We start from the raw sequence: 56,058 nt of genomic DNA on the forward strand, positions 1-56,058 counted from the left end.
CTCCGTTTCACAGGTTCGTGTGGGTGTTCAGGTAAGAAACGTCAGACGTTCTGGTCGACAAACATAGACCCCGAACCCCAGGACCGTTGGGCTGGCTACAGACTCGGCTCGCCACAACTACAGCCTCGGCGAGGCGGGTCTGTAGTGCGCGAGAGCCTGTCCCCGCCACAGCTCGTCGCGCGGGGAGCGGCGGCGGTCGAGACGGGCATCGAGCAGCACCCGGGCGTCGTCCCAGCGGTCGGCGCGGAGCAGCGCGGCGATGCGAGCCTCCTCGATGATCTCTCGCTGCGCATCGGATCCGCCGAGGCGGCGGATCGACGGAGCGAGGGAGGCGAGGCGGTCGGCGGCAGCCGAGTTCGCGTCGCGGGCCATCATCCCCAGCGCCTCGGCGAGCGGAGAGACGACGGTGGCCATGGTCGGGTGTGCGTGTCCGGCCGCCCAAGACCGCAGCTCGTCGAGCGCGCCGGCGTCGCCAGTGGCGAGGTAGGTCACCGCGGTGTGCATGGCCAGGAACGGTGTGGCGGGCCGGGTCATCGTCTCGCGCCCGGTGACGCGTACGACCTCGGCGATGTCGGGTACGTCGCGCGCGCCGGGCGTGAGCGCCCAGCGGAAGAGCAGCGAGCCGGAGTCGACCAGAGCCCGGCAGCCGAGGGCGTGTCCGGGCTGGAGCTGGCTCCGGTAGCGGCGGCGTACGGCATCGAGGTCGCCCAGGGAGAGCTCGTGCAGCGCGGCGTGCCACGCGAAGTGGGAGAGCGAGTCGATCTCGGCACCGTCGCCGAGCACCCACGAGGACATCCAGGCCAGGCCGGCCTCGTGGTCGCCGGTCTCGTAGTGTGCGTGCGCCCGGGCGTGGGCGGAGTGGCCGGCGCCGGGCTCCACCGCCAGCGAGGCGCAGGAGAGCGACATGGCCTCGTCGAAGCGTCGCTGCTCCTGGCGTACGAAAGCGAGCAGCCCGGCGAACCACCAGTCGTCACCGTACGCAGGCGCGGCGCGCTCCACGATCGCCCACGCCTCTTCGGGCACCTCGGTGGCTCCGGCGAAGGCGATCGTCGGCACGGCGACCGAGAGCAGCAGTGCGTCGCGCGGGAAGGCCGCCAGGTGGTCGATCAGCGGTCGGGAGTCGCCGCCGATGTGGGCGTCGACCGCATGGACATGGCTCCGCTCCCGCTCGGTCGCCCGCCGGGCGTGCAGCCCGGCCTGCCGCAACCGTGCGGTGACATCGACGGGGGCGCACATCTCATGGCCGAGCAACGCCAGTGCGGCGTGTCCGAGTGCGAAGGTCGGGTCGAGCACGATCGCGGTCGCGAACGAGGGCAGGGCGCCGTCCCGCAGGCGAAGCACGTCCAGCAGCCCCTGGCGGTAGCTCCGGGCGGCTTCGTCGCTGGTGGTCAGCGCGTATCCATAGCGATCACGACAAGGCACATAACAATACTAGACCGCTAGACTTAAAAAGTCAGCGTAGCGGCGCCGGATTTCCCCAGACTCAGGGACCCGCGAGCTCTCCGGAGCCTCGGGGGATCAGCCGGGTGCCGATCGTGACCGTCTGGGGCGGGCCGGCGGCCGGACCGGCTGTGTCGCCCGCGATGCGTTGGAAGAGCAGCCGCGCGGCGGCCGCCCCCATGGCGCCAGGATCCTGTGCGACGACGGTGAGCCCGGGCTGAAGAAGGTCGCCGAGCTCGACGTCGTCGAACCCGACGAGCGCGAGTCGCGTCGAGCGCCGGGCGAGCTCACGAAGGACGCTGACGGTGGTGCGGCTGTTGCCGCAGAAGAGCGCGGTCGCCGGTGACCGTCCGGCGAGCAGTCGGTCAATTGCTTCGGCGGTCGATGCGGGTGATGGGGGCGCCTGCGCGACGAGCGTGCCGGAGAAGGGGATCCCGGCCGACTCCAGTGCCTCTCGGTAGCCGCGCAGCCGCTCGCCGGCGGTGTAGATCTCCGGGGCGTCGCCGATGAAGCCGATGCGGCGATGACCGTGGGCGAGCAGATGCTCCACTCCTCGCCGGCTGCCGCCACGGTTGTCGGTGAGGATCATGTCGGCTTCGATGTCGCCGGGCGGGCGGTCGACGAACACGGCCGGGATGCCCGCCCTCATCTCCGGGAGCAGATAGGAGTGGCTGGACCCGGCGGGAACGATGATCAGACCATCCACGCGCCGCTCGCAGAACGCGAGCGCGAGCTCGCGCTCCCGGTCGGCGTCTTCGGCCGAGGACCCGGCGAAGACCATCGTCCCGTGCTCCCGGGCCACATCCTCGACCGCGCGAGACAGGATCGAGTAGAACGGGTCGGCGACGTCCTCGAGCAACAGCCCGACGGTGCCTGAGCGTCCCTGCCGAAGATCGCGGGCGCTGGCGTTGCGTCGGAACCCGAGCTGGGTGATCGACTCGAGCACCGCTGCCCGGAGGTCGTCGTTCACGTTCGACTCGCCGTTGACCACCCGCGAGACGGTCTTCAGGCTCACGCCGGCGGCCGCCGCGACGTCCTTCATGGTCGGGCGGCGTTGCTGACGGGTCCGGTCGGACAGGGGTGATGCCACGTGCACAGCGTAGACGCAGATTCGAGCGTGACAACGATGTCCCTGTTCTTCTGTGCGATCCCGCCAAAAGTTCCGTGGCACTGCAGAGCGCCTGAGTAAAGCCTTCGCAAACTCGTTGACAACGTTGTCATCCCACGGTTCCATCTGGGGTGGCCCCCATGTGAAGGAGATCACACCGATGCACCGTTGGGACGCACCTCCCAGAATCCGAGTCCGGTCTGCGGGCCGCCTGGCCGCGACGATCGCCGCGACGGCGGCGCTCATGGTCGGGATGAGCGGCACCGCGCCTGCGTTCGCGACGCCGGAAGCGCCCGAGCCGTCCGCCCCGAAGAGCGACACCGCCGACCCTCAGCGCGCCGCCGAAGGCGGTGACTGGGCGACATCCTTCGAGGATGAGGATCCCCAGCCCAGCTGGGCCGACCTCGTCGACACCGACGAGGACGGCAAGCCTCGCACCGCAGGCGTCGCCGGGCCGGACCCCTTCGGCATCCCCGGCGACATCTCCGAGCACATCACCGGCGCCACCGCCAGCGGAGAGAACAGCGGCTCCGGCGAGGGCGCGGCCGAGCTCGTCGACGGCGACATCAACACCAAGTGGCTCACCTTCGCGACCACCGGCTGGGTGCAGATCCAGCTCGACCAGCCGGTCAGCGTCGTCAGGTACGCCCTCACCTCGGCCAACGACGCGGCCGAGCGCGACCCCAAGGACTGGGTGATCCAGGGCTCCGCCGACGGCCAGAGCTGGACGACCGTCGACCGGCGCACCGGTCAGTCCTGGGAGGAGCGCTTCCAGACGAGAGAGTTCGAGATCGCCTCTCCGCAGGCGTACGCCCACTACCGCATCGACATCTCCGCGAACCAGAGCGGCGGCATCATCCAGCTCGCCGAATGGCAGCTCTCCGACGGCTCCGAGCCCCCGCCGCCGCTGAAGAACATGACCAGCCACCCCGATGACGGCCCCGCCTCGGCGTACGCGGCGAAGTCGGAGGTCGGCTTCACCGGCGTGCACGCCTTCGAGTACGCCGGCAAGATCACCGGCGACAAGGGCCACTCCTACAACCGCGTCTTCGACGTCGACATCCCCGTCGGCAAGGAGACCGAGCTGTCCTACCTGGTCTTCCCGGAGTTCATCGACGGCGACCTGAGCTACCCGAGCACCTACACGGCGGTCGATCTGGCCTTCACCGACGGCACTCTGCTCTCCGAGCTGGGCGCGCTCGATGCGCAGGGCTACGTACTGTCGCCGGAGGGCCAGGGCGAGTCGAAGTCGCTCTACACCAACCAGTGGAACAAGAAGACCTCCGTCATCGGCGAGGTCGCGGCAGGCAAGACGATCGACCGCATCCTGGTCGCCGTCGACGCTCCGAGCGGCCCGACGAAGTTCCGCGGCTGGTACGACGACATCGCGATCACCGCGTCCCCGAAGACGCCGCAAGTGACCAGCCGTGTCGACTATGCCGTCACGACCCGTGGCACGCAGTCCAGCGGCAGCTTCTCGCGAGGCAACAACATCCCGGCGACCGCAGTCCCGCACGGCTTCAACTTCTGGGCGCCGATGACCAACGCCGGCTCGCTGTCGTGGTTCTACCGCTACCACCAGGACAACGACGCCCAGAACCGGACCAGTCTGCAGGCGTTGACGCTGAGCCACGAGACCAGCCCGTGGATGGGGGACCGGCAGACCTTCCAGGTGATGCCGTCGGCCGCCGAGGGCGTCCCCGAGCCGGGGCGCAAGACACGCGCGCTCACCTTCGAACATGCCAACGAGATCGCCCGCCCCCACCACTACAAGGTGGACTTCGACAACGGTCAGAGCGCCGAGATCGCACCGGCCGACCACGCAGCTGTGTTCCGGTTCACCTACCCCGGTGACTCCGCGCGGGTCGTCTTCGACAATGTCAACAACAACGGCGGGCTGACCCTCGACCCGGCTTCCGGCACGCTGTCCGGCTTCACCGACACCCGCAGCGGCCTGTCCAACGGCGCCACCCGGATGTACGTCTACGCGACCTTCGACCAGCCGGTCACCGGCGGCGGCAAGTACGCCACCGGCGAGCGCCCGAACGTACAGGGCCATCTCGAGTTCGACGCCGGCGCGGACAGGACCGTGACGATGCGCATCGCCACGAGCCTGATCGGCATCGACCAGGCCAAGCGCAACCTCGAGCTCGAGGTCGCCGACGCCTCCTTCGACACGGTCAAGGCGAGGGCGAAGGCGCTGTGGCAGGACAAGCTCGACGTCCTCGACATCGAAGGTGCGACCAAGGACCAGAAGACAACCGTCTACTCCAACCTCGCGCGGCTCTTCCTCTACCCGAACTCGGGCCACGAGAACACCGGCACCGAGGACGAGCCGGTCTGGAAGCACGCCGTTCAGTCCACCTCCGGTGACTCCAACCCGCCGGGCACCACGCCCACCCACACCGGGGCCGAGGTCAAGGACGGCAAGGTCTATGTGAACAACGGCTTCTGGGACACCTACCGCACCACCTGGGCGGCCTACTCGCTCCTGGAACCCGGCCAGGCGGCCGAAATGGTCAACGGCTTCGTGCAGCAGTACAAGGACAACGGCTGGATCTCGCGCTGGTCCTCGCCGGGCTACGCCAACCTGATGACCGGGACCAGCTCGGACGTCTCCTTCGCCGACGCGTACGTCAAGGGAGTGGAGGGGATCGACGCCGAGGCCGCCTATGCGGCCGCCGTCAAGAACGCCACCGTCCGGCCGCCGGGCTCCGCGACCAACTCCAACGTCGGCCGAAAGGGCATGCAGACCTCGGTGTTCCTCGGCTACACGCCCGCGGCCGTGAGCGAGGGCGTCTCGTGGGGACTCGAGGGCTACATCAACGACTACGGCATCGGAAACATGGCCGCGAAGCTCGCCGAGCGCGACGGGATCTCTTCGGCCGAGCGGAAGCGGCTGCGGGAGGAGTCGGAGTACTTCCTCGGCCGGGCCCGCAACTACGTCAACACCTTCGACACCAAGGTGGGCTTCTTCCAGGGCCGCAACGCCGACGGCACCTTCAAGAAGTCGCCGGCGGACTACAACCCGCTGGTGTGGGGGAGCGACCACGACTACACCGAGACCAACGGCTGGAACTTCGCGTTCCACACCCCGCAGGACGGCCAGGGCCTGGCCAACCTCTACGGCGGCCGCGGCGGGCTCGCGAAGAAGCTGGACACGTTCTTCACGACCCCGGAGACGGGGGAGTTCCCGGGCTCCTACGGCGGGATCATCCACGAGATCCGGGAGGCCCGCGACGTACGCATGGGGCAGTGGGGCTTCTCCAACCAGGTCAGCCACCACATCCCGTGGATGTACAGCTACGCAGGCCAGCCCTGGAAGACGCAGGAGATCGTCCGCGAGACCCTGCGCCGGATGTACACCGGCTCCGAGATCGGACAGGGCTATGCCGGCGACGAGGACAACGGGGAGACCTCGGCCTGGCACCTCTTCGCCTCGCTCGGCCTCTACCCGCTCCAGATGGGCAGCGAGAACCTCGTGCTCGGCTCGCCGCTGTTCACCAAGGCCACCCTGCACCTCGAGGGCGGCAAGGACCTGGTGATCAAGGCGCCCGAGAACAGCACCGAGAACATCTACGTCCAGGGCGTCACCATCGACGGCAAGAAGTGGGACAAGACCTACGTCTCCCACCAGGAGCTCGCCGACGGCGGCACCATCGAGTTCGACATGGGCTCGAGCCCATCGAGCTGGGGCACCTCGCCGAACTCCGCGCCGCCGTCGCTGACCACCGGCTCGGAGCCGGCCACGCCGATCGCCGACAAGTCGGGCACGGGCAAGGGCGCGGTCTCTGCCAGCGGGAACGGCAGCGAGAAGCTGGTCGACAACGACTCCGGGACGCAGACGACCGTCGCCGGTGACGGCTGGGTGGAGTACCGGTTCTCAGGGACCAAGGTGCCGGTCTCCTTCTACACCCTCACCAACGGCGCCGACGGCCGCTCGCCCAGCGGCTGGGTCGTCAAGGGATCCAACGACGGCACCGACTGGAAGGTCCTCGACCGGCGCTCGGGTGAGAAGTTCGCCTGGCAGCAGGCCACCCGGCCGTTCAAGCTCGAGTCGGAGTCGAGGTTCAACCGGATCCGGATCGAGTTCGCCGGTGCTGCCGCCGACACGATCACGCTCTCGGAGGTGGAGCTGCTCGGCTAGCTGGTTGGGTGAGCTGATGCCCGGCCCGCGCCGGTCGGGCATCAGCCCATCCTCGACGGAAGCCCAACGCGCGGCCGGTTGCGCACGGCCACCACGTCCGGGACGTTATCGTGCTGACGTGCGGCAGCGTCATCTCGAGACGGCGAGCCGGTGCGTGACACCGGTCAGCCTCCCCGGGGCTACCCCGGGGGCCACCGGTACGTCCGGGCACGGCACCGCGCGCGACAGGCTGCGCTCCGCTGCAGGTCGCCGCGCGCACGACGAGACAGGTCGAGCAGCGCTGCCGCACTCCAGCGGTCCTCATGCCCCCTGGCTGCCGCGGTGAGAGCAGACTTGGCGCGTGCGCTGGCGGCTGGCTTCCTGGCGGGGGAGTGGACCCGCAACGGCCTGGTCGCGAGCGGAGCGCTCGTGCTCGGGCGACGCGCGACGTGGTTGCCCCCATTGGCGACGCAGGCGCTCGAGCTCTATCCGAGGCCGCCCCACGACCGGCCGCGCGAGCTTGCCATGGTGCTCCGCAGCCTGCCGGCAGCCGACAAGGCGTTCGGTGTCGGCCCCGTCACCCAGCCGGTGGCCGCGACGCGCATGGTGACCAACCGGTGGGCCCTGCCGGAGCTCGACGACCTGGCTGCGGTCGCCACTCTCCTCGACGTGACCGCTGCCGAGCTGGACTGGTTCGCCGACCCACGGCGCTGGGCCAGAGCGGCAGACGAGCCCCGGCTCCAGCATTATCGGGTCAGCCACCGGACCGCTCCGAGCGGCGCGATCCGTGTTCTGGAGGCACCCAAGCCCCGGCTGCGCGCCCTCCAACGGAAGCTCCTGGACCAGGTCGTCTCGCGGATCCCGCCGCACGATGCAGCTCGTGGCTTCCGGCCGGGCGGATCGGTGAGGTCGTACGCCGCGCCGCATGCCGACCGGCCGATCGTCCTGCACCTGGACCTGGAGGCGTTCTTCGCCAGTGTGAGCGTCTCCCGGGTCTACGGCATCTGGCGCACCGCGGGCTACCCCGAACCGGTCGCGCACTGCTTGGCCGGACTGACCACCTGCGTACTGCCGCGTGTGGCCTGGCGAGCGGTCTCGCGCCCCGCTGAGGAAGGGCTTCTCGATGCGCACTGGCGGCTCGGGCGCCGCCTGGCCGCACCCCATCTGCCCCAGGGTGCACCGACGTCGCCCGCACTCGCCAACCTCACCGCGTACGGCCTCGATGGCCGGCTCGCCGCTCTCGCCCGCTCATGGGGCGGTCGCTACACCCGGTACGCCGACGACCTGGCGTTCTCGGGGGAGGCCGGCTGGGGGAATGGCACCCCACGGTTGCTCGACGCGATCGAGGAGATCGTGTGTGATGAGGGTTTCCGGCTCAATCCGCGCAAGACCGGCGTGATGCCGCGCGGTGGCCGTCAGCGGTTGGCCGGCCTGGTCGTGAACGAGCAACCCCGCGTGCCACGTGAGGATGTCGACCTTCTCCGCGCCATTCTCCACAACTGCCGCCGCCGTGGCCCGAGCACACAGAACCGCGACCAAGTCCCGGCGTTCGAGGAGCATCTGCGCGGCCGTGTCTCTTGGGTCGCCCAGCACGATCCCGTACGCGGCGCTCGGCTGCTGGCCGAGCTCGACGCGATCGACTGGAGCCGCTGACAGCTCGATCCGTCGGGCACGGTTCGGGTGTCGGTGCTCGCCGATAGGCTGGCGGACGTGCCCGATCCGCAGAGCTATCGCCCCCGAGCTGGAGACATCCCCACCCAGCCAGGGGTCTACCGGTTCCGCGATCCCAAGGGGCGGGTGATCTACGTCGGCAAGGCGATCAACCTGCGTCAACGGCTCGCGAACTACTTCCAGCCGATCCCCAGTCTTCACCCGCGCACGGCGACGATGGTGACCACCGCGGCCAGCGTCGAGTGGACGACGGTCAACAACGACATCGAGGCCCTCCAGCTCGAATACACCTGGATCAAGGAGTTCGACCCGCGGTTCAACGTCAAGTATCGCGACGACAAGTCCTACCCGTGGCTCGCGGTCACCGTCGGCGAGGAGTTCCCGCGGGTCATGGTCGGTCGCGGGGCCAAGCGCAAGGGCACCCGATACTTCGGCCCCTACGGCCACGCCTGGGCGATTCGGGAGACCGTCGACATCCTGTTGCGGGTCTTCCCGATGCGCTCGTGCAGCAACGGCGTCTTCAAGCGCTCGCAGCAGATCGGCCGCCCCTGCCTGCTCGGCTACATCGACAAGTGCACCGCGCCGTGCGTCGGCAACATCTCGCCGGAGGAGCACCGCGAGATCGTCGACGACTTCTGCGACTTCATGGCCGGCCACACGACGACCTTCACCAAGCGGATCGAGAAGGAGATGTACGCCGCGTCCGAGGCCCTCGACTTCGAGAAGGCCGCGCGGCTGCGCGACGACCTCGCCGCGATGCAGCGTGCCCTGGAGAAGCAGGCGGTGGTGCTCGGCGACGGTGCCGATGCCGACGTGATCGCGTTGGCCGAGGACCCGCTCGAGGTCGGCGTGCAGATCTTCTACGTACGCGGTGGCCGCATCAAGGGTCAGCGCGGCTGGGTCGCGGACCGGATGGACGACGCCGACACGGCCGGTCTGGTCGAGCACTTCCTGCTCCAGCTCTACGCAGGCGAGGACGCTGAGGCGATCCCGCGCGAGATCCTCGTCCCGGCGCTGCCGCCCGACCACGACACGCTCGAGGAGCTGCTCTCGGACGTACGCAAGGCGAAGGTCAGGATCCGGGTCCCACAGCGTGGGGACAAGAAGACGCTCCAGGAGACCGTGGCCAAGAACGCCAAGCAGGCCCTCGCGCTCCACAAGACCAGGCGCGCGAGCGACCTGACCACCCGCAACCGGGCGCTGGAGGAGATCCAGGAGGCGCTCGAGCTCGACGAGGTGCCGCTGCGGATCGAGTGCTATGACATCTCCCACCTGCAGGGCACCGAGATCGTCGCCAGCATGGTGGTCTTCGAGGACGGGCTGGCCCGCAAGTCCGAGTATCGCCGGTTCATCATCAAGGGCCAGGACGGCTCCGACGACGTCAAGGCGATGCACGAGGTCATCACCCGGCGGTTCAAGCGGCTCCTGGACGAGCAGTCGACCTCGATCGTGTCGACCGAGACGACCGGAGCGAGGTCGAGCGGCGAGCTTGCTCGTCCGCTCGCGCCGAGCGAGGGAGTAAGCGCGCGCAGCGCGCAGGTTGAGGGGCCCAGCGGCCCGATGCTGGTCGACCCGGAGACCGGCCGGCCGAGGAAGTTCGCGTACGCCCCAGGCCTGGTGGTCGTCGACGGCGGCGCACCCCAGGTGGCCGCTGCCCAGCGCGCGCTCGCGGAGCTCGGTGTCAACGACATCCCGGTCGTGGGCCTGGCCAAGCGCCTGGAGGAGGTCTGGGTTCCCCAGGAGGAGGACCCGGTCATCCTCCCGCGCAGCTCCGAGGGGCTCTACCTGCTGCAGCGGATCCGCGACGAGGCGCACCGGTTCGCGATCAGCCACCACCGTGGCCGCCGCTCGAAGTCGATGGTGGAGAGCCTGCTCGACGACGTACCCGGTCTCGGCGAGGTGCGCCGCAAGACGCTGATGAAGCACTTCGGCTCGTTGAAGAAGCTCCGGACGGCGACCATCGAGGAGATCGCCCAGGTGCCCGGCATCGGCCCCGGCACCGCGACCGCGATCAAGACAGCTGTGGATCAGTCGTCGAAGAATGGCAGGGTTGGCGCCATCAACGTCACCACGGGCGAGATCATCGAGGAGTAGGTCATGCACAAGGGGGAGGTCGTCGTCATCACCGGCATGACCGGTGCCGGGCGGAGCACAGCGGCCAAGGAGCTGGAGGATCTCGGCTACTACGTCGTCGACAACCTGCCGCCGAGCCTGCTCTCGCAGGTGGTCGAGCGGGTCGACGCGGCCCGGGGCCCGGAGCAGCCGGTGGCGGTCGTGACCGACGTACGTTCGGGCTCTTTCTTCGCCGAGCTCGAGGAGATCCTGGCGAAGAAGGCAACCGGGCGGCGTACGACCCTGGTGTTCCTCGACGCCGCCGACGACACGCTCGTCCGCCGCCAGGAGGCCGCGCGGCGGCCGCACCCGATGCAGCGGGGCAACGAGCGGCTTCTGGACGCGCTCGAGCGCGAGCGGGTGGTGCTTGCCAGTCTGCGCGGCGCCGCCGATCTGGTCATCGACACGACCCAGCTGAACGTGCACCAGCTCACCGCCAGGATCGCCGAGGCGTTCGGCACTCCGGAGCGGACGACGCTGAAGGTCTCCGTGGTGAGCTTCGGGTTCAAGTACGGGATCCCGGTCGACGCCGACTTCATGGCAGACATGCGCTTCCTGCCCAACCCCCACTGGGTTCCCGAGCTGAAGGGCGGCAACGGCCGCGACAACCCCGACGTCGCCGACTACGTCTACACCCGTCCTGGCGCGGAGGAGTTCCTGAGCGGGTATGTTCCGGTGCTCGTCGGAGTGACCAAGGGCTATCTTCACGAAGGGAAGAGGTTCATGCGCGTGGCAATCGGGTGCACGGGTGGCAAACACCGCAGCGTGGCGATGGCGGAGGAGATCTCCAGGCGGCTGCGAGATGCCGGTCTGGACGCGAAGGCGATCCACCGAGACCTCGGGCGGGAGTGAGAGTGGCCGGGGCCGACCGACCCGGGGCAGATGCCCAGGCCGTCGTCGCCCTGGGGGGCGGGCACGGACTGCATGCGTCGCTGAGCGCGCTGCGGCTGCTGGTCGACGACCTGACCGTCGACCAGCTGACGGCGATCGTCACGGTCGCCGACAACGGTGGCTCGAGCGGGCGGCTCAGGAGGGAGTTCGGCGTGCTTCCGCCGGGCGACCTTCGGATGGCGCTGGCCGCGCTGTGCGGCGCGGACCGCTGGGACGACACCTGGGCGCAGGTGCTGCAGCACCGCTTCGCAGGCGATGGGGAGATGCGTGGCCACAACCTCGGCAACCTGCTGATCGTCGGGCTTTGGGAGCAGCTCGGCGACCACGTCGAGGCCCTCGACTGGGTCGGTCGACTGCTGGGCGCCAAGGGCCGGGTCCTGCCGATGGCGCTGGTGCCGATGGACATCGTGGCGGAGGTGAGCGGGCTCGACGCCGCCGATCCGGAGGCACGGGTCGCGATCAGGGGCCAGGTCGAGGTCGCCACCACCGATGGCCGGATCGAGTCGATCCAGCTCGTCCCCGACAATCCACCGGCCGCCCCTGACGCCGTCAAGGCGATCTGTGAGGCCGAGTGGGTGTTCCTGGGGCCCGGGTCCTGGTTCACCTCGGTCCTGCCGCACCTGATGGTCCGCGCGCTCCGCGAGGCGCTGGTCGCAACCTCCGCGAAGATCGTCGTGGTGCTCAACCTCGGGGAGCAGCCGGGAGAGACGACCGGCTTCGGCCCGGCCGAGCACCTCGAGGTCCTCCTCGACCACGCCCCGGATCTCCGCATCCACACGGTCCTCGTCGACTCCTCCCTCGACGGTCTCGGCGAGCTGTCGCGGGTGGCCGAGAAGTGCGGTGCGCAGGTCGAGGTCGCCGACGTCGCCGTCGACGACGGGACCCCTCGCCACGACCCGGAGCGGTTGGCCGCGGCGTACGCTCGGGTGATCGGGGCGGGTTGAGGCCAGCCGAGCCCCCTCTGCAGGGCCCACACGGAGTGCTCTGAGGTGGAACCGATTCGAGGGTCGTTGACAACAATGAAAGACTCTCCGACATGGCGATGACGGGACAGGTGAAGGCCGAGCTGGCCTCCACTCAGATCACCAAGACATGCTGCCGAAAGGCAGAGGTTGCCTCGACGTTGAGGTTCGCTGGGGGGATCCACATCGTGGCCGGCAGGATCGTGGTCGAGGCTGAGCTCGACACAGGTCTGGCCGCCCGGAGGCTGAAGCGAGACATCGCCGACGTCTTCGGTCACGAGGCAGAGGTGGCTCTCATCCAGGCGAGCGGACTCCGCAAGGGCAGCCGTTACATCGTGCGCGTGGTCAAGGACGGTGAGGCGCTGGCGCGCCAGACCGGCCTTCTCGACCAGCGCGGGCGACCGGTGCGCGGCCTTCCGCCCGCCGTCGTCTCGGGCGGGGCCTGCGACGCCGTCGCTGCCTGGCGCGGAGCCTTCCTCGCCCACGGATCGCTCACCGAGCCGGGCCGGTCCTCCTCGATGGAGGTGACCTGCCCGGGGTCGGAGTCGGCCCTGGCCCTCGTCGGCGTCGCCCGTCGTATCGGCATCTCGGCCAAGCCGAGGGAGGTACGCGGCGTGGACCGTGTCGTCATCCGTGACGGTGACGCGATCGGCCAGCTGCTGACCCGTCTGGGCGCTCACGAGTCGCTGATGGCCTGGGAGGAGCGCCGGATGCGTCGCGAGGTCCGCGCCACCGCCAACCGGCTGGCCAACTTCGACGACGCCAACCTGCGCCGTTCGGCTCGCGCGGCCGTCGCCGCCGGCGCCCGCGTCGAGCGGGCCCTGGAGATCCTCGGCGAAGACATCCCCGACCACCTGCGCCAGGCCGGCAAGCTCCGTCTGGAGCACAAGCAGGCCTCCCTCGAGGAGCTCGGGCAGCTCCACGACCCGGTGCTCACCAAGGACGCCATCGCCGGCCGCATCCGCCGTCTCCTGGCGATGGCCGACAAGCGCGCCGAGGAGCTCGGCATCCCCGACACCGAGGCTTCGCTGACCGCGGAGATGCTCGCCGAGGACGCTTGAGTCCGAACCGCCCCGAACAGCTCGAAGCTGTCCGATGGCGTTTCGCAGGCGAGATCCCGTTCCCAGGTTCTGTCGCAACCTCACGGGGTCTCGCCGTTGCGAACGCGACGCCGGGGCGCTGACTCGCGGAGGTCGAGGCGCGGCGGCAGGCGGACACGCAAGGCAGCAAGAGCAAAGGAAGGCACATGTCCACTCTCTCCGCGCTCCGACAACGACGCGTCGTGATCGGCGCAGCGCTGTTCCTGGCGAACGCCCTTGTCTATCTCATCGGAGAGGCGATCTCGGCCGCTGCGTGGAGCAACCCCGCGTACAGCTACTCGCACAACGTCATCAGCGATCTGGGTGTCCCCTCGTTCAACGGCGCTGCTGGATATCCGGATGGCTCACCGCTGTTCTGGCTGATGAACACCGTGTTCATCAGCCACGGCACCATCCTTGTCCTTGCCGCGGTCCTCGTTGCTCCCGCTGTCAGCCGAAGCCGGGCGCGAGCTTTCCTGACGTCCGCAGCTGTGCAGGGCGTCGGTCTCATCCTGGTCGGGATGTTTCCGGGAGCCCCGGACGCTTCGACCGCAACCCGTGCGGGGCACACCCTCGGCGCGGCGTTCGCCATTCTCGGTGGCAATGTCACGGTGATCATCGCGGGTGCCGCACTACGCCGCACGGGTCGCCCGCTGGGAACAGTCCTGGTCTCACTGGGGACGCTCGGTATCGCCAGCGCCATCGCCCTGTTCACGTACTGGTCTGCTGTCGGCGGGTCCGGAGCAGTCATCGAGCGGATAGCGGTCTACACCATCGTCGGCGCTCAGCTCCTTGTGGCCGTCGTCGTTCTGGTCGGACGCTTCCGCCCGGGATCGAACCACCACCGAGCTGGTGCACAGGCTTCTGTGCAGGAGCCAACGCGATGAACGCCCGGCTGATGGGGCCATGCCACCGCGGACGTCCGACGCACCGACCAGGCGGCCGGCCAAGGAAGCGATAGACGGCTACGGCCCGCTCCGGTTGCTCAGCACCAAGAGTGCTCAGAACGCGTCGCCACGTCCTGAAACTGCCCGAGCCCCTCGAGTGATCGAGGCGCTCGGGCCGTTTGCTACTCGTCCGTCTATTGGAACGATCCAACCCACCCTCCCGCAGTTCAGAGCGGCTGGGTAGTGTCGGCGTCAGCGGGTGATCCCGCACACAATCTTTTCGACGCGAACCAGGAGTCCACGTGACAGTTCGAGTAGGTATCAACGGGTTCGGCCGGATCGGCCGCAACTTCTTCCGCGCGGTGCGCGCTTCCGACCTCGACATCGAGATCGTCGGGGTCAACGACCTCAGCGACAACGCCACCCTCGCGACGCTGCTGAAGTACGACACGATCCTCGGCCCGCTCGACGCCGAGGTCTCCGCGACCGAGGACGCGATCGTCGTCGACGGCAAGGAGATCAAGGCGTACGCGGAGCGTGACCCGGCCAACCTCCGCTGGTCCGACCTCGGCGTCGACGTCGTGATCGAGTCCACCGGCTTCTTCACCGACGCGACCAAGGCACGCGCCCACGTCGACTCCGGCGGCGCGAAGAAGGTGATCATCTCCGCTCCGGCGAAGAACGACGACGCCACCATCGTGATGGGCGTCAATGAGAAGGACTACGACCCCAACAATCACACGGTCATCTCCAACGCCTCCTGCACGACCAACTGCCTGGCGCCGCTGGCCAAGGCGCTCAACGACGGCATCGGCATCAACAAGGGCCTGATGACGACCGTCCACGCCTACACCGCCGACCAGAACCTCCAGGACAACATCCACAAGGACATGCGTCGCGCCCGCGCCGCCGCGCTCAACGTGGTGCCCACCTCGACCGGCGCCGCCAAGGCGATCGGCCTGGTGCTGCCGGAGCTGAAGGGCAAGCTCGACGGCTACGCGCTGCGCGTGCCGGTGCCGACCGGCTCGATCGTCGACCTCTCCTTCGAGGCCTCGCGTGAGACCTCGGTCGAGGAGATCAATGAGATCATGGAGAAGGCCGCCGACGGGAAGTACCTCGTCTACTCGACCGATCCGATCGTCTCCTCCGACATCGTCACCAACCCGGCGTCCTCGATCTTCGACGCTCCGCTGACCAAGGTGATCGGCAACCAGGTCAAGGTCGCGGCCTGGTACGACAACGAGTGGGGCTACTCCAACAGGCTCGGGGACCTGGTTGCGTACGTTGGCGCGAGCCTGTGATCCAGCGACGCGCGTCACAGGTTAGTGTCTAGCCCGTTATGTCTCTGAATCTCACGCAGCTCATCGAGCAGGGTGTCGAGGGCAAGCGAGTTCTCGTGCGCTCCGACCTCAACGTCCCGTTGGAAGGCACCACGATCACCGACGATGGTCGGATCCGTGCCTCGGTGCCCACGATCAAGGCCCTGGCCGACGCCGGTGCCAAGGTCGTGGTGGTCGCCCACCTCGGTCGTCCTAAGGGGGAGCCGGACCCGGCGTACTCGCTGGCGCCGGTGGCGACCCGTCTCGGTGAGCTGCTCGGTGCCGAGGTCGCCTTCGCTACCGACACCGTCGGCGACTCCGCCGGCTCGGTCGTCGGCGACCTCGGTGACGGACAGGTAGCTCTCCTGGAGAACGTACGTTTCAACGCCGGTGAGACCAGCGAGGACGACCTCGAGCGAGCGACCTTCGCCAGCCAGCTCGCGGCCCTGGCCGACGCGTTCGTCTCCGACGGCTTCGGCGTGGTCCACCGCAAGCAGGCCTCGGTCTACGACGTCGCCAAGCTGCTCCCGAGCGCGCAGGGCGACCTGGTCTCGACCGAGATCGAGGTGCTCAAGCGGCTCACCGAGACCCCCGAGCGTCCCTACGTGGTCGTCCTCGGCGGCTCGAAGGTCTCCGACAAGCTCGGCGTGATCGACAACCTGCTCGGCAAGGCCGACAAGCTGCTGATCGGTGGCGGCATGGTCTTCACCTTCCTCAAGGCCCAGGGCCTCGAGGTCGGCGAGTCGCTGCTCGAGGAGGACCAGATCCTGACCGTGCTCGGCTATCTCGAGCGAGCCGAGGAGATCGGCGTCGAAATCCTGCTGCCGACCGACGTGGTGGTCGCCGACTCCTTCGGTGACGAGGCCTCCGCCCGTGTGGTCGCGGCCAACGCGATCCCGGCCGAGTCGCTCGGTCTAGACATCGGCCCGGAGTCGGCCCAGACCTACGCCGCAGCCCTCGAGGGCGCCCAGACCGTCTTCTGGAACGGCCCGATGGGGGTCTTCGAGCAGCCTGCGTTCGCCGAGGGCACCCGCACGGTCGCCCAGGCCCTGACCGCGATCGACGGCCTCTCGGTCGTCGGCGGGGGTGACTCCGCCGCGGCGATCCGTCAGCTCGGTTTCACCGATGACCAGTTCGGTCACATCTCCACCGGTGGCGGCGCCTCGCTCGAATACCTGGAGGGCAAGTCCCTCCCGGGTGTGGCCGTGCTCGAGGAGACGAGCATCGTGGGAGGCCTGGGCTGATGGCGGCCAAGAAGCAGACCGGTGGGCGCACGCCGCTCATCGCCGGCAACTGGAAGATGAACCTCAACCACCAGGAAGCGGTGGTCCTGGTCCAGAAGCTCGCTTGGACTCTCTCCGACAAGCGCCACGACTTCGCCGCCGTCGAGGTGGCGGTCTTCCCGCCGTTCACCGACATCCGTTCGGTGCAGACGCTGGTCGACGGCGACAAGATGCGGATCACCTACGGTGCTCAGAACGTCTCGACCGAGGAGTCCGGCGCCTACACCGGCGAGGTCTCGGCCTCCATGCTGGCCAAGCTCGGCTGCTCCTACGTGATCGTGGGCCACTCCGAGCGTCGTGAGCACTACGGCGAGACCGACCAGATCGTCGCGCAGAAGGCCAAGATCGCCCTCAAGCACGACATCACCCCGATCGTCTGCGTCGGTGAGGGCCTCGAGGTCCGCAAGGCCGGCAACCACGTCGACCACTGCACCGGTCAGGCCGAGGCCTCGTTGGCCGGGCTCACCGATGCCGAGGTCGGCAAGGTCGTGATCGCCTACGAGCCGGTCTGGGCGATCGGCACCGGGGAGACCGCCACGGCGCAGGACGCTCAGGAGGTCTGCGCCGGCATCCGGGAGCGGCTGGAGAAGGTCTATGGGGCCGAGGTGGCCGACGGCGTACGCATCCTCTACGGCGGCTCTGTGAAGCCCAACAACGTGGCTGCGCTGATGCAGGAGGCCGACGTCGACGGCGCGCTAGTGGGTGGTGCGAGCCTCTCGGTCGACGACTTCGCGGCGATCTCGCGCTACTACGACCTACCCGTGCTGTAGGGCAGTGCTCTACTCTTGGCGCTCTCCAGATAGGATTCAAACGTGGAACTTCTCTTCACCATCATCCTGGTCATCGCGAGCGCGCTGATGATCCTGCTCGTGCTGCTTCACAAGGGCCGCGGTGGCGGTCTCTCCGACATGTTCGGCGGTGGCGTATCGAGCTCCCTGGGTGGATCCTCGGTCGTCGAGCGCAACCTCGACCGGCTCACCATCGGCATCGGCGTGATCTGGTTCGCCTGTGTGATCGCGCTCGGCCTGCTGATGGCCTACTGATCCATTTCCCTTCGGAGCATGCGCGATAGCGTCTAAACTCATTCGACGCTGGACGGAGATTTTGCCGTCCAATTCCCCCAAAGTGGCCTCTCGGGGCTGCGAACTTAAGTTGAGAGAGGACACCGCAGCACCATGGCAGGTGGAGGGAACGCGATTCGGGGCTCCCGAGTCGGTGCTGGGCCGATGGGTGAGGCGGAGCGCGGCGAAGCTGCGCCGCGAAAGGCCGTCACCTACTTCTGCGCCAACGCACATCATTCGGTCATCACCTTCGCCGTCGAGGCGACGCCACCAGACTCGTGGGACTGCCCCAAGTGTGGGCTCCCGGCTGGTCTGGACGAGGAGAACGCGCCCCCGGCGCCGAAGATCGAGCCTTACAAGACCCACCTCGCCTACGTGAAGGAGCGCCGCTCCGACGCCGAGGCCGAGGACATCCTGGAGGAGGCAATCGCTCTGCTCCGATCCCGCCGGAAGTCCGGCGAGATCATCTTCTGATCTCATTCGCCGAGTCGGCTCGTTCTGACATGAATCGGTGCCGAGTCGGCTCGTTATAACGAGCCGACTCGGCACGGGATCTGGTCAGGACGAGCCGACTCGGCGATTTCAGGCGGCCGTCGCGTGGTCGAGGCGCTGGTAGGCGCGGTCCCGCAGCCGGCGCAGTCGTACGCCGGGGTCAGCGAGTCTGCGGAACGTGTCGTCCTTGGTGAAGACCTCGATGAGCCAGCCGTCGTCGATCATCGCGGTTCGGCGGGTCCGGTCGCGTTCCAGCTGATCGGGGTTGCTGTGCCACTCGGCCCCGTCGTATTCGACGCCTATCCTCAGGTGCTCGTTGCCAAGGTCGAGACGTCCGAGGAATCGGCTCCCGCGACGGACCTCGAGCTGCGGTACGAGATCGAGGCCCCTCACCTCCTTCGACCAGATCCGCAGCACCGACTCAGGAGGTGACTCAGCGCGGCCATCGGCGAGCGGTCCGACAGCCCTAAGCGTGGTGACGTACCGCTGTCCGCGAAACCTGTTGATTCCAGCAAGGAACTCGTCGCAGTCGTAGCGACCGAGCCGGTGCATCTGGTCGACCGCGGCGATGGCCCGCTCCGGCCAACGCACCCGGCCGACATCCCAGGCTGTGCGGAGCGCGCTCGTGACCAGCAGACCCTCGACCTCGACGATGTCATCGTCGTGGAAGGTGCGTTCACCGCTGGCAGCGAGGTCGTTACGCAGGCGTCCACGGCCAGCAGGGAGAAAGACGGAGAGGGGCTGCAGGTCGAGATGTTCGCCAGGAGCGAGCATCATGTCGGCGCCGAGGAGCCACCCGGCGTGCCGATCGACCACCACGGCGTCTTCGGGAACCACGAGCTTGAGCCCTGCGACCCTCAGTTCGAGCGAGTCGCCCACCTCCGTAGCGAGGTAGACCCCTTTGATCAAGCGGCGGATCAGGCCCAGGTGCACGAGTTCGCGCAGTTGTCGATAGGTCACGCCGGAATCGAGCGCCATCTTGGCGGTGAATGGCAGCGTCGCTGCTAGCGGAAAGTCGGGGCCGAGCGTACGGGTGAACTGCATCTGTTCGATATCCATGGGCCCAGCATGAGCGTGACCACCGACATTTAACCTTGAGTGCCGAGTCGGCTCGTTGTGACGAGCCGACTCGGCGCGGGATCTGGTCAGGATGAGCCGACTCGATGAGTTTTTCGGTCAGGACGCGCCGACTCGGCGGGGGTCAGCAGGTGGCGCCGAAGACGGCGTCGGCGTACTCAGGGTGGTCGACGAACGGGTTGCGGTTGCGCTGGTAGGTCGAGTAGATCTTGTCGTTTCGCGAGCGTTCGGCTGCCGTGACGGAGTCGGCGCCGTGCCAGTCGAGCAGGATGCAGACCTTGCCGAGGTATTCGGTCGAGCCGTTGATGGCGTTGTTGACCTCCAGGTCGGCGAACCCGTCGTCGCCGTTGTAGCGCACGGCCATGTAGAGGATGCCGCGGGCGAGGTCGCCCTTCACACTGTCACGGGGCTCGAACGAGTCGGAGTCGGTCCAGCAGTCGCCGCACTCCGAGACGGCCGACCCGCCGAGGTCGAAGTCCTTGCTGCCGCGGGTGGAATTGACGGTGACGTCCTCGGGCCGCAGGTGGTGCACGTCGGTTCCCGGGCCGTTGCTCGTGCCGAAGTCGCCGCGGCTCTGCGGCCAGGTGTGCTCGCGGTTCCAGTTGTCGGCGCCACCACCGTTGTTGGTCTTCGGCGTGGAGACGCCGGAGTAGAACTCGATCACGTTCGCGGAGTTGTTCGGGTCCTGGTCGAGCACCTTCAGCGCCTCCCATACCGCGCTGTAGGACGGCGTGGTGTGGCCGTCGATGATGTTGTGCAGCGCCGCCTTCAGTGACGAGCCGGACAGGCCGGCGGCCGGGTCGTAGTAACCCGCCGGGATGTTCGGGTCAGCGGTGGGGGTGGCCGTAGGAGTCGGAGTCGGGGTCGGCGTGGAGCCGGCGAACGCGAAGGCGGTGGCGTTCTTGTGGCCGGGGTGGGAGAAGTACGCCGTCAGGGTGCCGGTGACATCGATCTGGCGGCCCTTCAGGCTCGGGTTGGACCGCAGGCCCCACGAGCTGCGGAAGGCGCTGGGGATCTGCACGTAGAGCATTCTCGACGTGCTGGTCTCCGAGGCTGAGTCGGCGATCGCGAGCGCGTAGTCGTTGGGGTAGTTGCTGGTCACGACGGTGTCGGTCGCGGTGGGCTGGCCGACGACGTAGCCGCGGACGGTGGCCGTCGAGCCGTTCTGGGTGGCGATCGCCGTGGTGACGGTGATCGTGGCCGCCTGGGCCGGGGCGGTCGTGATGACGACCGCCATGAAGCTCGCCAGGGCGAGGGCAACGAGGCTGGACAGGGTCAGGCGCAGCCGCCGAGAGGCGCTGAAGGACATGCTCGGATGGTGGCAGTCGGCGAGAGCGCGTGGAACCCACTGCGGCAAAGATCTACCTGCCGTTAGCAACCCGGGTAACGGAGTTTCTGAGACATTTGCGCCGACTCGGCGCTCCTGGGTGGAACAGTCGCGCCGAGTCGGCGGGGATCAGAGCTTCGAGGCGGCGGCCCGGTCCAGGAACCAGGTGGTCTCGTGGGTGCCGATGACGCCGGCGGCCGGGATCTCGGAGATCGGGGCTCCGGCGTGGGCCTTCGCCACGGCGTCGGCCTTGCCTTCGCCGCTGACCAGGAACCAGACGGTCGTGGACCGGCGCAGGGCCTCGAAGGTGAAGGTGATGCGCTCGGGCGGGGGCTTGGGGGAGCCGGTGACGCCGACCGCGATCGCATCCTTCGCCTCGAGCTGCGGGAAGCCGGGGAAGAGGGAGGCGATGTGGCCGTCGGGGCCGACGCCGAGCATGAGGATGTCGAAGCCACCGCCGCCGTGACTGCGTACGTCCTCGGAGAACTGCGCCGCGGCCTCCTCGACGCTCAGGCCGGAGTCGGTGGCGGGCATCTCGTGGATGCGGTGGTCGGGCACGCCGACCGAGCTGAGGAACGCCGCACGGGACTGGCCGGCGTTGCGGTCGGGGGAGTCGGCGGCGACGTAGCGCTCGTCGCCGAAGAAGAAGTCGACCGCGCCCCAGTCGACACCCGACTCAGGCGCGAGCCGCGCGATCTCGCGGTGGATGGCCTCGGCGATGGTGCCACCGGTCAGACCGATGGTGGGTACGTCGCCGGCGGCCTGCAGGTCGGCGACACGGCTGAGGAACTCTCCGGCGACCGCGGAGGCGAGCGCTTCCGCGGTGTCGTGGACCTCGATGAGTGACTCGGGGTGACCGTCGCTGGTCGTCACTGACGCTTCTCTCTGTAGTAGGCGATGAGGGACTGGGTGGAGGTGTCCTGCTGGCGGGCGGTGCTCGCGTCGCCGGAGACGGCGGAGCTGATCTGCTGAGCGAGCTGTTTGCCGAGCTCGACGCCCCACTGGTCGAAGGAGTCGACGCCCCACACCACGCCCTGGGTGAAGGTGATGTGCTCGTAGAGCGCGATCAGCTGGCCCAGGACGCCGGGCGTCAGGGCCGGCGCCATGATGGAGGTGGTGGGCCGGTTTCCGGAGAAGACCCGCGCGTTGACGATGTGCTCAGGGGTGCCCTCGGCACGCACCTGCTCGTCGGTCTTGCCGAAGGCCAGCGCCTGGGTCTGGGCGAAGAAGTTGGCCAGGAACAGCTCGTGGACATCGACGTCCTGCCCGTCGCTGGTGTCCACGAGCGGATAGGCGGGGTTGGCGAAGGCGATGAAGTCGGCCGGGATCACCCGGGTGCCCTGGTGGATCAGCTGGTAGAACGCGTGCTGCCCGTTGGTGCCGGGTTCGCCCCAGAACACCTCGCCGGTGTCGGTGGTGACCGCGGTGCCGTCCCAGCGCACCGATTTGCCGTTGGACTCCATCGTCAGCTGCTGAAGGTACGCCGGGAACCGGTGCAGCAGCTGGGAGTAGGGCAGCACGGCGTGGGTCTGAGCGTCGAGGAAGTTGACGTACCAGACGTTGAGGAGACCCATCAGCGCCGGCACGTTCTGCGCCAGCGGGGTCTCGGCGAAGTGCTTGTCGATGGCGTGGAACCCGTCGAGGAACTCGCCGAACCGCTCCGGCCCGATGGCGATCGCCAGGCTGGTGCCGATCGCGGAGTCGACCGAGTAGCGGCCACCGACCCAGTCCCAGAACCCGAACGCGTTCTCCGGGTCGATGCCGAAGTCCGCGACCTTGTCCAGCGCCGTGGAGACCGCGACGAAGTGCTTTCGCACGGCATCGGCCGGGTCCACGTCACCGTGCTCGGCGAGCGCGTCGAGCAGCCAGGCCCGCGCGAGGCGGGCATTGGTCAGCGTCTCCAGCGTCGAGAAGGTCTTCGAGGAGACGACGAACAGGGTCGTCGCCGGGTCGAGGCCCTTCAGCTTCTGGCCGGCATCGGTGGGGTCGATGTTGGAGATGAACCGGCACTCGATCTCCGGGTGGTGGAACGGCTCCAGCGCTTCGTAGGCCATCACCGGGCCGAGGTCGGAGCCGCCGATGCCGATGTTGACGACCGTCCGGATCCGCTCGCCGGTGACGCCCGTCCACTCACCGGAGCGGACCCGGCCGGCGAACGCGTACATCTTCGCCAGGGTCTCGTGGACGCCGGGCACGACGTCGGTGCCGTCTAGGACGAGTGACGCGTCGGCGGGAAGGCGCAGCGCGGTGTGGAGCACCGCGCGGTCCTCGGTCACGTTGATGCGCTCACCGGAGAGCATCGCGTCGCGCCGCGCCTCGAGGCCGACCTGCTCGGCGAGCGCCAGCAGGCAGGCCAGGAGGTCGTCGGTGATGAGGTCCTTGGAGAGGTCGACATGGAGGTCGGCCGCTTGATAGGTGAAGCGTGAGGCCCGGCCGGGATCATCGGCGAACCACGAGCGCAGGTCCGGCTCGAAGCCGGCCCTCAGCTCGGTGAGTGCCTTCCATGCGTCCGTCGTCGTCGCGTCGACCGGGCCTCGAGTCACTTCTTGACCGCCTCGATCTGGGCGACCACGGTGTCGACGAGCTCGGTCCAGGAGGCCTTGAACTTGTCCACGCCTTCGGTCTCCAGCGTCAGGAAGACGTCGTCGACGTCGATCCCGACCGAGCGCAGCGACTCGAATACCGTCGCGGCCTCGGCGCCCTTGCCGCTGACGACGTCGCCCTTGACCTCACCGTGGTCGGCGAAGGCGTCCATCGTCTTCTCCGGCATGGTGTTGACCGTGTCGGCGACGACCAGGTCGGTGACGTAGAGGGTGTCGGGGTAGGCCTTGTTCTTGACCCCGGTCGAGGCCCACAGGGGCCGCTGGGCGTTGGCGCCCTGGCTGGCCAGCGCGGTCCAGCGCTCGCTCTTGTGGACCTCGTCGAACGCGGCGTAGGCGGCGATGGCGTTGGCGATCGCGGCCTTGCCGAGCAGCGCGGTGGCCTCGGGGCTGCCGATCACCTCGAGCCGCTTGTCGATCTCGGCGTCGACCCGGGAGACGAAGAACGAGGCGACGCTGCGGATGGCGGACAGGTCCTTGCCGGCCGCCTTGGCCTGCTCCAGGCCGGTCAGGTAGGCGTCCATCACCGCGCGGTAGCGCTCGACCGAGAAGATCAGGGTCACGTTGACCGAGATGCCCTCGGCGATCGCGGCGGTGATCGCCGGCAGACCCTCGAGGGTCGCCGGGATCTTGATCAGTACGTTGGGACGGTCGACCGCGGCCCACAGCGCCTTCGCCGAGGCGATGGTCGCGTCGGTGTCGTTGGCCAGGGTGGGCTCGACCTCGATCGAGACGCGGCCGTCGTCCTTGGTGGCCTCGGCGACGGGCGCGAGGATGTCGCAGGCGTTGCGTACGTCCTCGGTGGTGAGGGCGAAGATGATCTCGTCGACGGACTTGTCCTCGGCGACCAGCGAGCGCAGCTGCGCGTCGTAGCGTTCGCCGTCGGCGATCGCGGCGGCGAAGATGGTCGGGTTGGTGGTCACCCCGACGACGGACTTCTCCTTGACGAGATCGGAGAGGTTGCCGGTCTCGATCCGCTCCCGGGAGAGGTCGTCGAGCCAGATGGACACGCCGGCGTCGGCCAGCGCCTTGAGACGGTCAGACATGTTCATGCTCCCTTGTTGATGGCGGCAAGGCTCTCCTTGGCGGCCGTGACGACCGCCTCAGGGGTGAAGCCGTACTCCTTGAACAGCAGCGCTCCGGACGCCGAGGCGCCGAAGTGCTCGAGCGAGACGATCCGGCCGGCGTCGCCGACGTACTCCCGCCAGCCCTGCTTCACGCCGGCCTCGACGCTGACTCGTGCCTTGACGCTGGGCGGGATCACCGAGTCGCGGTAGTCCTGCTCCTGGGCATCGAACCACTCCAGGCAGGGCAGCGAGACGACGCGGGCGCCGATGCCCTCCTTCGCGAGCTCCTCGCGGGCGGCGACCGCGTACTGCACCTCGGAGCCGGTGCCGAGCAGCACCACGTCGACGTTGTCGGTGGGGGAGTCGAGGAGCACGTAGCCACCCTTGGCCACGCCCTCGGTGGTCGCGTAGCCCTCACTCCCGCGGGGGAAGGTCGGCAGCGCCTGACGGGTCAGCACGAGCGCCGAGGGGCGGTCGTGGTGCTTGAGCACCTCGAGCCACGCGGCGGCGGTCTCGTTGGCGTCAGCAGGACGGATGACGTCGAGGCCCGGCATGGCCCGGACCGCGGCGAGGTGCTCGACCGGCTGGTGGGTCGGGCCGTCCTCGCCCAGGCCGATTGAGTCGTGGGTCCAGACGTGGATCACCGGCAGCTTGGACAGCGCCCCGACACGCACGGCACCGCGCATGTAGTCGGAGAACTGGAAGAACGTGCCGCCGAAGACCTTGGTCGGGGAGTGGGCCACGATGCCGTTGAGGATCGCGCCCATGCCGTGCTCGCGGATGCCGAAGTGGAGCACGCGGCCGGCGTACGGGTCGGCCTTCCACTCACCGGTGGAGCGGTCCTCCGGGACGAAGCTGGGTGCGTCCGAGATGGTGGTGTTGTTGGAGCCGGCGAGGTCGGCCGAGCCGCCCCACAGCTCGGGCAGCACCGGCGCGAGGGCGTTGATCACCTTGCCGGAGGCGGCGCGGGTCGCGATGCCCTTGGCGTCGGCCTCGAAGACCGGGAGAGCGTCCTCGATGCCGACGGGGAGCTCCCCGGCCTGCATCCGCTCGAGCAGCTTCGCGCCCTCCGGGTTGGCCTCGGCCCAGGCAGCCTCCTCGGCGCGCCAGGCCTCCTCGGCCTCTTCTCCGCGCTCGATGAGCTTGCGGGTGTGGGCGAGCACCTCGGGGTCGATGTCGAAGGTCTTGGCCGGGTCGAAGCCCATGACCTTCTTGGTCGCGGCGACCTCCTCCTCGCCGAGAGCCGAGCCGTGGGAGGCTCCGGTGTTCTGGGCGTTGGGGGCGGGCCAGGCGATGACGGTGCGCAGCACGATCAGGGACGGCTTGTCGGTGACCTCGGCGGCCGCGTTGATCGCGGAGAACAGCTCCGGCACGTCCTCCTTGTACTCGGTTCCGTCGTTGGTCCAGTCGACGACCTGCACGTGCCAGCCGTACGTCTCGTAGCGAGCGGCGACGTCCTCGGTGAAGGCGACGTTGGTGTCGCCCTCGATCGAGATCCGGTTGGCGTCGTAGATCATCGTGAGGTTGCCGAGCTTCTGGGTGCCGGCGATCGAGCTCGCCTCGCTGCTGACGCCCTCCTGCAGGTCGCCGTCGCTCGCCAGGACGTAGGTCTTGTGGTCGAACGGGCTGGGCTGGTCGGCCGGGGTGTCCGGGTCGAGCAGGCCGCGCAGCCGGCGCTGGGCCATCGCGATGCCGACGGCGTTGGCGACGCCCTGGCCCAGCGGGCCGGTGGTCACCTCGACGCCGCGGGTGTGGCCGCGCTCGGGGTGGCCCGGGGTGAGCGACTCGAACGTGCGCAGGCTCTCCAGGTCGCCGAGCTCGAGGCCGAAGCCACCGAGGTAGAGCTGGATGTAGAGGGTGATGCTGGAGTGGCCGACGGAGAGGACAAAGCGGTCACGGCCGAGCCAGTCGGTGTCGGCGGGGTTGTGCTTCATCACCTTCTGGAAGAGCAGGTATGCCGCCGGGGCCAGGCTCATCGCGGTGCCAGGGTGGCCGTTGCCGACCTTCTGCACGGAGTCCATGGCCAGAACGCGGACGGTGTCCACGGCCTTGCTGTCCAGATCGGTCCACTCGAGTACAGGTTTGGTGCTCACGAGGTGCCTTTTCAAGGTAGTAGAGCCAAATTCGTAGAGTCCACGTGGGACTGCTTGGGCTGGCCGTGGGGGCTGCCGAATCCGAGCCTACTCACGACCCGGGTTAGACTGCGAGCCGCATGCTGTGAACTGCCGCTGTCAGCCGCATGCGACGCCTCAACCCGATCGAGAAGGATCTTCTCAGTGACGCACGTCGACCAGCCGGTCCCCGACCTCGACCAGCGTAGCGACCGCGCGTCAATGCGCGATGTCATCTCGGCGTACGTCTCCTTGACGAAGCCGCGCGTGATCGAGCTCCTGCTGCTGACCACGGTGCCGGTGATGTTCTTCGCCGCCCAGGGTGTCCCGGGCGTCGGTCTGGTCGCTGCCACGGTCGTCGGTGGGATCTTCTCGGCCGGTTCGGCCTCGGTCTTCAACTGCGTCTACGACCGCGACATCGACGAGCAGATGAGGCGTACGCGGCGCCGGGCTCTGCCGCGGCACGTGGTCACTCCGCGCGCGGCCCTGATCTTCGGGTCGGTGCTCGCCGTCCTGTCGGTCGTCGTGCTCGGGTTCTTCGTCAACTGGCTCTCCGCGGGCCTGTCGCTGGCCGCGAACGCGTTCTACGTCTTCGTCTACACGATGCTCCTCAAGCGGCGCACCACCCAGAACATCGTCTGGGGCGGCATCGCGGGCTGCTTCCCGACCCTGATCGGCTGGACCGCGGTCACGAACCAGGTCTCCTGGGAGCCGCTGATCCTGTTCATGGTCGTCTTCTTCTGGACCCCGCCGCACACCTGGGCGCTGGCGCTGCGCTACCGCGAGGACTACGCGCAGGTCGACGTGCCGATGCTGCCCGTGGTCAAGTCCGCCCGCCACGTGGGTGGCCAGATCGTGGCGTACTCCTGGGTCATGGTCGCGACCTCGCTGCTGATGTGGCCGCTGGCCTCCACGGGCTGGCTCTACCCGGTCGCGGCCCTCGCGCTCGGCGCGGTCTTCCTCGTCCAGGCCCACCAGCTGCACGCGCGTGCCAAGGGCACCGAGGACCTCACCAAGATCCGCCCGATGCAGCTCTTCCACTCGAGCAACCTCTATCTGAGTCTGCTCTTCGTCGCCCTCGCGGTCGACCCGCTCGTCCGCTGACCCCGAAGACGCCGGGGGTGGTGTGGTCCCGCGCCGTCCGACTGACGGTGGAGGCGCTGGCGTGGTTTGCCGTCGCCATCGGCCTGATCTGGTTGCTGCTCGCGCTATCGGCAGGCGGCGACGTGGCCTCAGGAGACCTGCGCCGGCCGTTTCCCGCAGAGCTGCGCGACCTGGCGCCGATCTTGGCGGCGACGTGTCTGTCGGGCGGGGTCCTCACGTTGGTGTTGCTACGCAACCCACCAGCGGCGCGGATCTCTGCGGGGCTCACCGGTGTGATGGTGGTCGCGGCCGGGTTCGGCTTCCGGCTCGTGCCCGAGACGGATCAGCAGGCCGCCCCTTACTATCAGTGGGTTCCGATCGCGGCGGGCGCTCTGCTCATCCTGCTGGCACTGATCGGTTGGCGACCGGACCGTGAGCGGCCGGATTCGGAACGCGGCGTGGAGGCGGCGCTGCTGGTGATGCTCTTGTGGGTGATCGCGTGCGCCGTCGGCATCTGGGCGTGGGTGCTCTCGGGCGACTGGCTCGGGGCGTACGAAGATCAGGAGTCGACCTGGGACGATGGTGGGCCCGAGGCGGTGCTCGTCTTCGTCGCGCTGGTTGCGGTCAGCCGGCAAGTGCTGCGCCGGTGACTCGAGGGTCAGGTGTGGGCGCGGGTGGAGACCACGACGCGGGCGATGCCGGCGGAGATGAGGGCCGCGCCGAGCATGTGGAAGCCGACCAGGAGGACGGGGAGGTCGGTGAGGTACTGCACCCAGCCGATCAGGCCCTGGGTCAGCTCGATGACCAGCAGTGCGATCGTGACCCGACGGAGGTACGCGTGCTTGCGGCCGAGCCAGAGGGTGACCAGGGTCGCGGCGACGAGCCCGTAGACGGCGTAGGCGTGGATGTGGGACATCAGCGCCGGGTCGAGGCCGGTGCGGCGGGAGTCGAGGTCGCCGGAGTGGGGGCCGGAGCCGGTCACGACGGTGCCGAGCCAAAGGGTGAGCCAACCGAGGGCGAAGGTGACCAACGCGGCCACGCGCACGCTGCGCGGCGCCGCCTCCCGCAGAGGCGAGCGGATCTCGTCGAGGAGCCAGACGCACAGTCCGACCATCGCCATCGACAGCAGCAGGTGGAGGGCGACGACGTACGGGTTGAGGTCGGTGAGCACCGTGATCCCGCCGATGACCCCCTGGAGCGGTACGCCGCAGGCGATGATGATCGCCAGGTTGCGGATAAGGCCTCGGCGGTTCCAGACGGCGACGACGACCGTGATGGCGATCGCGGCCAGGACGTAGGTCAGCATCCGGTTGCCGAACTCGATCACGCCGTTGATCCCGAGCGCCTCGTGAGCCACGTAGGACTCCTCGGTGCACTTGGGCCAAGTGGGGCAGCCGAGGCCGGAACCGGTCAACCGGACCACCGCTCCGGTCACCACGATCCCGATGTTGGCGACCAGGTTGGCGATCGCCAGCCCGAACGCGTGGGCGCGGAGCCAGGCGAGGACCCTGTCTTTGGCTGAGGGAGTCTTGGCCGAGGGCGACGGGCCGGTGGAGCGCTCGGTGGAGGTCATTCCCACTTGAAGGTCCTAGCTGTGAGGGTGGAGCCGAGAAGGGCCCAGATCAGAAGTACGCCGAGGTCTCGCCAAGCCGGGACGCCGTCGAGGAAGGCGGTGCGTACCGCCTCACCCAGCGCGCCCGAGGGCAGCCAGCGGGCGACGTCACCGAAGGCGCCGTAGGCGGTCAGCGGCAGCACCACGGCGCCGCCGGCGAGGAGAAGCAGGTAGACGAGGTTGGCCGCCGCCAGCGTCGCCTCGGCACGCAGCACGCCGGCGACGAAGAGCCCGAGCGAGGCGAAGGCCAGCGTGCCCATGGCGATGGCGAGGAAGAAGGCGAGAACCGTGCCGAACCCGGCGGCCGGGGTCCAGCCGAGGAGCTGGCCGACGGCGCCGATGACGAAGAGCTGCACGAGCTGTACGCAGCCGAGCGCGAGCACCTTGCCGGCGAGCAGGCCGATCCGGGGGAGCGGTGAGGCGCCGAGCCGCTTGATCACGCCGTAGCGCCGTTCGAAGCCGGTCGCGATCGCGAGACTGGTGAAGGAGGTCGACATGATCGCCAGGGCGAGGACCCCCGGGGTGAGGAGGTCGACCAGCGGTTGGTCGGTGCCGAGGTCGAGGTCGATCGCGTTGCCGGCGGTGACGCCGCCGATCAGGACCATCACCGGGATCACGACGGCGAGCAGGAGCTGCTCGCCGTTGCGGAGCATCAGCTTGGCCTCCATCAGCGCCTGGGCGATCACCTGACGGGTGATCGGAGCGCTGCCGGGCTTCGGGGTGAAGGTCCCCGTGGTCACCTCAGACATGCTCGACCCCGTCCGTGAGAGTGAGCCCTCCGGTGAGGTCGAGGAAGACGTCCTCGAGGCTCCTGCGGCCCAGGGTCAGCGACTCGGGGAGGACGTCGTTCTCCTCGCACCAGCGGCTCACCTTGGCGAGGGTGGTCGGGTCGGCCCGGCCGGTGACCCGCATCGAGCGCTCGTCGAGCAGGGTGACCTCGGTTTCCTCGCCGAGCGCCTTGCGCAGGGACTCGCGGGCGCCGGGCGGGAACGGCTTGGTCACCACCAGCCTCACGGTGGCGGTCGCGCTCATCCCATTTCCTGGGCCGCGGGTGAGCTCGAGCGGAGTGCCCGAGGCGATCATCCGGCCGCGGTCGATGATGTGCACCTGGTCGGCCAGCTCCTCGGCCTCCTCGAGGTAGTGGGTGGTGAGCACGACGGTGACGCCGTCGGCGCGCAGCTCGCGGAGCAGCTCCCAGGTCGTACGCCGCCCCTGCGGGTCCATCCCCGCCGTCGGCTCGTCCACGAAGACCAGCTCCGGGCGGCCCACCAGCGCCATCGCGAGCCCGAGCCGCTGCTGCTGGCCGCCGGAGAGCCGTCGGTAGGGGGTGCGGCCGCACTCGCCCAGCCCGAGGCGCTCGGCGAGAAGGTCGATGTCGAGCGGGTGCGCGTGCAGCCGCGCGATGTGGCGCAGCATCTCCATGGCGCGTACGCCGCTCCAGGCGCCCTGCCCCTGCAGCATCACCCCGATCCGGGGGAGCAGCCGCTTGCGGTCGGCGATCGGGTCGAGCCCGAGCACCCGCACCGTCCCCTGCTGGGGGCGGCGATAGCCCTCGCACGTCTCCAGCGTCGTCGTCTTCCCGGCGCCGTTGGGCCCGAGGACAGCGGTGATCGAGCCGGACGCGACGCTCAGCGAGAGCCCGTCGACGGCTGTCTTGTCGCCGTAGGTCATGCGCAGGTCGCGTACCTCGACAGCAGGCCTGGCGACGGAAGATTCCACGGCGGCAGTCTAAGAAGGCCCACGCCACCAGCCCAATCGCGTACGGCCGATCCTGTGGATTCTTAGGCATCTGTCAGGACGTTGGCCGCCCAACTCCCACCGAAGGACGGCCAACGCGGGAATGAGACGCGATGCCCCCAGGCCTATGACGCGGTGTCTCAGACACAATTTCTGCTCAGAAGATCAACAGACAAGGCGGTCAGGAATCGAGAAGCCCCAAGGCCCCGGGATTCCTAAGGTCGAGACATGTTCACTCTTCAGACCATCACCCTCGACGCAACCGACCCCACGGACGCCCGAGCGTTCTACGACAAGGCCTTCGGCCTCACCGACCAGATCTCCCTGCACCAGGGCCCCGGCACCGGCACCGGCCGGCCGTTCACGATCTCGCTGGTCGTCGGCCAGCCCTCGACGGTCGACAGCCTCGTCGACTCCGCGCTCGCTGCCGGTGCCACCTCCCTCAAGCCGGTCGAGAAGTCCTTCTGGGGTTACGGCGGCATCGTCCAGGCCCCCGACGGCTCGATCTGGAAGATTGCGACCTCGGCCAAGAAGGACCGCGGCCCCGCCACCCGGGAGATCGACGACATCGTCCTGCTGCTCGGCGTCGCCGACGTCAAGGCGAGCAAGCGGTTCTACGCCGAGCGCGGGCTCGGTGTGAAGCGGAGCTTCGGCGGCAAGTACGCCGAGTTCGAGGCCGCGTCGGGCGCGGTCCAGCTCGCGATCTATCCCCGGCACGCGCTCGAGAAGGAGACCGGTGTCGCGCTCGACCCCTCTGCGGCGTACGGAATCGTCCTGGGAGGTGGCGGCGAGGCCTTCACCGACCCGGACGGGTTCACCTGGCAGGCTGGGGGCCATGGCACGCACGATCGCGACGAACACGACCGTTGATCTCGAGGGGCTCCTGGAGTTCGTACGACCTCGCCACCAGATGATCCTGGTGACCAGCCGAGCCGACGGGTCACCGCAGCTCTCGCCGGTCACCGGCGGCGTCGATGACGACGGGCGGATCGTGATCGCGACCTACCCCGAGCGAGCCAAGACCCGCAACGCCCGCAACCGCCCGCAGGTGAGCGTGATGGTCCTCTCCGAGGAGTGGAACGGCGCCTGGGTCCAGGTCGACGGTGAGGCCGAGGTCCTCGACGCGGCGAGCGGAGGGGCCGCGCTGGACGCCTTCGTGACCTACTTCCGCAACATCTCCGGCGAGCACTCCGACTGGGACGAGTACCGCCAGGCGATGGTCGACCAGGGCAAGTCCCTCCTCCGGATCACCCCGAAGCGCTGGGGCCCCGTCGCCACCGGCGGCTTCCCCGCCCGCCTCGCGTAACCCAGAGGCGCTGGACGTACGCCGCTGACTTCCGTTTCCGCCACAGAGACGCCACGAGGAGATGAACATGCGCAGGCCGGGTCGAGAACCGCTCCGCCGCCAGGAACCCCGGTCAGGCGAGCCAAGCCTGCCTGCGCTTCCGCAGCCGATGTCGACGCCGACCGGAGGTTGTGAAGCTGACAGTGACCTATAGGCCACTGTCAGCTTCACAACCCGCGGGCGGGGCCGGGTGAGGCCTCATCGGACCATGCGGAGCTCGACCAGGTCGCAGCGGTCGTCGAGGACCTCGACGCCGTCGGGGGCGAATCCGTTGCGGGTGTAGAACCGCATCGCCCGGTCGTTGCCCTTCGCGACGTAGAGCTGGGCCGGAGTGCCCGGCGGGATGGCGGCATCGAGGAGCGCCTGGCCGATACCGGTGCCGTGCTGGTCGGCGAGCACGTAGAGCGCCCCGAGCTGCAGGTGACGGGCGTCGTCGATGTCGTGCTGACGCCACGACGGCCGCGCGGTCACGAAGCCGACGATCCGGTCGTCGACGACCGCCACCAGGGTCGAGTTCGGCTCGGCCAGGAGACCCTGCCAGCGGGTCACCCGCGCGTCGAGCGTGTCCGTCTCCCAGTGCGAGGCGGGAAGCAGGCCGGAGTACGTCTCCACCCACGAGGTGTGGTGGACGTACGCCACCACCTCGGCGTCATCGGCCCGGATCGGTCGCACCTCGAAGTCCATGAGCGGCAACGTACGCGGCGTGCGCTTGTTGCCGCATCCGGGTTTCTGGCTGCGTCAGCGGCGCTGCCAGATCCCGAGTCGGTGACTCCATCGCCGCGGGCTCAGATGGCGCGGCTCGGAGAGGTGGATCAGGTCGAAGTCCGTACCGAGGGCGCGGGTCATGTCCTCGGGAACGTACGTCCACGGCGGGCCCTCCTCCGCGCTCGGCCGGTCGATCGGGAAGACCCCCGACGCGACCCGCCCGCCGGGGCGTACGACGGCGCGGGCCAGGTCGCCGACGCGGCCGCGCCAGTCGGGCGGCAGCGCGCAGAAGAAGGTGTGGTCCCACATCAGGTCGACCGGCCCGCCGGTCGCGGCCAGGACGACATCGGCATCGAGAGCGTCGCCGACCACGTAGGTGAGGTCCGGGTAGTGTTCCGCGGCGTAGGTTGCCGCCGCAGGCGAGAGGTCGACAACCGTCGTACGCCATCCGGCAGCTGCCAACCCTGCCGCATCGTGCCCCCGACCGGCGCCGGGCGCGAAGGCGGTGCCGGGCTCGCCGAGCAGCGCCGCGTCCTCCTCGATGTAGGCCAGGGGAGTGCCGAGGTCCCAGCCTGTCGTGCCGCGGACGTACGCGGTTTCCCAGTCCGTGGGGTCATTGAGGGTCATGGGTCACAGTCTCTCGGACCGGCGCGGCGGGCGGGAGAGGAGGGCGCATGGACGAGTCCGCGATCCGCGGTCGGTTCCATGGGCCGTCGCCGACCGGTACGCTTTCGAACATGAGATCGACTGGCGGCGCGTCCCGGTGCGACGTACCGCTACCGTTCGACGTCACACCTGATCCGTTGTCCGCGCCCGCCAAGCGACCACCCGCGGCCGCGCCGGAAGATGGAGCGCTGGTCCACCGCCTTGTCGGCGCCCACCTCACCTCTCGCGGCCTCCCGCCCGGCTCCGACCTGTTGATCAACCCCCGCCGTCCCAAGCGTGGCGAGGTTGCGGTCGTGCGCTCCGGTGGCCGTATCCGGGTCGGCATCTTCGACCTCGAGCGGGGCCGGGCGGTGCTCCGTTCCGACCGCGGCACCCGCTGGCTGCCATCCGACGCCGTCTACATCGGCGTCGCCGCCCTCGCCTCGCCGACCCTCGACGGGATGCCGATGGGCTGATCGCGCCACTACCAGGAGCGGATCGACGAGTTCCGTGACTGGGTTGTCGAGCAGTCGAACGTGGACCTGTCCGACGACCTGCGGGGTTGACGGGGGTGGTGAGGACCGCAGGCGCCAGTCGCGTCGCCACTTCCTCGGCACGTTTGTCAGGGCATCATGGGTGGCGTTGATCGTGGGTACGCACGCCAGGGAGGTGCCATGTCATCGGTCGAGATGGAGTCGTCCGCGGTCGGCATGCACCGGGAGCGGATGTCATACGAGGAGTGGCGGGTGCTCCCTGAGGACACGCACGCGGAGTGGGTCAACGGCTGGGCGGTGTGGCGATGAGCCCTCCGACGTTCGGGCACGGCAAAGGGCCTTCCTGATGGCCTGAGCTACGCCTAGGTCAGGAACAGGAGTGCGTACGCCGCGATGGTCGGTCCGTCGATGACGACTCCCTCGCGAATCATCTGCTCGACCTCGGCGCGCGAGAAGTGTTGCGTGACCATGTCCTGCTCCGGCGTCTCACGGTCGGGTTCACCGGGGGTCAGGCCGGTGGCGAGGAAGACGTGGCACGCCTGCGAGGTGGTGCCGTTGTTGGGGTGGATCTTCCCGAGCCGACGCCATGTCGCGGCCGTCAGCCCGGTTTCTTCGGCGAGCTCGCGCGCGGCCATCTCCTCGACGCTGCCGCTCTCGCCCGGTGGGTAGGAGCCAGAGGGGAATTCCCACGAGCGCTCGCCCGTGGCGTATCGGAACTGCTCGACGAGGTGGACCCCGTCCTCCTCCGCCGGGATGATCAGCGCGAAGTCGGCGCACTCGACCACGCCGTACAGCCCCGGCGACCCATCCGCGAACTCCACCTGGTCCTCGCGGACGCTCAGCCAGGGATTGCAGTACGCGACCCGCGTGCTCAGCGTGCGGATCGGGGTGGCTGATCGGCCGTCGCCGCGTATCTCATCGAGGATCGCATCCGCCTGCTCGCGGAGCTGGCTGCGCCGCAGATCGGCGGTCTCGCGGTCGAGCAGCTCCTCGACGCTCAGCCACTTCAACGCCCGCTCGGTGGCTCTGGTGTCACTGAACCGCCGCCAGACCAGCCCGATCTCGTTGTCGAGAACGATGTTGCGGAACCTGCGGAACGCACCGGGCCCGTCGAGCGCATCCGCGATCCGTCTGATGAGTCCTGGGTCACGAACTGCGTCGGCGAAGGCGACCATGTCCGCGTACGCCTCCCGCGACCCTTGCCCGTTGATCGGGACCCAGTCCTCGACCGCCTCCTCGTCGATGTCCCCCGAGTCGAGTCCGGGCACCACGCCGTCGATTGCCGGCCACACCTCGCCCGTCGACGGGTCGAGGAATCCCGCTCGCCAGTCGCGTGAGTCGAGCAGTCGCCCCAGCTCGGGCAGATCGATGCGATCAGGATCCAGCACACTCCGACGCTACCGTTCTTCATCCAGTCTTCGCTGACGACGTGAGATCACACTGATCTGCGGGAAGGGCAGGCCGACGGCCCGAAGTGACAACTTCCTCGAACGAGGTCGGGTGGGTGTGTGTCAACGTCATCGAGCTGGGGTGAAGCGCCGCAGGTCCGGCTCTCCCGCGAGGACTGCTGCCGCCGCGGCACACCGTAGCCGCCGATTTCGCTTAACCTCAGGGCATGAGTTCTCGGGGTCTTGGGTTCGCGCGGCGACGCGCGGCGGTGGTAGCGGTGTTGGTGCTGGCCGGAGCAGGGTTCTCCGGGTGCGGGATCAACCGGGGTCCCTACGCCGACGTGCCACGGCTCGAGGGGGCCTGGACCGCTTCGCTGGGTCAGACGGGTCGGGTCACCGCGCACACGGCGACCGAAGACCTGTGGATCGCCTTCGACCCGGAGACGAGTGGGCTGCTCGCGCTGAAGTTGGCGGATGGATCGGTCGCGTGGACGCTCCCGTCCCAGGAGCCCTGCGGGTTCTCCGAGGTGAACGCCGACGGACTTCTCGCGGTTCGCGCGGGCGCCCGACTGAACTGCGATCAAGTGCGCCTGATCGATACGACGACTGGGAAGGAGGTCTGGTCCGCGGACGCCGGGATCGATCAGTTCAACCCGGTGCAGGCCGGTGGGATCGGCCTGAGCGCGAAGACCGTGAGCGCGACCGGGGCGTGCGGAGTCGATCGCTGGGAGGCGCGTTCGGGCAAGAAGTTGGCATCCGTCAAGGGAACCCAGAGGTTTCAAGACCTTCCGGGCCACTGCCGCGGTGCGCTCACCTCCACCGATCTTGCGATCGTCGTTGGGCCGAAGGCGTTGGTGGGATACGACATCGACACAGGCGAGAAGCGATGGTCGCGGGAGGGAAAGGAACCTGACCTCGGTTCGCTCCACTCGACCGACCCGCTCTTGGCCGACGTCCAGATCGGCGGCGTCGCAGGCCTGCGTACGCTCGATCCCGCCTCTGGCGAGATCGGGCCGATCCTCGGAAGACCCGATGGGGCTTATCTGGTCCCGGGCCCCGTCGCGGTGAGCGGTGACCGGGTCGTCGGCAGCTACAGCCGCGAACCGCAGCCGCGCCCTGACGGAACCTACAAGTCGGCAGTTCGGGCTTGGGATCCCGGCACCGGGAAGGAGCTGGCGAGTTGGCCCGGCCAGGAGGGCGACGACTATCTCGGGTCTGATGCGGATGGCGTCTACATGGGGCGAGCCGTGCCGGACGGACGGACCGAATGGGGGAGCGGCTACTGGGTCACGCGCGCGGACTGGGCAGGGAAGCCGGCACGTACGGTCGGCTGGATCGATGACAGCCTCGGCAGCCCGGTCATGGTCGGGGGTCTGCTGATCGATGCCGGCTATGGCGAGCTCAGCGACGGCTCCCGCGGACAACGGGTCGTCGCCTACCGAGTGCCCGAGAAGACCACCGCGGACCCTGTCCCGCGTCCGAAGGACGGCGAGAAACCGAAGTGGTCGAAGGGAGACGTCCGACTGGACCCGACGGTCGACCCGTGCGCGGAGCTGAGCGAGGAGACACTGCGCGGCCTCGGGTTCGAAGCGTTGCTCGGTCGTGAGGTGCCGCTGGACTGCGTATGGACCGAGGGCTCGACAACCGTGTCGACGGTTGTCGAGGTGGTGTTGCCGGGCCCGGACGGCAGCGCGATCAGCAATGCCGAGGAGATCGTGGACACGGCGCGTGAGCGGATGGAGTCGCCGGTGGCGGTAGCCGGTCTCGGCGATGAAGCCTGGGCCGAGATCATCACCAGCGTCGCCGGCGGTCAGAACCAGACGTACGAGTTCGGAGACCTACGCGTGACAAGCACGCAGATCCGGGTCTCGGTGCGCCGGAAGAACGTCGTCGCCCATGTGACGCTCCAGGATCGGACCGATCCGAGCGGGTCCGAGCTGCCTCCTGCTCCGGCTGCTCGGGAGGCAAGCGTGGTCGGCATCCTGGAGGACGTGCTCGGTGCTGCTGGAAGCGACATGAGTCCTCCTGCTGTGGCGGACGAGGGACCGGTCACGCAGCTGCCCGACGTGTGCGATGCGGTTGCGTCCGACGTACGCAAGGTGCTGCCTGGAGCGAAGCCGACCGATCTCGAGGCACCGGGGGACTCCCGGCTTCGCGGTTGCTTGTGGACGACGCGGCGAGAGGGCTATATCGACTCGCACGTGCAGGTCGTCGCCTATGCCGTCGGAGCCAGCCCGATCACAGGGGCAACTGGATCCGTGGCGGCGGAGAAGGTCTTCGTCGACAGCCGAGGAGACCTGGCGACCTCACGTGGGGACAAGAAGTGGGACGAGTCGGCGATGGCCGAGGACTACACGGGCCACTACAGCGACGCCAGCCACTTCGTTGCGCGTAGCGACAACGTCATTCTGGTCGTCGACATCAACTTCCGCGACCGGGACGAGCCGGTGGCGCCGAGCATCGCCCCGCGCATCGCCGATAGTGTGATGAAGGTGATCCGCCGCTGATCAGGCGCGTACGGCGGTGACGTGGGACACGTTGCGGGGGCCGGCGAAGCAAGTAAGGGTTGCCTTCGTTGAATCGCGTGGGGGAATAACGTCACAATGGTGTTGTGAAATTCGACGAGAGCACTCTGCCCAGGAATGGGCACAGCGCAGAGACCAGTGAGGAGAGCACCCGCCAGCGGGTCGCTCGCTCGCTGCTCGTCGACGGCCCGCAGACCGCTGCGACGCTGGCCAAGCGGCTCGATCTCACCCCGGCCGCGGTCCGGCGCCACCTGGACGCCCTCGCCGAGGAGGAGGCGGTGGAGCAGCGCGAGCCGCGCACCGCGTCCACCCGAGGGCGGGGCCGCCCGGCCAAGCTCTTCGCGCTCACCGACCAGGGTAGAGACGGCTTCGAGAAGAAGTACGACGACCTGGCGGTCGAGGCGCTGCGGTTCCTCTCCGAGGTGGCAGGCGAAGAGGCCGTGCGGGAATTCGCGGAGCGCCGCGCGGCGTTCATCAAGCAGGGACTGGATCGGATCGCCGCCAGCGAGACGGATCTCAGCCCCGCCCAGGTGCTCGCGAACGTGTTCACCGCCAACGGCTACGCCGCCTCCGTCAGGGAGCTGCCGCTGATCAACGGCCACGACGCCGGTGAGCAGCTGTGCCAGCAGCACTGTCCGGTGGCTCACGTCGCCCAGGAGTTTCCCGAGCTCTGCGAGGCGGAGACAGAGGCCATCGCGAAGCTGCTCGGCACCCACGTACAACGCTTGGCCACCATCGCCCACGGCGACGGTGTCTGCACGACGCACATCCCTCCTGGATCCTCCGGTCCCGGCGAAGTTTCGAAGAAGAAGGAGCAGGTCACGACATGACCTCCATCGAGGAGCTCAACCCTGAGCTGAAGGGCATCGGCAAGTACGAGTTCGGCTGGGCCGACTCGGACGTCGCCGGTGCTACGGCACAGCGCGGTCTCAACGACGCCATCGTCCGCGACATCTCCAGCAAGAAGTCCGAGCCGCAGTGGATGCTCGACATGCGCCTGAAGGGCCTCAAGCTCTTCGGCCGCAAGCCGATGCCCACGTGGGGCTCCGACCTCTCGGAGATCGACTTCGACAACATCAAGTACTTCGTGCGTTCGTCGGAGAAGCAGGCGACCTCGTGGGAGGACCTCCCCGAGGACATCAAGAACACCTACGACCGGCTCGGCATCCCCGAGGCGGAGAAGCAGCGCCTGGTCGCCGGTGTCGCCGCGCAGTACGAGTCCGAGGTCGTCTACCACTCGATCCGCGAGGACCTCGAGGAGAAGGGCGTCCTCTTCCTCGACACCGACACCGCGCTCAAGGAGCACCCGGAGCTCTTCCAGGAGTACTTCGGCACGGTGATCCCGGTCGGCGACAACAAGTTCTCCGCGCTGAACACCGCGGTGTGGTCGGGCGGCTCGTTCATCTACGTGCCCAAGGGCGTCCACGTCGACATCCCGCTGCAGGCCTACTTCCGGATCAACACCGAGAACATGGGCCAGTTCGAGCGCACCCTGATCATCGCCGACGAGGACTCCTACGTTCACTACGTCGAGGGCTGCACCGCGCCGATCTACCAGTCCGACTCGCTGCACTCCGCGGTCGTCGAGATCATCGTGAAGAAGAACGCCCGCGTTCGCTACACGACCATCCAGAACTGGTCGAACAACGTCTACAACCTCGTCACCAAGCGCGCCGTCTGTGACGAGGGCGCGACCATGGAGTGGGTCGACGGCAACATCGGCTCCAAGGTGACCATGAAGTACCCGGCCGTCTACCTGATGGGCGAGCACTCCAAGGGCGAGACGCTCTCCATCGCCTTCGCCGGCGAGGGTCAGCACCAGGACGCGGGCGCCAAGATGGTCCACGCCGCCCCGAACACCTCCTCCTCGATCCTGTCGAAGAGCGTTGCGCGCGGCGGTGGCCGCACGTCCTACCGCGGCCTGGTCCAGATCAACGAGGGCGCTCACGGCTCGAAGTCCAACGTCCTGTGCGACGCGCTCCTGGTCGACCAGATCTCGCGTTCGGACACCTACCCCTACGTCGACATCCGCGAGGACGACGTCTCGATGGGTCACGAGGCCTCGGTCTCGAAGGTCTCCGCCGACCAGCTGTTCTACCTGATGTCCCGCGGCATGGCCGAGGACGAGGCGATGGCGATGATCGTGCGCGGCTTCGTCGAGCCGATCGCCAAGGAGCTCCCGATGGAGTACGCCCTCGAGCTGAACCGCCTGATCGAACTGCAGATGGAAGGAGCGGTCGGCTGATGACCGCAGCTGTACAGGAGGCCCTGGAGCTCGGCACGGTCGAGTCCCATCTCCACCCCGAAGGCTCTTTCGACGTCGACGCCCACGAGGTGCCGAAGGGTCGCGAGGAGATCTGGCGGTTCACCCCGCTCAAGCGCCTCAAGGGCATCCACGACTCGGCGCCCTTCGCCGACGGTGCGACCAAGGTCGAGGTCGAGGCTGCTGCCGGCGTGAGCGTCGAGACCGTGGCGGCCGACGACGCCGTACGCGGCACCTCGGGTCTGGTCCCGACCGACCGCGTCTCGGCGCGGGCCTGGGCGGCGTCGACCGGGGCCACCGTCGTGCGCATCCCGACCGACACCGTCATCGAGGGTGCGACCGTGATCCGTCACCACGGCACCGGCTCGGAGACCGCCGGCGCCGGTCACGCGGTGATCGTCGCGGAGAAGTTCGCCAAGGCGACCGTGGTGCTGGTCTTCGAGGGCTCTGCCGTCGTCGCCGACAACATCGAGATCGTCGTCGAGGACGGTGCCGACCTGACCGTCGTCTCCGTCCAGGACTGGGCCGACGACGCCGTCCACCTCTCCACCCAGCACGCCAAGGTGGGCCGCGACGCCAACCTCAAGCACGTCTCGGTGAGCTTCGGTGGCGACGTCGTGCGCCACGACTTCACCGCCGAGTACGCCGGCCCCGGTGGCTCGGTGGAGGCGCTCGGCCTCTACTTCGCCGACGCCGGCCAGCACATCGAGCACCGTCTCTTCGTCGACCACACCGCCCCGAAGACCAAGTCCAACGTGGTCTACAAGGGCGCGCTGCAGGGCGAGAAGGCCCACGCGGTCTGGATCGGCAACGTGCTGATCCGCAAGGAGGCCGAAGGCATCGAGACGTACGAGGAGAACCGCAACCTCATCCTCACCGACGGTGCCTGGGCCGACTCCGTGCCCAACCTGGAGATCGAGACCGGCGAGATCGACGGCGCGGGTCACGCGTCGGCGATCGGCCGCTTCGACGACGAGCAGCTCTTCTACCTGCAGAGCCGCGGCATCTCCGAGACCGAGGCGAAGCGCCTGGTCGTGCACGGCTTCTTCAACGACCTCATCCGCCAGATCGGCGTCCCCGAGCTCGAGGAGAAGCTGACCAGCACGGTCGAGGCCGAGCTCGCGAAAAACATCAACACTCTGATCACGAAGGACAACGCATGAGCACGCTTGAGATCAAGGACCTCACGGTCTCGGTGGAGACCGAGGACGGCCCGAAGGAGATCCTCAAGGGCGTCACGCTGACCATCAACTCCGGCGAGACCCACGCGATCATGGGGCCCAACGGCTCGGGCAAGTCCACCCTTGCCTACTCGATCGCCGGTCACCCGAAATACACGATCACCGGCGGCACCGTCACCCTCGACGGTGAGGACGTCCTGGAGATGTCTGTCGACGAGCGCGCCAAGGCGGGGCTCTTCCTCGCGATGCAGTACCCCGTCGAGGTCCCCGGCGTGAGCGTGGCCAACTTCCTGCGCACCGCGAAGACGGCGCTGGACGGCGAGGCCCCCAAGCTGCGTACCTGGGTCAAGGACGTCAACGGTGCGATGGACAAGATGCACCTGGACCCGACCTTCTCGCAGCGCTCGGTCAACGAGGGCTTCTCCGGTGGCGAGAAGAAGCGCCACGAGATCGCCCAGCTCGACATCCTCGACCCGGCGTTCGCGCTGCTCGACGAGATCGACTCCGGTCTCGACATCGACGCGCTCAAGGTGGTCTCCGACGGCATCAACGACTTCCGCGCCCGCGACGGCAAGTCGGTCCTGCTGATCACCCACTACACCCGCATCCTGCGCTACATCAAGCCTGACCACGTGCACGTCTTCGTGGCCGGCCGGATCGCGGAGTCGGGTGGCCCGGACCTCGCCGAGGAGCTCGAGGCCAGCGGCTACGAGCGGTTCACGAGCGCGGCGGTCTGACATGAAGGGTCTGCTGCCCGACCTGGATCTGGTCCGCAAGGACTTCCCGATCCTGGAGCGCACCTTCGACGGCGGCGAGACCCCGCTGGTCTACCTCGACAGCGCCAACACCTCGCAGAAGCCGCAGATCGTGATCGACACCATGGTCGACCACCTGGAGCGGCACAACGCCAACATCGCCCGGGCGATGCACCACCTGGGCGCCGAGGCGACCGAGGCGTTCGAGGGGGCGCGTGACACCGTCGCGCGCTTCCTCGGCGCGCCCGAGCGCGACGAGGTGATCTTCACCAAGAACGCCTCCGAGGGTCTCAACCTCGTCGCCAACACGGTGCCGCTGGGCCCCGGCGACGTGGTCGTGACCACCGAGATGGAGCACCACTCGAACATCGTTCCGTGGCAGCTGGCCACGCAGCGGTCCGGTGCGTCGTTGAAGTGGTTCGGGCTGACCGACTCCGGCGAGCTCGACCTGTCGAACATCGACGAGCTGATCACCCCGGCGACCAAGATCGTGGCGCTGACCTGGGTCTCCAACATGCTCGGCACCATCAACCCGGTCGCCGAGATCACCCGGAAGGCCCACGAGGTCGGCGCGCTGGTCGTCATCGACGCGGCCCAGGCCGCGCCGGTGCTCCCGATCGACCTGGCGTCGATGGCGGAGGAGGAGCGTCCTGACTTCCTCGTCTTCACCGGCCACAAGGTCGTCGGCCCGACCGGCATCGGTGTCCTGTGGGGCCGGCGTGCCGCGCTCGAGGCGCTGCCGCCGTTCCTCGGCGGTGGCGAGATGATCGCGACCGTGACGATGGAGAAGGCGACCTACGCTCCGATCCCGCACAAGTTCGAGGCCGGCACCCCGCCGATCGCCGAGGCTGTCGGTCTCGGTGCGGCGCTCGAATACCTGATGCACGTCGGGATGGAGAACATCCACGCCCACGAGCAGGCGATCACGGCCTACGCGCTGGAGCGCCTGGCGACCGTGCCGGGCGTGACCGTGCTCGGCCCGCCCGACGCGGCCAAGCGCGGTGGCGCGATCTCCTTCGAGCTCGACGGAGTGCACCCGCACGACGTGGCTCAGGTTCTCGACTCCAAGGGCGTCGCCATCCGCGCCGGGCACCACTGCGCCAAGCCGGCCCACCAGCGGTTCGGCGTACAGGCCTCCAACCGGATGTCGTCCTATCTCTACACCACACCTGCGGAGATCGACGCGCTGGTCGAGGGGTTGGAATACGTACGTAGCTTCTTCAAGTTGGATGAGTGATGACTGCCGCGAACCTCGAGAGCATGTACCAGGAGATCATCCTGGACCACTACAAGAACCCGCACGGGAAGGGTCTTCGCGACCCCTTCGAGGCGGAGGTTCACCACGTCAACCCGACCTGCGGCGACGAGATCACCCTGCGGGTGCACGTCGACGGCGGCAAGATCGAGGACATCTCGTACGACGCCCTCGGCTGCTCCATCTCGCAGGCCTCGGCCTCCGTGCTCAACGACCTGGTCGTCGGCAAGACGGTCGATGAGGCGATGGTCATCCACGAGGAGTTCCTGCGGCTGATGCAGGGCAAGGGCCAGGTGGAGCCCGACGAGGACATTCTGGAGGACGGCATCGCCTTCGCCGGCGTCGCCAAGTTCCCCGCCCGGATCAAGTGCGCGCTGCTGTCGTGGATGGCCTGGAAAGACGCCACCGCACAGGTAAACCAGCGGGCGCTCACTGAGGAGAACCGATGACTGAGACCGACCACAGCACACACGACCACGCCGGTCACGACCACGCCGGTCACGACCACGCGGGCCATGACCACGCCGACCATGACCACTCGGGCCACGGGCACGGGCACGAGGCTCCGGAGTGGCAGGGCATGCGTTCGTCCACGGTCGAGGGTGCGAGCCTGAAGATCGAGGACGTCGAAGAGGCGATGAAGGACGTCGTCGACCCCGAGCTCGGCATCAACGTCGTCGACCTCGGCCTAGTCTACGGGATCCACGTGGAGGAGCACTCCAACGTGGTCCTCGACATGACCCTGACCTCGGCCGCCTGCCCGCTGACCGACGTCATCCAGGACCAGACCTCGCAGGCTTTGGAGGGCATGGCCAACGACGTGCACATCAACTGGGTCTGGATGCCGCCCTGGGGTCCCGACAAGATCACCCCCGACGGCCGCGAGATGCTGCGCGCCCTCGGGTTCAACGTCTGAGGCTCCACCCGACGTGGGAGTCCTGAGGTCACTGGGTGACCCTTCGACAGGCTCAGGACACCGCCTCAGGACTCCCACGTCACCTTTCAAGCAACCTTTCCGACCCTCGCGATCGCTTCCTGGCTGCGCTTGTAGGGCTTTCTCCCCGGGATCCGGGGCTTCTCACGCGGCTTGCCGCTCTCCAGAAGCACACCGCCCCAGACTCCCCACTCCCGCCGGGAGATCCCGAGGTCGAGGCAGGCCTGTCGCATCGGGCAGCCGGCGCAGACCTGCTGAGCCTCGGCGAGCTGGGCGAGGTCGTCGGGATGAAAGAGCTCCGGGTCCTCGCCCACGCAGGCCCACTCGTCGGTCCGGGGAGTCGGGTGCTTCAGCGTCAGCTCGTAGGTCTTGGAGCTGAACCCCTCTCCGAATAGCGTGATGATCTCCATCTCGTTCACCTCCTGGTGATGCTGCTGAACACGGAAAGGGCCGCTCCTCGTGGATCGGAGCGGCCCTGGTGGATGCGGTGAGCACCTACGTCTGATGCGGCTCCATGCGCGCAAACTCCACGTCCCGGACCGGCTGGCTCGGGACGTCGTAGGTGTTGATGCACTTGCGCATGTCTCAACGCTACTGACCCGGGCCCCTGCGCGGCCACCGGTTTGTTTGGCAGGGTGAAGCCATGGACGTAGCCGCCCGCACCGCAGCCAACCGCCGTCTGCTCGCCGACTTCTTCGACAGCCTCGACGAGTCCCAGCTGGAGACCCAGAGCCTGTGCTCGGCCTGGACCGTGCGGGAGGTGCTGGGCCACAGCGCGATGCCGTTCTCGGTCGGGATCGGGCGCCTGCTGTGGCGTACGTTGCTGGCCGGTGGCTCGATCGACCGGGCCGCCGCCGCGATCGCCGAGGAGCAGGCGCGACGGCCGGTCGCCGAGCTGACCGGGCTGCTGAGGACGTACGCCGAGAAGCGGGTGCCCGCGCCCGGCGTCGGCCCGATGGGGCAGTTCACCGATCACTGCGTCCACCTGCGTGACTGCGCCCGGCCGCTCGGTCTCGACGCGGACGTCCCGCTCGAGGACTGGCGGGCGGTGCTCGACTGGCTGCCGACGAAACAGGCCTCGCTCGGGGTCGTCCCGGCCGGACGGCTCGACGGGCTCGCGCCGCGCACTACCGACCAGGACTGGTCCTGGGGCGTCGGCGCGGAGGTGGCCGGCCCCAGCGAGGCCCTGGCGATGGCCCTCGCCGGTCGGCCGGCCGCGTTGACGGACCTCGACGGACCAGGGGTGGCGAGGTTGCGGGAGCGGATCGCCTGACGGGGGCCGACCGACGGGTAGGCTCCGCGGACGTGGAGGCTCCCGGTCGGATCTGGTTCGGATACATCGCCGCGGTGGCGCTGGTGGCGGTCGGATTCTTTTCCTCGGACGTGCGCGCAGTCGCACTGGCTGGCGTGATGCTGGTCGCGACGGTGGCGGGAGAGTGGTACCGCGGTCGCCAGGCCGCCCTCGCCGCTGCGGCGCAGGACGCCGACCTCCCCGAGCTGGTCTCCCGGTGGGCCCGGGGCTGGGCCTACTCGCGGGGTTTCCCGCGTCCCGAGGCGGTCCCTGGCGGCGTACGCATCGACGTCGGGGAGCCGGGACGTCGGGTCGAGTGGGTGGCGACCGACGCCCCGGAGACGCTCGCCGGTCTGGTCGACACCGCCCGGGCCACGCCGGAGGCCTGGTTGTCGGTGGTGACCGACTCTCCCGGCAGCGTACGGCCGTGGTTCGCCGAGGGCGGGCTGCAGGCCGACGGGGAGGAGGCGCTGATGTCGATCGACCTCGCCGCCCACGGTTCACGGGAGCTCCCGGAGGGCTACCGCGCCGAGGTGGCGCGCGAAGGCGGCGTCATCTTCGTGACGGTGCGCTCTGGGGAGGCGGTTGCGGCCACCGGACGGGTCGCGGTCATCGGCGCCGACGCCGTCGCCGACCGGATCCAGACCGATCCTGAACATCGTCGTCGTGGGCTCGGGGGCGCGGTGATGGCCCGGCTGGTCTCGGCGGCCCGGGAGGCGGGCGCGGTCCGCGGTCTCCTGGTCGCCAGCGAGATGGGCGAGCCCCTCTACGCCCGCCTCGGCTGGCACGCCGAGGCCCGTGTGGTGATGGCTCGATCGGCCCCGCCGCCGACGCCCGTCGAGTCCCGCCACGGCTAGGCGGAACTGTGATTGAGTATCGCCCATGAGTGACGATGCGGTGATGGTCCCCAACGACCCTGAGCAAGAGGCAGAGATCGCGGCGTTCTGGGATGACGTCAAGCACCATGCCCACCTCAGTGCCGCGCCCGGCTACTTCGGCGCGTCCCCGCTGGAGGCGCTGCAGCCGCCGGCGTGGGCCTTCGGGGGCACGCCGGAGGAAGCCGACGGGCTGCTCGAGCTCGTCCTCGCGGGAGTGAAGACCGCGACGGCCACTGCCGAGTGGGACTTCGAGAGCGGCGAGGAGCCGTTTCCGTCCGTGGGCGGCATGAGCATCATCCTCGACGGTTCCGGCCATCCGCGGGCGCTGATCGCCACCACGCAGGTCGACGTCGCCCCGTTCCGGGACGTGCCCGAGGAGTTCGCCCGGCTGGAGGGCGAGGGTGACCTGTCGCTCGATTACTGGCGCGAGGTGCACGAGCGCTTCTTCACCGAGTTCTCCGGTCCCGACCACGAGTTCAGTGAGGACATGCCGGTCGTGATGGAGCAGTTCGAGCTCGTCTGGCCGAAGCCTGAGTGACCGCTGCGTGGGCGAGCAGCGGGCCCGCCTCGAGGCGGGTGAGGTCCGGCACGTCGGATGATGGACCCATGACACCGACCGAGCTGACCGACCGGGTCCGGGAGATCTGCCTCCGATTTCCGGAGAGCGCCGAGCGGATCACGCACGGTTCGCCCGGGTTCTTCGTGAGGAAGCAGTTCGTGATGCTGTGGCCGCACGGCCATCACGGGCGCGACGAGCCGCACCTGTGGGCGGCCGCGGCGGCGGGGGCGCAGGACGAGGTCGTCGGCGCGGACCCCGAGCGCTTCTTCGTACCTCCCTACGTCGGAGGCCGTGGCTGGGTCGGCATGCGGCTCGACGGCGACGTCGACTGGGGCGAGGTCGCCGAGATCTGCGAGGACGCCTACCGGCACATCGCGCCGGCACGACTGCTGCGCGACCTGGACCGGTAGCGTACGGACATGCCCAACGTCGCCGTACCGGTCGTTCGGATCCAGCGCTGGGTCGACAACTTCGCCGCGCGCCACGGCGAGACCCGGCTGGCGGTCGACTCCGGTGCGCTGACCGGTGCCGCGGCCGACGGCTCCTCGTTCATCGCGGCGCTGCCGTTCGAGAAGACGTACGCCGGTCCGGTCGAGGTCGAGGCGTTCATCGCCGCCGCGGCGCCGCCGGCCCAGTGGGGCATCCTGCTGGTGCGCAAGGGCGGTTTCGCGATCGCCCGGATGAGTGGCGGTGGCATCGCCGAGCACAAGATCGGGCGGCGGCATGTCCAAGGGAAGACCAAGGCCGGTGGCTGGAGCCAGCAGCGCTTCGCCCGCCGCCGGGCCAACCAGGCCAGCGCTGCGTACGAGGCGGCGGCCGACCACGCCGCCCGGATCCTCGACGGGTTGCGAGGCCCCCTCGTCACCGGCGGCGACCACGGGGGTGTCGACGACGTACTCGGGGACCGGCGGCTTCAAGCGCTCACGGTGACCGGACCGTGGCTGGCCGTGCAGGATCCCAACCGCGCAGTGCTCGATCAGGCCATCGAGGACGCCCAGAAGGTGCGGATCGAGGTCCTCAACGCCGACGGCTGACGCCTGCGACGTCAGGGGAGCTGCCAGACTCCTGGCGAACCCTTGACCATCGAGCCGTCGGTCAGAAGCGTCTGGCGGGCGCGCCGCGCCGCGTAGCGCCAGCGAAGCTCGCCTTCCGGCGTGGTCTCGAAGTCGCCCGGGAGGAGGCTGTCGGCCAGCTGGCTCTCCAGCTCGTCGAGAACGTCGTCGGCGGACATCGAGCCACCGGCGGTCTCGAGGATCTCGAGGATGAGCGGCGCGAAGGCGGCAGGCGGGGTCCACTTGCGGGGAGCGGACTTGGTGACGACCTTCGGCGCGGCGGCCGTGGTGCTCGTCGTGGTCTTGCGCGTCCTGGTCGTCGGCTTCTTCACGGGAGCCGGAGCGGGCGGGGCCGGGGGCCGCCCATGGATGCACTGCGACCTCGGCAGGTCGCACAGCTCGCAATAGTCAGTCTCGGACATCGGTACAACCATATCGGCCCCAGCGCCGGACTCAGCATCCTGTCGTGGCGCCCCGGCGCTGAATGCGCTTTCGACCTGCGAGGATGCGCTACTTTGGCAAGCATGTGGCAGCCCGACCCCGGGTGGCTCGTCCTTCCCGGAGGCACCGGACCCTCCACGTTGGGGGTCTGGCGCACCGCCGTGGGCGAGGAGCCGGTCGTGATCAAGCGGCTCGGGCGGCCGGGGACGTACGATCCGGGCGAGCTGAGCCGTCGGCGGCACTTCGCCTACTGGCGCCGGGCTGCCGACGTCGCCACCTCGGGTCTCGTCGACGACACCCCCGGCATGACCGGGGCGCGCACGAGCGTCGCCGAGGACGACGAGGGGATCACGCTGACCACTGACTGGGTCGAGGACGCCGCCAACTCCGGGCTGTTCGCGGCGCTCTCGATGGGGCGCTTCGCCGGGGCGGACCTCGGCGAGGCTCGCTGGCTCGCGCGCGACCAGTTCCGCGACCGGATGGCGCGGGTGGAGTACAACGGCGGCTGGCCGACCATGATGCGTACGACCGCCTCGGACATCGCCCACGCCCTCTGGGAGCGGCGCGGGCACTTCATCGACCTCCTCGACCGCCTTCCCCAGGTCGCCCAGCACGGGGACCCCGCGCCGCAGAACCTTCTCGGCCGCACCGAGGACGGCGAACGGCTGATCGCGATCGACTGGTCGAGCCTCGGCCGTGGCCCCGTCGGCGGTGACCTCGGGCTCTATCTGCTGCATGCCAGGGAGGCGTTCGAGCCGCTGCTGGAGGCGTACGTGCTGGGCATGCCTGTCGGCCTCGCGACTCGCGAGGAGGCGACCCTGGGAGCGCAGATCTGTGCGGTCTACACCGCCATGAGTCGGGCCGAGTGGGCGCTGAGCCGGATCACGCCCGGGGAGGGCCCGCTGCTCGCCAAGTTCCGCCACCCCGCTGTCGCGCCGCACCTGCGTACGCTGCAGAAGCAGGCTCCACTGGTTGAGGCGCTGCTCGAGATGTGAGACTACGGGTTGTCCAGATCCCGCGCCCGGAACGTGTCGCACCCGGCGATCGAGTCGGGGTTGGTCATGCCCTTGCGGAACCAGGCGATCCGCTGCTCGGAGGAGCCGTGGGTGAACGAGGAGGTGTCGACGCGGCCGGTCGTCCTCGACTGGATGTGGTCGTCGCCGACGGTCTTGGCGGCGGAGATGCCCTCGGTGATGTCCTGGTCGGTGATGTCCTCCACGAACCCGTCGCCCTCAGCGGCCGCGGTCCACATGCCGGCGTAGCAGTCAGCCTGCAGCTCCAGACGGACAGCGTCGGAGTCGGGGCCCTGCTGGGTGCGCACCCGGCCCATGGTGCCGAGCAGGTTCTGGATGTGATGGCCGTACTCGTGGGCGAGCACGTAGGCGCGTACGAAGGTGGTGTCCTGTCCGCCGAGCTGCTCGAAGATCGAGTCGAAGAACGTCGGGTCGAGGTAGATGGTCTGGTCGGCCGGGCAGTAGAACGGCCCGACGGAGCTCGACGCGGCGCCGCAGCCACCGGTCTGGACCTGGTCGGAGAAGATCACGACCGCCTGCTCGGGCTGGAACCGGCCCGAGAGGTCACGCTGGGAGTCCCAGTAGCCGGTCATCGAGTTCTCCAGCGCCACCAGCGCACAGTTCTTGTCGCTGTTGGCGTCATCGCCGGTCCGGCACGACCCGAAGTCGCCGGTGTCGCCGCCCTCGGCACCCTGCAGGCCGCCGAAGGTGCCGGTGCCGACCGACGTCGAGCCGCCGTCGTCCCCGAGAACCTGTGGGCCGACGCCGGTGCACTGGGTGACGAGGAAGAAGACCAGCAGCACGATGACGGTGCCGATCCCACCGCTGGCCCTGCCGCCGGGGATCGGGATCCGGGCGCCACCGCCGCCACCGAAGCCGCCGCGGCCACCGCCGCCGGACGTCCGGCTGGTGTCGAGTCTGGCCTTCGGGTTGAACCGCATCTCGTCCCCCTGGGGTGCTGATGTGTGGGACCGAGTGCCCCGCCCATACACTAGTGACGGAGATGATCACTGCCCATGACCTAGAAGTCCGCGTCGGCGCCAGACTTTTGATGGAGAACGTCACCTTCCGAGTCGGACCCGGCGACAAGGTCGGGCTCGTAGGCCGTAACGGCGCGGGCAAGACGACTCTGACGAAGGTTCTCGCCGGCGACCACCTGCCCGCGGCCGGAACCGTGTCCAACACCGGTGAGATCGGCTATCTGCCCCAGGACCCGCGGGTCGGCGATCCCGAGGTGATCGCCAGGGACCGCATCCTGTCCGCGCGCGGGCTCGACGATGCCGTACGCCGCATGCGGGTCGCCGAGGAGGAGATGGGCTCCGAGGACCCGAAGCTTCGCGAGAAGGCGATGAAGCGCTACCAGCGCGCCCACGACGAGCTCGACGCCGGCGGTGGCTACGCGGCCGAGACCGAGGCCCTGCAGATCGCCCAGTCGCTCGGCATCCCTGACCGGATCATGACCCAGCCGCTCAAGACCCTCTCCGGCGGTCAGCGACGCCGGGTCGAGCTGGCGCGCATCCTGTTCTCGTCGGCCGAGGTGCTGATCCTCGACGAGCCGACCAACCACCTCGACGCCGACTCGATCATCTGGCTGCGCGACTGGATGAAGTCCTACAAGGGCGGCTTCATCGTGATCTCCCACGACAACGACCTGCTCGCCCAGACGGTCAACAAGGTCTTCCACCTCGACGGCAACCGCGAGGTGATCGACATCTACAACATGCCGTGGAAGCAGTACCTGATCCAGCGCGAGACCGATGAGGCCCGCCGCAAGCGTGAGCTGATGAACGCGCAGAACAAGGCCAAGACGCTCACCGACCAGGCCAACAAGATGCGCGCCAAGGCCACCAAGGCGACCGCCGCGCAGAGCATGCTCAAGCGCGCCGAGAAGATCATGGCGGGCGTCGAGGGGGAGCGGCAGCAGGAGAAGGTCGCCGCGATCAAGTTCCCCTCACCGGCGCCCTCCGGCAAGACCCCGCTCACGGCCCACGACCTGTCGAAGTCCTACGGCGCGCTCGAGGTCTTCACCGCTGTCGACCTGGCCATCGACCGGGGGACCCGCGTGGTCATCCTCGGGCTCAACGGTGCCGGCAAGACCACGATGCTGCGCATCCTGGCCGGGGTCGACAAGCCCGACACCGGCGAGGTCGTCCCGGGGCACGGGCTCAAGGTCGGCTACTACGCCCAGGAGCACGAGACGCTCGACACCAAGCGGTCGGTCCTGCAGAACATGCAGTCCGCCGCGCCGCAGCTGACCGACACCGAGGCCCGCACCGTGCTGGGCGCGTTCCTCTTCAGCGGCGACGACGTGCACAAGCCCGCAGGCGTGCTCTCCGGCGGAGAGAAGACCCGGCTGGCACTGGCTTCCCTGGTCGTCTCGGCGGCCAACGTGCTCCTGCTCGACGAGCCCACCAACAACCTCGACCCGGCGTCTCGCGAGGAGGTGCTCAACGCGATCCGCCGCTACGAGGGTGCGATCGTGCTGGTCACCCACGACGAGGGCGCCGTGCACGCGTTGGAGCCCGACAAGGTGCTCATCCTCCCCGACGGTGTCGAGGACCTGTGGAACGAGGAGTACGCCGACCTGGTCTCGCTCGCCTGATCCGCGTCCGCAGCCATCACGACCGGGTGCGGACGAACCTCACCGGCATCGAGGTCGGGTAGCGGTAGGAGAGCGAGTCGGTGTTGCGCTCGACCTGGTCGGCCGGCACCGCGAGGGAGACCTCGGGCAGCCGCTCCACGACGGTGCGTACGGCCGCCTGCACGATGATCGTGCCCGGTCGCTGCGCGGGGCAGGAGTGCGGTCCGGCGCTCCACGACATGTGCGCCCGGTTGCCGATCTCGAGCCACGGGTCGTCGCCGGTCATCAACGGGTCGAGGTTGGCCGCCGCGATGCACGGCACCACGGCGTCACCCTTGCGGATCAGCTGGCCGCCGAGCTCGACGTCGCGCAGCGCGAAGCGGGGCGTGATGTTGTAGCACGGCGGGTCGCGCCACATGACCTCCTCGATGGCCTGGTCGACATCGAGCCGACCCCCACGCAGCCGGCCCGCGAAACGACCGTCGGAGAGCATCAGCAGCAGCGTCTGGGTGATGGTGGCGATGGTCAGCTCGTTGCCGGCGATGATCATCACGATCATCGCCTCCATGACCTCGTTGTCGTCCCACAGGCCGGGGTCGTCGATCAGGTGGGAGGTGAGGTCGTCGCCAGGGTCCCGGCGGCGCCTGGCGATGTGGTCGGCGATCTCGACGGCGAGCTCGATGACCCCCTCCTGGGCCAGCTGGCCGCCCCCGAGGACCTTGTGGGCGGCCTTGCGCAACGAGTCACCCACCTCGGGACCCATGCCGAACATCGCGGCGACCGAGAGGAGCGGGATCAGGACGGCATAGTCCTGGACCAGGTCGGCCTCGCCGCGCTCGAGCATGTCGTCGACGAGGTCGTTGCAGATGCCGCGTACCTGCCCGGCGTAGCCGTGCTCGTCGACCCGCGAGAGGGCACGGTCGATCGGTGAACGCAACCGTTGGCGGAGCTCGCCGTCGTTGTGGAAGGAGTTCTGCCGAGTGGTCACGAACGGGTAGATCGGCATGTCCGGCTGGATCTTGCCCTCCTGCACGGCGCTCCAGTTGTCGCCGTTGCGGGAGAAGACCTCCTCGTTGCGGATCACCTCGCTGAACTCGGCATAGCCCATCGCGAACCAGAGGCGTACGCCGGGGGAGAGCTCACCGGGGGCGACCGGACCCCACTCTGCCCGGAGCTGTTGGTGCACCTCTCTCGCGCGCGGGCCGACGGTCTCAGGTGCCTGGATGAGGTCGGTGAGGTCGGCGAGACGTACGGTGCGGGCGGGAGTCATCGCAGTGGTGCCTGTTCGGTCGTGGGTCGGGGTCAGCGCGTCTTCAGGGCGTGGCGCACGAGCGCGGCGAGCGCTCGGGCGCAGGCGTTACGGTTCTTGGCGTTGCAGACCACGATCGGCGTCTCGTCATCGAGGTCGAGCGCCGTGCGGATCTGGTCGGGCTCATAGCTCGGTGCGTCGGGGAATTGGTTGATCGCGACCACGAACGGCAGGGACGTACGCGTCTCGAGCTGGTCCAGCACCTCGAAGGAGTCTGCCAGACGGCGGGTGTCAACCAGGACGAGCGCGCCGGCGGCGCCCTCGGCGAGGCCGGACCACAGGTCCCAGAAGCGCCGCTGCCCGGGAGTGCCGAACAGGTAGAGCGCGATCTCGTCGGTCAGCGTGATCCGGCCGAAGTCCATTGCGACCGTGGTCGTCGTCTTCTCCGGGGTGGCCTCGACCTCGTCGATCCCTTCGCTGGCCTGGGTGATCGTCTCCTCGGTGCGGAGCGGGTCGATCTCGCTGACCGATCCGATCAGTGTGGTCTTGCCGACTCCGAAGGAGCCGACCACCAAGATCTTGACCGACTCGACGACCGTCGGCGCCAGATAGTGCTGATCGCCTCGGGCTCCGCTTCGGCCGTGGCTGTCAGAGGTGGTTGAGAGCATGCAGGACCTTCTGGAGGGTTTCGCGGGAGGGGCCGGCGGCGGTGTCACTGTCGGGGCGGATGCCGATGAGGCCGGCGTCGATCATGTCCGAGACGATCACCGCGAGGACGCTGACGGGCTGGCCGAGGTGGACGGCCATCTCGGCCATCGAGATCACGCCCATGCACTGGGACAGGACCTCGCGCTCCTGTCGGCCCACCGATGCGGCCGTCGGGCTGATGTGGCCGATCAGGAGCGTCGCCGGCGTCAACCGATGGGTTGGCCGCACCCGACCGCCCGTCCGGACATATGACCGGATCGGGTGGTCGACGTAGTCGTCGTCGGGGGCGTCGGGCATCGGCTCGGCTGGCTCAGACCGAGCGTCTCGGGGTGCTCATCGCGCGCTCCCCGATCATCAGGACGGTCGCCTGCATCTGCTGGGCGACCAGCGCCGGGTCGATGCTCATCTCGGTGATCACCGCGAGCCGGGAGCCGTCGCCGGCTCCGCGGATGAACAGGAAGCCGCCGTTGAACTCGACCATCACCTGGCGGGGGTGGGAGTCGGCACCGAACTGGCGGCTGATCCCGTGGCCGAGGGACGTCAGGCCCGCGCACGCCGCGGCGAGCTTGTCGGCCTCCTCGCGTGGGGTGTGGCTCGTGCGTACCCGGACGAGCCCGTCGGCGGAGAGCACCACGACATGACGTACGCCGCGTACTCCCGCGACCAGCTCCAGCATCCAGCTGTTCTCGTCGGTCATGGTCTCCTCCAGTGGCTCTCGGGTGCGGGATCGGTCTCGGCGACGGTGCTGAGGAAGCTGCTCATCCAGGCGCCCGCCTGCTCCGCGGTCGGCTCCGAGCGAGGAGCCACGACCTGGCTTCCTTCTGCGCGCTGCTGTCCGGTCGTAGGGCGCTCGCCGCGTTTCGAACGGCGCTGTGGCAGGCCGTCGGACGTGAACGACGACGGCTGGTGCTGTTGTTGCGGAGGGATGGCGGCTGGGGCTGGTGCAGGTGGCGCGACCTGCTCGGGCACGTCCACGCTCATCGGGGTGATCATCGCCTCAGGGACGAGAACGGCCACCCGCAGGCCGCCGTGGACGGACTCGGTCAGGTCGACCCGGAACCCGTGGCGGCGGACATAGGTGCCGACCACCGCGAGGCCGGTCTGCGGGATCTCGCCGAGGTCCTGCAGGCGTACCTGCCGGGTGCCTGAGGCGATCTCCCGCATCCAGGCCAGGTTGGTCTCGTCCATGCCGACGCCCGCGTCGTCGATCTCGAGGGCCGCGCCGCGGCGTACGGAACGGATGGTGACCAGCACCTCCGTCGCCGGCGGCGAGGACTGGGTCGCGTTGGCCAGGAGCTCGGCGACCAGGTGGATCAGCGGCTCGACGTAGGCGCCTTGGACCGCGACCGGCGGATCGCCCTCGACCCGGACCCGTCGATAGGCGGTGATCCGGCCGGCTGCCCCGCGAACGACGTCTGCGATGGGAAGCGGGTCCCGCCAGTGCTGCCCGGGCTGCTCGCCGCACAGCGTGGCGATGCTCTGCGCCAGCCGCGCCTGCTGCGCCGCCGCGTGGTCGACCCGCATCCCGGCCTCGAGCACGTCCGGCTCCGCCGGGAACTTCGCCACCATCCGCGTCGACTCCTCCTGGATCCGGTGCGCGGAGGCCTGCACCTTGCGAGACAACGACAGCACCGCCACCCGCATCCCGGCCTCCCCGCCCCGCCCGCCCGACTCAGCCGAATCCGTACTTGTGGGGGCCGAATCTGCAGTTGTGGGGATCGAATCCGCCGTTGTGGGGGCCGAATCCTCAC

55 protein-coding genes (1 of these 55 only partly in view) are annotated in these 56,058 nt (G+C 68.8%); 33 read left to right on the top strand and 22 right to left on the bottom strand.

The features are described 5' to 3' along the window. Positions 1-117: 117 nt before the first annotated feature. Positions 118-1,422 (bottom strand): pyridine nucleotide-disulfide oxidoreductase, encoded by a 1,305-nt coding sequence (locus ABZZ22_RS15430; protein ID WP_354932803.1) that lies wholly within the window; start codon positions 1,420-1,422, stop codon positions 118-120. Positions 1,423-1,483: 61 nt separating this feature from the next. After that, positions 1,484-2,530 carry a LacI family DNA-binding transcriptional regulator gene (locus tag ABZZ22_RS15435; RefSeq protein ID WP_354932805.1) on the bottom strand — a complete coding sequence of 349 codons (1,047 nt, stop codon included), beginning with the start codon at positions 2,528-2,530 and terminating at the stop codon, positions 1,484-1,486. 178 nt (positions 2,531-2,708) lie between these two features. Between ABZZ22_RS15435 and ABZZ22_RS15440 the strand changes: the two genes are divergently transcribed. The 12 genes from ABZZ22_RS15440 (at position 2,709) to ABZZ22_RS15495 (ending at position 18,413) form a co-directional block, all read left to right on the top strand. After that, the gene (locus tag ABZZ22_RS15440; RefSeq protein ID WP_354932807.1) at positions 2,709-6,695 is read left to right on the top strand and encodes a GH92 family glycosyl hydrolase; all 3,987 of its coding nucleotides are present in this window, start codon (positions 2,709-2,711) and stop codon (positions 6,693-6,695) included. A gap of 321 nt (positions 6,696-7,016) precedes the next feature. Then, positions 7,017-8,327, top strand: a complete 1,311-nt coding sequence (locus ABZZ22_RS15445) for a reverse transcriptase family protein (protein ID WP_354932809.1) — start codon at positions 7,017-7,019, stop codon at positions 8,325-8,327. A gap of 57 nt (positions 8,328-8,384) precedes the next feature. After that, positions 8,385-10,439: an excinuclease ABC subunit UvrC gene (uvrC, locus tag ABZZ22_RS15450; RefSeq protein WP_354932811.1), complete on the top strand. Its 2,055-nt coding sequence runs from the start codon at positions 8,385-8,387 to the stop codon at positions 10,437-10,439. 3 nt (positions 10,440-10,442) lie between these two features. Continuing rightward, on the top strand, positions 10,443-11,309 hold the full coding sequence (gene rapZ, locus ABZZ22_RS15455) for an RNase adapter RapZ (protein WP_179658361.1): 867 nt from the start codon (positions 10,443-10,445) through the stop codon (positions 11,307-11,309). A gap of 2 nt (positions 11,310-11,311) precedes the next feature. Beyond that, positions 11,312-12,292, top strand: coding sequence for a uridine diphosphate-N-acetylglucosamine-binding protein YvcK (gene yvcK, locus ABZZ22_RS15460; protein ID WP_354932813.1), 981 nt, complete (start codon positions 11,312-11,314; stop codon positions 12,290-12,292). A gap of 92 nt (positions 12,293-12,384) precedes the next feature. After that, on the top strand, positions 12,385-13,371 hold the full coding sequence (gene whiA / locus ABZZ22_RS15465; protein WP_045547796.1) for a DNA-binding protein WhiA: 987 nt from the start codon (positions 12,385-12,387) through the stop codon (positions 13,369-13,371). 221 nt (positions 13,372-13,592) lie between these two features. Continuing rightward, positions 13,593-14,276: a DUF998 domain-containing protein gene (locus ABZZ22_RS15470; protein WP_354932816.1), complete on the top strand. Its 684-nt coding sequence runs from the start codon at positions 13,593-13,595 to the stop codon at positions 14,274-14,276. 302 nt (positions 14,277-14,578) lie between these two features. Beyond that, positions 14,579-15,577: a type I glyceraldehyde-3-phosphate dehydrogenase gene (gap, locus tag ABZZ22_RS15475; RefSeq protein WP_354932818.1), complete on the top strand. Its 999-nt coding sequence runs from the start codon at positions 14,579-14,581 to the stop codon at positions 15,575-15,577. Between the two features lie 38 nt (positions 15,578-15,615). Beyond that, the gene (locus ABZZ22_RS15480; RefSeq protein WP_354932820.1) at positions 15,616-16,839 is read left to right on the top strand and encodes a phosphoglycerate kinase; all 1,224 of its coding nucleotides are present in this window, start codon (positions 15,616-15,618) and stop codon (positions 16,837-16,839) included. Then, positions 16,839-17,648 carry a triose-phosphate isomerase gene (gene tpiA, locus ABZZ22_RS15485; protein ID WP_354932822.1) on the top strand — a complete coding sequence of 270 codons (810 nt, stop codon included), beginning with the start codon at positions 16,839-16,841 and terminating at the stop codon, positions 17,646-17,648. Before ABZZ22_RS15480 ends, tpiA begins: the two co-directional genes overlap by 1 nt. Positions 17,649-17,690: 42 nt before the next feature. Continuing rightward, positions 17,691-17,921, top strand: a complete 231-nt coding sequence (secG, locus tag ABZZ22_RS15490; protein ID WP_008357155.1) for a preprotein translocase subunit SecG — start codon at positions 17,691-17,693, stop codon at positions 17,919-17,921. A 132-nt stretch (positions 17,922-18,053) separates the two neighbouring features. Next, positions 18,054-18,413: an RNA polymerase-binding protein RbpA gene (locus ABZZ22_RS15495; protein WP_183545521.1), complete on the top strand. Its 360-nt coding sequence runs from the start codon at positions 18,054-18,056 to the stop codon at positions 18,411-18,413. Positions 18,414-18,521: 108 nt separating this feature from the next. On the opposite strand, the gene ABZZ22_RS15500 is transcribed toward ABZZ22_RS15495, so the two are convergent. The 6 genes from ABZZ22_RS15500 to tkt form a co-directional block, all read right to left on the bottom strand. Then, positions 18,522-19,490 carry a hypothetical protein gene (locus ABZZ22_RS15500; protein ID WP_354932825.1) on the bottom strand — a complete coding sequence of 323 codons (969 nt, stop codon included), beginning with the start codon at positions 19,488-19,490 and terminating at the stop codon, positions 18,522-18,524. A gap of 142 nt (positions 19,491-19,632) precedes the next feature. Next, positions 19,633-20,817, bottom strand: a complete 1,185-nt coding sequence (locus ABZZ22_RS15505; protein WP_354932827.1) for an endonuclease — start codon at positions 20,815-20,817, stop codon at positions 19,633-19,635. Positions 20,818-20,964: 147 nt separating this feature from the next. After that, complete coding sequence (gene pgl, locus ABZZ22_RS15510; RefSeq protein WP_354932829.1) at positions 20,965-21,708, bottom strand: 6-phosphogluconolactonase; 744 nt, start codon at positions 21,706-21,708, stop codon at positions 20,965-20,967. Beyond that, entirely contained in the window at positions 21,705-23,378 is a 1,674-nt protein-coding gene (gene pgi, locus ABZZ22_RS15515; protein WP_354932831.1) for a glucose-6-phosphate isomerase, read from the bottom strand. The genes pgl and pgi overlap by 4 nt, the downstream gene beginning before the upstream one ends. After that, the gene (gene tal / locus ABZZ22_RS15520; RefSeq protein ID WP_354932833.1) at positions 23,375-24,481 is read right to left on the bottom strand and encodes a transaldolase; all 1,107 of its coding nucleotides are present in this window, start codon (positions 24,479-24,481) and stop codon (positions 23,375-23,377) included. The genes pgi and tal overlap by 4 nt, the downstream gene beginning before the upstream one ends. A 2-nt stretch (positions 24,482-24,483) precedes the next feature. Further along, entirely contained in the window at positions 24,484-26,595 is a 2,112-nt protein-coding gene (gene tkt, locus ABZZ22_RS15525; RefSeq protein WP_354932835.1) for a transketolase, read from the bottom strand. Positions 26,596-26,778: 183 nt separating this feature from the next. On the opposite strand from tkt, the gene ABZZ22_RS15530 reads away from it, so the two are divergent. Together ABZZ22_RS15530 and ABZZ22_RS15535 are read left to right on the top strand one after the other, a co-directional pair. Continuing rightward, positions 26,779-27,717, top strand: coding sequence for a heme o synthase (locus ABZZ22_RS15530; RefSeq protein ID WP_354932837.1), 939 nt, complete (start codon positions 26,779-26,781; stop codon positions 27,715-27,717). A 17-nt stretch (positions 27,718-27,734) separates the two neighbouring features. Further along, positions 27,735-28,346, top strand: a complete 612-nt coding sequence (locus ABZZ22_RS15535; protein WP_354932839.1) for a hypothetical protein — start codon at positions 27,735-27,737, stop codon at positions 28,344-28,346. A gap of 8 nt (positions 28,347-28,354) precedes the next feature. On the opposite strand, the gene ABZZ22_RS15540 is transcribed toward ABZZ22_RS15535, so the two are convergent. From ABZZ22_RS15540 to ABZZ22_RS15550, 3 genes are read right to left on the bottom strand one after another with little or no spacing between them, the layout of a single operon-like run. Next, positions 28,355-29,269, bottom strand: coding sequence for a COX15/CtaA family protein (locus ABZZ22_RS15540; RefSeq protein WP_354932915.1), 915 nt, complete (start codon positions 29,267-29,269; stop codon positions 28,355-28,357). After that, entirely contained in the window at positions 29,266-30,057 is a 792-nt protein-coding gene (locus tag ABZZ22_RS15545) for an ABC transporter permease (RefSeq protein ID WP_354932841.1), read from the bottom strand. Before ABZZ22_RS15545 ends, ABZZ22_RS15540 begins: the two co-directional genes overlap by 4 nt. Further along, a complete protein-coding gene (locus tag ABZZ22_RS15550; RefSeq protein ID WP_354932917.1) occupies positions 30,050-30,979 on the bottom strand; it encodes an ABC transporter ATP-binding protein in 930 nt (309 codons plus the stop codon). The genes ABZZ22_RS15545 and ABZZ22_RS15550 overlap by 8 nt, the downstream gene beginning before the upstream one ends. A 294-nt stretch (positions 30,980-31,273) precedes the next feature. Here ABZZ22_RS15550 and ABZZ22_RS15555 point away from each other — a divergent pair, with 294 nt between their 5' ends. Then, complete coding sequence (locus ABZZ22_RS15555; RefSeq protein ID WP_354932843.1) at positions 31,274-31,915, top strand: glyoxalase; 642 nt, start codon at positions 31,274-31,276, stop codon at positions 31,913-31,915. Next, on the top strand, positions 31,881-32,351 hold the full coding sequence (locus ABZZ22_RS15560; protein ID WP_354932845.1) for a PPOX class F420-dependent oxidoreductase: 471 nt from the start codon (positions 31,881-31,883) through the stop codon (positions 32,349-32,351). Before ABZZ22_RS15555 ends, ABZZ22_RS15560 begins: the two co-directional genes overlap by 35 nt. A 237-nt stretch (positions 32,352-32,588) precedes the next feature. Here the strand turns inward: ABZZ22_RS15560 and ABZZ22_RS15565 are convergent, their stop codons facing one another. Both ABZZ22_RS15565 and ABZZ22_RS15570 read right to left on the bottom strand, forming a co-directional pair. Then, the gene (locus tag ABZZ22_RS15565) at positions 32,589-33,074 is read right to left on the bottom strand and encodes a GNAT family N-acetyltransferase (protein WP_354932847.1); all 486 of its coding nucleotides are present in this window, start codon (positions 33,072-33,074) and stop codon (positions 32,589-32,591) included. Positions 33,075-33,128: 54 nt separating this feature from the next. Continuing rightward, positions 33,129-33,722, bottom strand: coding sequence for a methyltransferase domain-containing protein (locus ABZZ22_RS15570; protein ID WP_354932849.1), 594 nt, complete (start codon positions 33,720-33,722; stop codon positions 33,129-33,131). Positions 33,723-33,832: 110 nt separating this feature from the next. Between ABZZ22_RS15570 and ABZZ22_RS15575 the strand changes: the two genes are divergently transcribed. Next, positions 33,833-34,216 (top strand): hypothetical protein, encoded by a 384-nt coding sequence (locus tag ABZZ22_RS15575; protein WP_354932851.1) that lies wholly within the window; start codon positions 33,833-33,835, stop codon positions 34,214-34,216. Between the two features lie 198 nt (positions 34,217-34,414). After that, on the top strand, positions 34,415-34,543 hold the full coding sequence (locus tag ABZZ22_RS15580; RefSeq protein WP_354932853.1) for a hypothetical protein: 129 nt from the start codon (positions 34,415-34,417) through the stop codon (positions 34,541-34,543). A 53-nt stretch (positions 34,544-34,596) separates the two neighbouring features. Here ABZZ22_RS15580 and ABZZ22_RS15585 read toward each other — a convergent pair whose 3' ends face one another. Further along, positions 34,597-35,622: an NUDIX hydrolase gene (locus tag ABZZ22_RS15585; RefSeq protein WP_354932855.1), complete on the bottom strand. Its 1,026-nt coding sequence runs from the start codon at positions 35,620-35,622 to the stop codon at positions 34,597-34,599. A 227-nt stretch (positions 35,623-35,849) separates the two neighbouring features. Between ABZZ22_RS15585 and ABZZ22_RS15590 the strand changes: the two genes are divergently transcribed. The 8 genes from ABZZ22_RS15590 to ABZZ22_RS15625 all read left to right on the top strand — a co-directional run bounded on the left by ABZZ22_RS15590 (position 35,850) and on the right by ABZZ22_RS15625 (position 44,517). Then, positions 35,850-38,129, top strand: a complete 2,280-nt coding sequence (locus ABZZ22_RS15590; RefSeq protein ID WP_354932857.1) for a PQQ-binding-like beta-propeller repeat protein — start codon at positions 35,850-35,852, stop codon at positions 38,127-38,129. Positions 38,130-38,233: 104 nt separating this feature from the next. Continuing rightward, complete coding sequence (locus ABZZ22_RS15595; protein ID WP_354932859.1) at positions 38,234-38,977, top strand: metalloregulator ArsR/SmtB family transcription factor; 744 nt, start codon at positions 38,234-38,236, stop codon at positions 38,975-38,977. Next, positions 38,974-40,392, top strand: coding sequence for a Fe-S cluster assembly protein SufB (gene sufB / locus ABZZ22_RS15600; protein WP_292649209.1), 1,419 nt, complete (start codon positions 38,974-38,976; stop codon positions 40,390-40,392). Before ABZZ22_RS15595 ends, sufB begins: the two co-directional genes overlap by 4 nt. Continuing rightward, entirely contained in the window at positions 40,392-41,573 is a 1,182-nt protein-coding gene (gene sufD / locus ABZZ22_RS15605; RefSeq protein ID WP_354932862.1) for a Fe-S cluster assembly protein SufD, read from the top strand. The genes sufB and sufD overlap by 1 nt, the downstream gene beginning before the upstream one ends. Further along, on the top strand, positions 41,570-42,328 hold the full coding sequence (gene sufC, locus ABZZ22_RS15610; protein ID WP_354932864.1) for a Fe-S cluster assembly ATPase SufC: 759 nt from the start codon (positions 41,570-41,572) through the stop codon (positions 42,326-42,328). The genes sufD and sufC overlap by 4 nt, the downstream gene beginning before the upstream one ends. A 1-nt stretch (position 42,329) precedes the next feature. After that, positions 42,330-43,583 carry a cysteine desulfurase gene (locus tag ABZZ22_RS15615; protein ID WP_354932866.1) on the top strand — a complete coding sequence of 418 codons (1,254 nt, stop codon included), beginning with the start codon at positions 42,330-42,332 and terminating at the stop codon, positions 43,581-43,583. After that, complete coding sequence (gene sufU, locus ABZZ22_RS15620; RefSeq protein WP_354932868.1) at positions 43,583-44,050, top strand: Fe-S cluster assembly sulfur transfer protein SufU; 468 nt, start codon at positions 43,583-43,585, stop codon at positions 44,048-44,050. The genes ABZZ22_RS15615 and sufU overlap by 1 nt, the downstream gene beginning before the upstream one ends. 131 nt (positions 44,051-44,181) lie before the next feature. Continuing rightward, positions 44,182-44,517, top strand: a complete 336-nt coding sequence (locus tag ABZZ22_RS15625) for a metal-sulfur cluster assembly factor (RefSeq protein WP_183546281.1) — start codon at positions 44,182-44,184, stop codon at positions 44,515-44,517. A gap of 86 nt (positions 44,518-44,603) precedes the next feature. Here the strand turns inward: ABZZ22_RS15625 and ABZZ22_RS15630 are convergent, their stop codons facing one another. Further along, the gene (locus ABZZ22_RS15630; RefSeq protein ID WP_354932870.1) at positions 44,604-44,945 is read right to left on the bottom strand and encodes a WhiB family transcriptional regulator; all 342 of its coding nucleotides are present in this window, start codon (positions 44,943-44,945) and stop codon (positions 44,604-44,606) included. Between the two features lie 233 nt (positions 44,946-45,178). Here ABZZ22_RS15630 and ABZZ22_RS15635 point away from each other — a divergent pair, with 233 nt between their 5' ends. The 5 genes from ABZZ22_RS15635 (at position 45,179) to ABZZ22_RS15655 (ending at position 48,297) form a co-directional block, all read left to right on the top strand. Next, positions 45,179-45,808 carry a maleylpyruvate isomerase family mycothiol-dependent enzyme gene (locus ABZZ22_RS15635; protein WP_354932872.1) on the top strand — a complete coding sequence of 210 codons (630 nt, stop codon included), beginning with the start codon at positions 45,179-45,181 and terminating at the stop codon, positions 45,806-45,808. A gap of 32 nt (positions 45,809-45,840) precedes the next feature. Then, entirely contained in the window at positions 45,841-46,683 is an 843-nt protein-coding gene (locus tag ABZZ22_RS15640) for a GNAT family N-acetyltransferase (RefSeq protein WP_354932874.1), read from the top strand. 25 nt (positions 46,684-46,708) lie between these two features. Beyond that, positions 46,709-47,242: an ASCH domain-containing protein gene (locus tag ABZZ22_RS15645; protein WP_354932876.1), complete on the top strand. Its 534-nt coding sequence runs from the start codon at positions 46,709-46,711 to the stop codon at positions 47,240-47,242. Between the two features lie 68 nt (positions 47,243-47,310). Further along, positions 47,311-47,673 carry an MmcQ/YjbR family DNA-binding protein gene (locus ABZZ22_RS15650; RefSeq protein WP_354932878.1) on the top strand — a complete coding sequence of 121 codons (363 nt, stop codon included), beginning with the start codon at positions 47,311-47,313 and terminating at the stop codon, positions 47,671-47,673. Positions 47,674-47,682: 9 nt separating this feature from the next. Continuing rightward, the gene (locus ABZZ22_RS15655) at positions 47,683-48,297 is read left to right on the top strand and encodes an acVLRF1 family peptidyl-tRNA hydrolase (RefSeq protein WP_354932880.1); all 615 of its coding nucleotides are present in this window, start codon (positions 47,683-47,685) and stop codon (positions 48,295-48,297) included. 11 nt (positions 48,298-48,308) lie between these two features. On the opposite strand, the gene ABZZ22_RS15660 is transcribed toward ABZZ22_RS15655, so the two are convergent. After that, positions 48,309-48,737: a hypothetical protein gene (locus ABZZ22_RS15660; protein ID WP_354932882.1), complete on the bottom strand. Its 429-nt coding sequence runs from the start codon at positions 48,735-48,737 to the stop codon at positions 48,309-48,311. A 102-nt stretch (positions 48,738-48,839) separates the two neighbouring features. Between ABZZ22_RS15660 and ABZZ22_RS15665 the strand changes: the two genes are divergently transcribed. Further along, positions 48,840-49,751, top strand: coding sequence for a phosphotransferase (locus ABZZ22_RS15665; protein WP_354932884.1), 912 nt, complete (start codon positions 48,840-48,842; stop codon positions 49,749-49,751). 2 nt (positions 49,752-49,753) lie between these two features. Here the strand turns inward: ABZZ22_RS15665 and ABZZ22_RS15670 are convergent, their stop codons facing one another. Continuing rightward, the gene (locus ABZZ22_RS15670) at positions 49,754-50,710 is read right to left on the bottom strand and encodes a neutral zinc metallopeptidase (protein ID WP_354932886.1); all 957 of its coding nucleotides are present in this window, start codon (positions 50,708-50,710) and stop codon (positions 49,754-49,756) included. Positions 50,711-50,772: 62 nt separating this feature from the next. Here ABZZ22_RS15670 and ABZZ22_RS15675 point away from each other — a divergent pair, with 62 nt between their 5' ends. Then, positions 50,773-52,371, top strand: coding sequence for an ABC-F family ATP-binding cassette domain-containing protein (locus ABZZ22_RS15675; RefSeq protein ID WP_354932888.1), 1,599 nt, complete (start codon positions 50,773-50,775; stop codon positions 52,369-52,371). 16 nt (positions 52,372-52,387) lie between these two features. Here the strand turns inward: ABZZ22_RS15675 and ABZZ22_RS15680 are convergent, their stop codons facing one another. The 5 genes in view from ABZZ22_RS15680 to ABZZ22_RS15700 are tightly spaced (at most 32 nt apart) and all read right to left on the bottom strand, a layout consistent with a single transcriptional unit that may run on beyond the window. After that, positions 52,388-53,620, bottom strand: a complete 1,233-nt coding sequence (locus ABZZ22_RS15680; RefSeq protein WP_354932890.1) for a hypothetical protein — start codon at positions 53,618-53,620, stop codon at positions 52,388-52,390. Positions 53,621-53,652: 32 nt separating this feature from the next. Continuing rightward, complete coding sequence (locus tag ABZZ22_RS15685; protein WP_354932892.1) at positions 53,653-54,267, bottom strand: ATP/GTP-binding protein; 615 nt, start codon at positions 54,265-54,267, stop codon at positions 53,653-53,655. After that, positions 54,248-54,604: a DUF742 domain-containing protein gene (locus ABZZ22_RS15690; RefSeq protein ID WP_354932894.1), complete on the bottom strand. Its 357-nt coding sequence runs from the start codon at positions 54,602-54,604 to the stop codon at positions 54,248-54,250. The genes ABZZ22_RS15685 and ABZZ22_RS15690 overlap by 20 nt, the downstream gene beginning before the upstream one ends. A 13-nt stretch (positions 54,605-54,617) precedes the next feature. Next, positions 54,618-55,004 (bottom strand): roadblock/LC7 domain-containing protein, encoded by a 387-nt coding sequence (locus ABZZ22_RS15695; RefSeq protein ID WP_179658319.1) that lies wholly within the window; start codon positions 55,002-55,004, stop codon positions 54,618-54,620. After that, on the bottom strand, positions 55,001-56,058 hold the 3' portion of the coding sequence (locus ABZZ22_RS15700) for an ATP-binding protein (RefSeq protein ID WP_354932896.1). Its footprint extends 310 nt past the window's final position; only the last 1,058 of its 1,368 coding nucleotides appear in the window; its start codon lies off the right edge, out of view; its stop codon occupies positions 55,001-55,003. Before ABZZ22_RS15700 ends, ABZZ22_RS15695 begins: the two co-directional genes overlap by 4 nt.

This window comes from Nocardioides sp. NPDC006273, assembly GCF_040613495.1.
Classification (GTDB): Bacteria; Actinomycetota; Actinomycetes; order Propionibacteriales; family Nocardioidaceae; genus Nocardioides.

Bases quoted from the DNA above. Each gene is read 5' to 3' on its own strand.
- ABZZ22_RS15550 (WP_354932917.1), bottom strand. From the start codon at position 30,979: ATGACCTACGGCGACAAGACAGCCGTCGACGGGCTCTCGCTGAGCGTC.
- ABZZ22_RS15440 (WP_354932807.1), top strand. From the start codon at position 2,709: ATGCACCGTTGGGACGCACCTCCCAGAATCCGAGTCCGGTCTGCGGGC.
- sufU (WP_354932868.1), top strand. From the start codon at position 43,583: ATGACTGCCGCGAACCTCGAGAGCATGTACCAGGAGATCATCCTGGAC.
- ABZZ22_RS15495 (WP_183545521.1), top strand. From the start codon at position 18,054: ATGGCAGGTGGAGGGAACGCGATTCGGGGCTCCCGAGTCGGTGCTGGG.
- ABZZ22_RS15675 (WP_354932888.1), top strand. From the start codon at position 50,773: ATGATCACTGCCCATGACCTAGAAGTCCGCGTCGGCGCCAGACTTTTG.
- ABZZ22_RS15685 (WP_354932892.1), bottom strand. From the start codon at position 54,267: ATGCTCTCAACCACCTCTGACAGCCACGGCCGAAGCGGAGCCCGAGGC.
- ABZZ22_RS15695 (WP_179658319.1), bottom strand. From the start codon at position 55,004: ATGACCGACGAGAACAGCTGGATGCTGGAGCTGGTCGCGGGAGTACGC.
- ABZZ22_RS15660 (WP_354932882.1), bottom strand. From the start codon at position 48,737: ATGTCCGAGACTGACTATTGCGAGCTGTGCGACCTGCCGAGGTCGCAG.
- ABZZ22_RS15630 (WP_354932870.1), bottom strand. From the start codon at position 44,945: ATGGAGATCATCACGCTATTCGGAGAGGGGTTCAGCTCCAAGACCTAC.
- ABZZ22_RS15555 (WP_354932843.1), top strand. From the start codon at position 31,274: ATGTTCACTCTTCAGACCATCACCCTCGACGCAACCGACCCCACGGAC.
- ABZZ22_RS15655 (WP_354932880.1), top strand. From the start codon at position 47,683: ATGCCCAACGTCGCCGTACCGGTCGTTCGGATCCAGCGCTGGGTCGAC.
- ABZZ22_RS15565 (WP_354932847.1), bottom strand. From the start codon at position 33,074: ATGGACTTCGAGGTGCGACCGATCCGGGCCGATGACGCCGAGGTGGTG.
- ABZZ22_RS15540 (WP_354932915.1), bottom strand. From the start codon at position 29,269: ATGACCTCCACCGAGCGCTCCACCGGCCCGTCGCCCTCGGCCAAGACT.
- ABZZ22_RS15615 (WP_354932866.1), top strand. From the start codon at position 42,330: ATGAAGGGTCTGCTGCCCGACCTGGATCTGGTCCGCAAGGACTTCCCG.
- whiA (WP_045547796.1), top strand. From the start codon at position 12,385: ATGGCGATGACGGGACAGGTGAAGGCCGAGCTGGCCTCCACTCAGATC.
- sufB (WP_292649209.1), top strand. From the start codon at position 38,974: ATGACCTCCATCGAGGAGCTCAACCCTGAGCTGAAGGGCATCGGCAAG.
- sufC (WP_354932864.1), top strand. From the start codon at position 41,570: ATGAGCACGCTTGAGATCAAGGACCTCACGGTCTCGGTGGAGACCGAG.
- ABZZ22_RS15645 (WP_354932876.1), top strand. From the start codon at position 46,709: ATGAGTGACGATGCGGTGATGGTCCCCAACGACCCTGAGCAAGAGGCA.
- ABZZ22_RS15480 (WP_354932820.1), top strand. From the start codon at position 15,616: ATGTCTCTGAATCTCACGCAGCTCATCGAGCAGGGTGTCGAGGGCAAG.
- ABZZ22_RS15580 (WP_354932853.1), top strand. From the start codon at position 34,415: ATGTCATCGGTCGAGATGGAGTCGTCCGCGGTCGGCATGCACCGGGAG.
- ABZZ22_RS15690 (WP_354932894.1), bottom strand. From the start codon at position 54,604: ATGCCCGACGCCCCCGACGACGACTACGTCGACCACCCGATCCGGTCA.
- ABZZ22_RS15570 (WP_354932849.1), bottom strand. From the start codon at position 33,722: ATGACCCTCAATGACCCCACGGACTGGGAAACCGCGTACGTCCGCGGC.
- ABZZ22_RS15650 (WP_354932878.1), top strand. From the start codon at position 47,311: ATGACACCGACCGAGCTGACCGACCGGGTCCGGGAGATCTGCCTCCGA.
- sufD (WP_354932862.1), top strand. From the start codon at position 40,392: ATGACCGCAGCTGTACAGGAGGCCCTGGAGCTCGGCACGGTCGAGTCC.
- ABZZ22_RS15680 (WP_354932890.1), bottom strand. From the start codon at position 53,620: ATGACTCCCGCCCGCACCGTACGTCTCGCCGACCTCACCGACCTCATC.
- ABZZ22_RS15575 (WP_354932851.1), top strand. From the start codon at position 33,833: ATGAGATCGACTGGCGGCGCGTCCCGGTGCGACGTACCGCTACCGTTC.
- ABZZ22_RS15505 (WP_354932827.1), bottom strand. From the start codon at position 20,817: ATGTCCTTCAGCGCCTCTCGGCGGCTGCGCCTGACCCTGTCCAGCCTC.
- ABZZ22_RS15625 (WP_183546281.1), top strand. From the start codon at position 44,182: ATGCGTTCGTCCACGGTCGAGGGTGCGAGCCTGAAGATCGAGGACGTC.
- ABZZ22_RS15500 (WP_354932825.1), bottom strand. From the start codon at position 19,490: ATGGATATCGAACAGATGCAGTTCACCCGTACGCTCGGCCCCGACTTT.
- ABZZ22_RS15665 (WP_354932884.1), top strand. From the start codon at position 48,840: ATGTGGCAGCCCGACCCCGGGTGGCTCGTCCTTCCCGGAGGCACCGGA.
- tal (WP_354932833.1), bottom strand. From the start codon at position 24,481: ATGTCTGACCGTCTCAAGGCGCTGGCCGACGCCGGCGTGTCCATCTGG.
- ABZZ22_RS15560 (WP_354932845.1), top strand. From the start codon at position 31,881: ATGGCACGCACGATCGCGACGAACACGACCGTTGATCTCGAGGGGCTC.
- ABZZ22_RS15590 (WP_354932857.1), top strand. From the start codon at position 35,850: ATGAGTTCTCGGGGTCTTGGGTTCGCGCGGCGACGCGCGGCGGTGGTA.
- rapZ (WP_179658361.1), top strand. From the start codon at position 10,443: ATGCACAAGGGGGAGGTCGTCGTCATCACCGGCATGACCGGTGCCGGG.
- tpiA (WP_354932822.1), top strand. From the start codon at position 16,839: ATGGCGGCCAAGAAGCAGACCGGTGGGCGCACGCCGCTCATCGCCGGC.
- ABZZ22_RS15635 (WP_354932872.1), top strand. From the start codon at position 45,179: ATGGACGTAGCCGCCCGCACCGCAGCCAACCGCCGTCTGCTCGCCGAC.
- ABZZ22_RS15670 (WP_354932886.1), bottom strand. From the start codon at position 50,710: ATGCGGTTCAACCCGAAGGCCAGACTCGACACCAGCCGGACGTCCGGC.
- ABZZ22_RS15545 (WP_354932841.1), bottom strand. From the start codon at position 30,057: ATGTCTGAGGTGACCACGGGGACCTTCACCCCGAAGCCCGGCAGCGCT.